Here is a 55,177-nt window from a genome sequence, read left to right as displayed (position 1 = left end):
ATGCCGCAACGGATCGCGGTGCTCGGCGCCGGTGCGATCGGCACCGCCTTCGCCTACCAACTCGCGCAGGCGGGCCATGCGGTCACCGTCGTCGCCCGTGGCGTGCGCCTCGCGCGGTTGCGAAGCGACGACGGTATCGTCCTCGTCGACGGCCGCCGCGCCGCCATCACCCTCGCCACGACGCTGCCTCCGACGGAGGACTTCGACCTCGTGCTCGTCACCGTGCTCTCGCCCCAGGTGCCGGCGGTGCTGCCCGACCTGGTCGCGAGCGCCGCGCGCCGGGTGATGTTCATGTTCAATACCTTCGAGTCCATCGCACCGCTGCGCGACGCCGTAGGTGCCGACCGCTTCACCTTCGGCTTTCCCGGCGGCGTGTTCTCGCTGATCAAGGATGGACGCATCGAGCATCAAGTGCGCCCCGGCACCACGGTCATCGCGGCCGAAGATGCCGCGCTCTTCAGCGCTGCCGGCATCCCCACCGTGACCACGCCCGACATGCACGCCTGGCTGCGCTCGCACGCGGCCCTCGTCGTCGGATTGATGTCGGTGGGTTGTCGGGCCGTCGCTACCGGCCGTGGCATCACGTGGGCGGAGGCCCGCACCGCGGCGCTGGCAACCCGGCAGGCGTATGACCTCGTGCGCGACCTTGGCCATCCGATCCTTCCGTCGAGCCTCCGCGTCGCCAGCGCGCTACCCAGGGTTCTGTGGGCGCTCACCTTCTGGCTCGGCAGTCGCGCGAAGATCCTTCGAGATCTCGGCGCGCTCGGGCCCCAGGAATCGCGGATGTTGATCGATCAGATGGTCGCCGCGGCGCCACCCACGAAGGCGCTCGATGCGCTGCGCGCCATCCGGCTTTGAGCGAGAAGGGCACCCTCCCATGCTCAGGTCCGCATGGCGCGGAACGCGGACTCCAAGGCATCGAGCACGAGCCGGATGCGCTTCACGTTGCGCAGCTCGCGATGATAGGCGAGATACGCCGAGACCCAGGGAGGCTCACCCTCGGTCTCGAGTCGCACCAGCTCCGAGCCCGGCGGCACCTGCATCACGCCCAATATCATGATGCCCAGACCCAGCTCCGCGGCCTCCCTCATGGCGAAATAGGAGTTGCTCCGGAACACGAACCGCTTCGCGCCCTGCTCGATCAACCATTGCACTTGCGGCATCTTGTCGTGGGAGGTCTCGAAGCCGATGAAGTCATGGCGGGCCATATCCTGGCGCTTGAGCCGACCATCGCGGACGCGGCGCTCGACATACGACCGCGCGGCGTAGAGTCCGAGCTGGGCCCGGCCGATCAGGCGTTGGACGAGCACCGGAGATGCCGAACGGGCCATGCGGATGCCGATGTCCGCCTCGCGCCGGGAGAGGTCGGCCATGCGCGCCTCGGAGCTGACCTCGAAGAGCAAGGCCGGATGTTTCTGTCTCAGGGTCGCGAGCACCTGGGTGACCGGTATGATCAAGCCATCGGACAGCGACAGCCGCACGGTGCCGCTGGCTGTCGCGTCGCCTTCATCGCGCCGCACGGACTGCAAGCCGAGCTCGAGCTGCTCGGCGAGGTTGACGAGCTCGAGTGCCTCTGGCTCCACGGAGGTGCCCGCGCTCGAGCGATGCACCAACGGTCGGTCCAGGGCCTGCTCGAGGGCCTCGATCCTCCGGGCAGTGGTCGAGGTGGAGATGCCGAGCGCGCGGCCCGCGGCCAGGAAGCTGCGGTGGCGGTGCACCGCGAGCAGCACCCGCAGATCATCCCATGACGGCTCGTATTTGGTTTCCATGGATGGAAATGAGATTACCAGACGTGTCCATTCTCGGGAAACCCAGAGCGTATTGGCTCTGCCTATCGATTGAACTTCGCGATCGCTTCCTTCGTGACCGGCGTGAAGAAGTTCACCAGGGTGCCGTCGGGATCGCGGAACAGCAGCGATCTGTTGCCCCACGGCATGGTGGTGGGCTCCTGGACCAGCGCACCCCCGATGACGTCCTTCAGCCTCCGGAACGATTCGTCGACGTCGTCGACACGGAACTCGATGATGGCGGTGTGGTTGTCGGCGGGCCGGGCGATATCGCCGCCGAACAACTGGAGCGTGCGCGTGCTGCCGATCGCAAGGGTGCAGGCTGGCGTGATCAGCTCCGCGAAATCCTCGGTGTATCGGGTCGCCCGCAGGCCGGAGAGCCGCTCGTAGAAGCGGACCAGGCGCTCGAGGTCTGCGGTGATCAGGCGGATCGAGACGAAGTTCATGGGTGTCCTCCTTCGGTGGGTCGGCCACCGAGGTGACCGTGCCCCGGCTTGTAACGAGCGGCTGCTGCCAGCATGCTGTCAGCAGCAAACCGCCATGCGCCGCGCCGACCGCCTGTTCCAGCTCATCCAGATCCTCCGGCGCTCCAGCCGCCCGGTGACGGCGGACGCTCTCGCCGCGGAGCTGGAGGTGTCCAAGCGCTCCATCTACCGCGACGTCGCGGACCTCATCGGACAGCGGGTGCCGATCCGCGGTGAGGCGGGGATTGGCTACGTGCTCGAGCGCGACTTCGACATGCCGCCGCTGATGCTCACGCCCGATGAGCTCGAGGCGGCGGTGCTTGGCGCTCAGTGGGTCGCCGAGCGAGGCGACGCCGCGCTCGCGAGCGCAGCGCGAGACCTCGTCGCCAAGATCGCCGCGGTCGTGCCGGAGCGGCTGCGCCCGTTCATTGCCGAGCCAACCATCGGGGCCCCGCTGCCCCTGGGTGTCGCCGTGGATGGGCTGGACATGGCCCGCACCCGCGCGTGGATTCGCAGCGGGCGGAAGATCCGCATCCGCTATCGGGATGACCAGGGCCGGGAGAGCGAGCGGACGATCTGGCCCGTCATCATCGGCTATGCCGAGGCGGTGCGGCTGCTCGCCGCCTGGTGCGAGCTTCGCTCGACCTTCCGGCACTTTCGAACCGACCGCATCCTCGCCGCCGAGTTCCGCGACGAGCGTCACGGCGTGTCTCCGGACGACCTGCGGGCGCGATGGCGGCGCCACTTCGAGGCCGAGCGCGGCGTCCGCCTGCCTGGCTGAAGCTAGCGGAACGTGTTGTTCGAGTCTCGGTGACCCGCGAGCCAGCGCTTCAGTTCGCCGTGGGCCTGGGCGCGGCGGCTCCGTGTCGCCTCGGGCGTCACGGCCTCCGGATTGTCCCACGTGAACTCCACGAGCATCCCGTTGGGGTCCTGCACGTAGAGCGACCGGCAGTAGCCATGCTCCAGCACGTACATTCCGGGCTCGGAATGCCCGGCGGCCCGCAGGCGCTGTTCGATGCCGTCCTGGGTCTCCCGATCCACGTTCAGCGCGATGTGATGGAACGGGGTGGGGGGCAGCTTCGGTCCGAAAAGCTCTTGATCCGATGGCTTCTCGAATTGAAAGAACGCGAGCGCGCTTCCATCTCCGAGTTCGAAGAACGTATGGCAATAGGTGCGCACGGCGCCGAAAAGCTCATCCGCCTCGCACCAGGTCGCCACGAGTGGCAGGCCAATCAAGTCTTCATAGAACTTCCGTGTCGCCTCGAGGTCCCGGGTCACATAGGCCGTGTGGTGAAGCCTGCTCGGATGTCTCGCTTGGAGGGTCATGGGTCTTCTCTCTCGTGCGTCTTGTGCGCGTCACGAGCACTGGCTCCTTGGGGGGTAGCGAGGAGTCATGCGGTGACTCACGGGTACCCTGAGCAGCTTGTGTGCCAGCTCCGATACGGGCCTCTCCGAGGGGCGTGGGCCTTGGATCCTGCCGGCATGTGTCCGCTGACGCGTCCGCTGACGTGTCCACTACACTCCGCTGGACGTCCAGGGGCCGGACCCCACCGCCGTGGCGCGCGAGCCGCTCGGCCCCGCGTGCGGCGGGTGGGTGCGCGTGCGCCCCGTCTCCCGGCCCCTTTCGGGTCCTGGATTCGGCGAATCGTGCATGTCATGCCCCTTGTCGCTGGACTTCATGCCCGATCCGGCGGCTAGATGCTTCATCAGCGTGCACGAACGTGCGGATTCGTGAACCTCCCAGGAGTGCTCCATGCAGCCAGGAACCTCGCGTCCCTACCCATTCGACGCCGTCCTGTTCGACCTGGACGGCGTCATCATCGACACGACGGCCCTGTACTACCGGGTGTGGGAGACGTTCGCGCGTGCGCGGGGCCGTGTGCCCACCCCGGCCGAGCTCCTCGCCACCAACGGACGCCGGGGCTCGGAGACGCTCCAGGCGTGGTTCGGACCGGGGCTCGCGGAGAGCGACATCGCGGCGCACATGCACGAACTCGACGCCATGGTCCGGCACCAGCTCGCCACCGAGCCGGTATCGGCGGTGCCCGGGGTGCACCGCTTCCTGGAGGAGCTGCGACGCGCGGGGGTGCCCTGGGCCCTGGGCACGAGCGCGACGGCGGCGAACGCCGAGCTGGCCCTGTCCCGGCTGGGGTTGAGCGAGCTGTTCCCGGTCCGGGTGACGGCGGCGGAGGTCACCCGGGGCAAGCCCGATCCCGAGGTGTACCTGAAGGCGGCGGCGGCCCTGGGCGTGGCGCCCTCCGCCTGCGTGGTGATCGAGGACTCGGTGCTCGGGCTGCGAGCGGGCCGGGCCGCGGGCGCCCGGTGTCTGGCATTGAGCACCACGTTCCCGCGCGACGTCCTGTCGAACGAAGACCCCACGTGGCTCGCGGAGGACTTCCGCTCGCTGCCTTTTTCCGTCTCTCCCTGAATCTTGCCAGGGTGGAGCAGTTGGGATTGCCCACGCGGATGGCCCCAGCGGGGCTGTAGTAGACCCACTCCTCCAGCGACTCGCTGAAGCCGTTCCTCGGGCGTCCGTGCAACGGTGGCGCGGCACAGGGTAGGCTCAGGGCTTTCTCTTGTCGCCAGGAGCCGCCACGTATGACCCGGAGTCTCTTCGCCGTCGCCGTCTTCACCCTGGCCACCGCGGGCTGCCAGGATGCCCCGTCGGATGGGGGAACGAACGCCAGTGCTTGTGAGGCTTTCGGCCGGTTCGGCCCTCCGACGAAGACCTTCACCCTGCCCGGACCGGGCACGAGCGGAGAACTCTACGTTCCAGACGTGCAGACGCGCTTCAAGGAGGTGGACTGGAGCACGCTGGACCGGCTCTACGTCCCCGCGGGCACGTACAAGCTCATCAACCTGGGCAACCTGCCACAGCGTAGCGCGGACCGGCCGCTGGTCATCACCAACACGGGGGGACAGGTCGTCATCCGTCCTCCCGCGGGCAGCACGCAAGGCTACATCTGGAGCCTGAGCGGCGGCGCGAACTGGGTGCTCACGGGCCGGTATGACCCGGTCTCGGGGACGGGCCACGCGGATTTTCCGGGTCACCGGTGCGGCGCCTACGCCACGTCCCGGGCCCGCTACGGCTTCCTGAGCGACGACATGTTCCTGAGCGATGGGCACATGGGCCTGGGCATCGGGGGGGCACACCAGTTCGAGGTGGAGTTCGTGGAGATCACCCGTGCCGGCTTCGCGGGGCTGCGTATCAACCAGGCGAAGAGCGGCGACACCGTGCCACCGCTGGATGGCCTCCGGCTGCATGATCTCTACATCCACGACACCGCGAGCGAGGCCCTCTATCTTGGCTCGACCCAGGGCGCACCCACGCCCCTGGTGTCGGGTCTGAAGCTCTACAACAACCGGTTCGTGCGAACCGGAACGGAAGCCTTGCAATCGCAGAACCTCGGGGATGGCACGGAGGTGCACCACAACGTCTTCGCCTTCGGCGCGCTGGACTGGCGCGCCGCCTTCCAGGCCTACCAGGACAACAACTCCCAGGCACAGGTGCGGGGTGGCCACATCCACTTCCACCACAATGTCTTCCTCGGTGGGGCCGCCGCGCTGTTGAACTTCTTCGCGGGCGCGGAGACGGGGGACGCGCCGCTGGACGTGCGCTTCACGGACAATTACTTCGCGGACACACTGAACCTGGGTATCTACATGGGGGGAACGTCGGGCGCCGGCTCGAGCTATCTCTGGGAGCGCAATGCGTTCCGCGGGCTCGATTTCGGCTACACGGCCGTCTATCCCTCCTCGACGGACCCGGGCGTGGTCTTCCGCCTGGCCTCGGCCGTCACGTCGCCCACGGCGCTGAAGGACAACAGGTGGGAGGGCAGTCGCAAGCTCGTCTCGGGAATCACCGGGGGAAGCGGGAGCGTGGGCAACGTGACGGCAACGGGCAATGTGAATGGCCCCGTGGCCGCCCTGCGCTTCATCGCCACCGGCCTGCCCGAGGGGACGCCCACCCGGCGGCTCGAGATGTGGACGGACCGCGCCACCCTGGCCACGGGCTCACCCGAGGTCGCGTATCCGGCGGGCGCGCTGGTGATGCACGACGCGGAGCTGTACCGGGCGCGCTCCGCCAATACCAACAAGGTCCCCTCGGAGAATCCGACGATCTGGGAGCACCTGCCCCTGCCGGTGGATGACCTGCGCACGGCGACCGGTACCGAGTGGGCGGAGCAAGGCGTGGGCCTCCTGGTGCCGGCCCCGTAGCGCGTCCGCTGCCTGACGGTCCCCGGCCGTATCGCTTCTCCAGCACCCGCAGGCCCCAATCCATCATCGGGCTGAGGGGTCGCCACTCCCCTCAGCCTCGGCGACCTCGACGTGCGCGCCAAAGGTCCTCTCGGGCCTGAACCCGAAGAACGCCTTGTACGCCGAGCAGTCAATGGCCATACGCGAGAGGCTGCGGGTCCTCTCGGGCGTCTTTCCTGCTTCGATGTGAGCCGAGACCTGTGCCCGGAGCCTTTCTATTCGACGGGCTAGGTTTTTATCCCATGGGATAGGCCTGTTCGGGGCGGCTCCCGACCCCAGTCAGGCAGGCCCCCGACGAAACGCGGGTTTACGTGGAGGAGCCCCCTGGCGGATGACATGGCACGCCTGATGCTCAAGGCAGGGGCATGGCGAACCTGTCCCTCTTCCAGACCACTCGCGGCCCGGCGATGCCCCGGCCCGATGCCCTCAACGAGGAGGGCGCTCCCGCCTTCAGCTTCACGCCCCGGCACGCGCTGGCCCAGTACGCGGCCACCGGTTGCCTCAACGGCACCTTCTACGCCGCGGCCGAGGTGCAGCTCGACCAGTTGCTCGCGCTGAGCGGCCAGGTGGAACCGGAGTTCGTGGCGCGCACGGCCCTCTACTGCCGCCACCGTGGCTACATGAAGGACACCCCGGCGCTGCTGTGCGCGGTGCTCTCGGTGCTCGGGCCCGAGCTGTTGCCCCGCGTCTTCCCGCGTGTCATCGACAACGGCCGCATGCTGCGCACCTTCGTGCAGATCATGCGCTCGGGGCTCGTGGCTCGCCGCTCGCTGGGTAGCCTCCCCAAGCGCCTGGTGCGCGAGTGGCTGGACGCGCGCGACGAGGACACGCTCTTTCGTGACTCGGTGGGCCAGTCCCCCTCGTTGGCGGACATCATCCGCATGGTGCACCCCAAGCCGAAGACGGCCCGGCGCGAGGCCTTCTATGGCTACCTGCTGGGCCGGCCCCACGCGCGCGAGGCGTTGCCGGAGCTGGTGGCCCACTACGAGGACTTCAAGGTCCGCCCCTCCTCGCGCGAGGTGCCGGAGGTGCCCTTCCAACTGCTCACCTCCCTGCCCCTGAAGACGGCGGCGTGGGTACGCATCGCCCAGGGGGCCTCCTGGCAGATGACGCGGATGAACCTCAACACCTTCGCCCGGCACGGCGTCTTTGGCGAGTCGGGCATGGAGAAGATGATCGCCCGGCGGCTGGCGGATCCAGCGGAGGTGCGGCGGGCACGGGTGTTCCCGTACCAGCTCCTGGCGACGTGGCGCGCGGTGGGGCGCCAGGTGCCCGCGCGGGTGCGCGATGCGGTGGAGGAAGCCATGGAGGTGGCCATCGAGAACGTGCCGCGCGTGGACGGCCGGGCCTATGTCTGCGTGGACGTCTCGGGCTCCATGCAGTCGCCGGTGACGGGTCATCGCGAGGGAGCGACGACGGCGGTGCGCTGCGTGGACGTGGCCGCGCTGCTGGCGGCGGCCATGCTGCGCCGCAATCCGGGCACGCAGGTGGTGCCCTTCGACCATGACGTGGTGCCGCTGACGCTCCACGCGCGCGACAGCATCATGACCAACGCCCAGCGGCTGGCGGCGGTGGGTGGTGGCGGGACGAGCTGCAGTGCGCCACTGGCGTGGCTGAACGCGCGCCAGGCGAAGGGAGAGCTGGTGATCTTCGTGTCGGACAACGAGTCGTGGGTGGACGCGCGAGCGGGGGCGGGGACGGAGACGCTGCGACAGTGGGAGCTCTTCCGGCGCCGCAACCCGAACGCACGGCTGATGTGCATCGATCTCCAGCCCTACCGGACGACCCAGGCTCCGGAGCGTGAGGACATCCTCAACGTGGGAGGTTTTTCGGATGTGGTGTTCGAGCTGATGTCGGACTTCGCCCGAGGCGGGTTGGACGCCCGTCGGTGGGTGGAGTCCATCGAGAGCACCGGGCTTTGAGGAACGCCGAGGGCCGGATGCGAGTGGGACTACATTCCAAACTGTCCGTCTCACTCACCCCTTGCCGGCCACGGCGGAGGAGGGAGGCCGAATGCGAACGGGACTACATTCCAAACTGTCCGTCTCGTTCACTCCTTGTCGGCCTCCCTCTTCTTCCTCGTTTCCCTTCAGGCCCCCACCACGAATGAGTCCGGATGGGGGATGACCGCCGGGCGCTTATGCTTCCGTCAACGGCACCGGACAAGGGCGTGGCGTTTTCGCCCGGCGGAGAGCCGGATGCGGCCTTCGCCGTCCAGGTCAGCGGCGGTGACCAGGGCCGCCTCGTCCGCGACCACGGTTCCGTTCACGCGCGCCCCGGAGTCGCGGATCAGGCGCCTCGCGGCCCCCTTGGACTCGGCGAGGCCCGCCTCCACGAGCAGTTCGACGAGGCGCAGGCCAGCGTCGAGGTCCGCTCGCGTGACCGCCACGCTGTGCAGACCCTCGCCGAAGGCGCCCTCCTCGAAAGTGCGGCGGGCGGTCTCCGCGGCCTCGGTGGCAGCCTCCGCGCCATGACATAGGCGGGTCGCCTCGTTCGCCAGGACCTTCTTCGCTTCGTTGAGCTCGGCGCCTTCCAGGGCTTCGAGGCGGGCGATCTCCTCCAGGGGCAGTTCGGTGAAGAGGCGTAGGAAACGGCCGACGTCCGCGTCCTCGGTGTTGCGCCAGAACTGCCAGAAGTCCCAGGGGCTCAGCCGGTCGGCGTTGAGCCAGACGGCGCCGGACGCGGTCTTGCCCATCTTGATGCCCGACGCGGTGGTCAGCAGCGAGGTGGTCAGCCCGAACAGGTCGAGGCCCTCCATCCGGCGGCCCAGCTCGATGCCGTTGACGATATTGCCCCACTGGTCCGACCCGCCCATCTGGAGCCGGCAGCCGTGCCGCCGCGACAGCTCCACGAAGTCGAAGGCCTGGAGGATCATGTAATTGAACTCCAGGAAGGTCATCGGCTGCTCGCGGTCGAGGCGCAGCTTGACGGAATCGAAGCTCAACATGCGGTTGACGGTGAAATGCTGCCCGACGTCGCGCAGCAGGGGGATGTAGCGCAGCTCGTCCAGCCAGTCGGCGTTGTTCACCATCACGGCGTCGGTCGGGCCGTCGCCGAAGGTCAGGTATTTGGCGAAGACCCGCCGGATGCCCTCCATGTTGGCGGCGATCTGCGCGTCGTCGAGCATCGGGCGGCTGCTGTCACGGAAGCTCGGGTCACCGATCCGGGTGGTGCCACCGCCAATCAGGACGATGGGCTTGTGCCCGGTGCGCTGGAGCCAGCGCAGCGTCATGATCGACATCAGATGACCAACGTGCAGGCTGTCGGCCGTCGCGTCGAAGCCGATGTAGGCGGGGACCGCGCCCTGTTGCAGGGCGGCGTCGAGGGCGGTCTGGTCGCTGCACTGGTTCAGGAAACCGCGCTCGGTCAGCGTCCGCAAGAAGGCGGACCGGGGCTGGACGGATGCGATCGAGGGGGTCGTCATTTTCAGAACTCCGAAGGGGAAAGCCGCCTTCCGGAGCTCTGCTGTCGAACCATGCCGCCGGAAAGCGGCGGCATGTTCATCTGGTCACAACCGAACGCGCCGCCCTATGAGGACAGCGGATAATAGGAGCTGGTCAGGTGGGCTCGCTCGGTCATGGCCACAAAGCTATACGCATCAAGGGCTGGAGTCAAAGCCGACAGGGGCCGCCCGAGCTGTCCCAGAAAAGGTGTCAGACGACTCGTAGGCGGTCTTCCCCTGTACGTGGGTGTTACCAGATGGGGGGCGGAACGAGTTCTTTGACACCTTCTCTGACACCTTCTCTGCCTTCTCTGGGCTCATGTTGGCGCCCGACGTCCAGGAGGCGGTGCTGGCGCTCGAAGCCGTCGACGGCGCCGATCCGATGGCCGAGCGAACGCTGCGCGCCGTGACGCACGCGGGCACGTGGGCAGAGCACAGCGGGCAGCGTGGGCAGGGCTGACGAATCACGACGGGAAGAAGCCGTGACGCGCGCCGCATGTTGGACTCCGCGAGGACAGCGGAGGTGAGGGTCAGCCTGCGAGGAAGCAGTCTTCCTGGCCCGAGCATCTGGAACGCGCGCCTCGCCTCGGGAGGAGGTTTCCCCAGGAGGGCAAGGCGTTCAAGGCGATGGCCTGTGGCCTCTCGAGCGTCCGAACGCCCTCGAGCATACGGAGCATTTTGACAGTTAGTGCTCCTGGTGTCACAATGACTCCATGCCAGCGACGATGACAGACGACGAGGCAGCCGCTCGGCGCGCGAGGGTCCTGACCGCCGCGCGATGGTGCTTCCTCAACTTCGGTTTCGCGAAGACGGCCTTCGAGGACATTGCCAAGCGTGCCGGTCTCTCTCGCACGCTGCTCTACCGGCTCTTCAAGGACAAGGAAGACATCTACCGGGCCGTCTTCGTGGAGTGGTTGGTCTCTCGGCACCCCGCCGCGAAGGAGGCGGCGAGCGGCGCAGGCACGGCCTACGAGCGGTTGCTCAGCGTCTGCCGTCTGATGGTCCTCGAGCCCTGGGCCGAGATGGTCGGTGCCCCGATGGGGGCTGAGTTCCTCGAGGCGTGCCAGCGAATCGATCCTGAGAGCGAGGCGCTCCACCGTAGGGTCGCGTTGGAGTGCGTGGCCGCCATCGTCGGCGACGAGGCGAGCGCCAAGGTCTTCCTCCTCGCGCTCGACGGACTGCTCGCAGATGAACCATCGAACGAGGTGCTCGAGCAGCGCACGAAGGTGCTCGCCGCGCGCTTCGCTCCACAGACACGGAAGAAGGCGGTGCGCTCATGACCACGAAGTGGAACCCCGCACAGATTCCCTCGCAGAAAGGTCGGCGGACCATCATTACCGGCGGCAACAGCGGCATCGGTTGGGAAGCTGCCGTAGTGCTCGCTAGGGCGGGCGCCGAGGTCGTCATCGCTGCGCGCAATGATGGCAAGGCCAAGGAGTCCGTCGAGCGGCTGCGCGCGATCGTGCCCAACGCCGACGCGAGCACTGCCCGACTCGACCTGTCTGACCCTACGTCGATTCGCGCGTTCGCCGACGCGCAGCTCGCTCTTGCCAAGCCGATCGACGTGCTCGTTCACAACGCTGGCGTCATGGCTTTGCCGAAGCGTGAAGTGAGCATCGATGGCCATGAGCTGCAGTTCGCCACCAACGTTCTCGGACCGTATCGGCTCACAGCTCTACTTCTACCGGCGCTGCTCCGCTCGAAGGCTCCGCGCGTCGTCACAGTGGCGTCGGGAACACACAAGGCAAGCCCGGTCCCGCTGACGGACCTCGACTCGGTCAACGACTACCGGCCCATTCGGGCGTACGCGAAAACCAAGCTCGCAAACATTCTCTTCGCGAAGGAACTGCAGCGACGAGCTGGTCAGCGGTTGCTGTCGCTCTGCTGCCATCCCGGCGCTGCGAACACCAACCTCGCTGGCGTGACGTCCCTTCCGATGAAGCTCGCGAGCTTCGCGATCTACCCGCTGATTCAGTCGGCTGCGCGAGGCGCTGAGCCGACGTTGATGGCAGCGACGCTCGAGGCACCGATGCCGGGCGGCTACTTCGGGCCCACGGGCTTCATGGAGCTGCGAGGCGACCCCGCAGAGGTGAAACCAGCACCGTTTGCCGAGGACCCGGCCGCGGGCCGAGCGCTCTTCGCCGAACTCGAGCACATCTCGGGCATGACCATCAACTTCGAGGGAGCGACGCGATGAAGATCGTGTTCCTCGGCGCGAGCGGTATGGTCGGCGCAGGTGCGCTCCGCGAAGCGCTCGCCGCTCCTGACGTCGAAGCAGTACTCAGCGTCGTTCGTGCGCCGACCGGCGTAATGCACCCGAAGCTCCGCGAGTTGGTGATGGCCGACCTCTTCGAAGTGGCCTCCGTCGAGGACCAGCTTGTCGGTTACGACGCGTGCATCTGGGCCATCGGCATCAGCTCCAGCGGGCTCGATGAGGACGCCTACGCGCGAATCACGGAGGAGCTCACATTGAGTTGGGCGCGCACGCTGCTGCGGCTCAATCCGAAGTTGTCGTTCTGCTACTGCTCCGCGGGTGGCGCTGGTGGTCCGGGCATGTGGGCTCGCGTCAGGCGTCGCGTCGAAGACACCCTGAAGTCGATGCCGTTCACGCACTCGGGCGCCGTTCGCCCCGGCTTCATTCGCCCCGGCCCTGGCATCCGAAGCAAGACACGCGCCTACCAACTCGGCGTCGTGCTGCTGAAGCCGCTCTTCCTGCTCACGCCGTTGCTCGTTCGCTTCATGCCTTTCCTCTTCACCACCTCTGAGATTCTCGGACGAGCGATGCTGCGTGTCGTTCAGGGTCGCGCCGACCGGTTCATCCTCGAGTCAGCCGACATCAACCGGGTGGGCGCGTGAGTACAACGACTCGCTCACTACGGAACGTGAAGCTCGGTGTCGTCGGGCTGGTGCTCATCATGCTCGCCGCCGCCTGGTCTTTCGGCGTCTTCGCGCGCGTCGGTGAGCCGAGGGCCCTGGCGCAGGCGCTCGTCGAGATGGGCGCGTGGGGCTATCTCGCGTTCATCGTCGCGTACACGGTGCTGCAGCCGTTCGGCGTCCCCGGGAGCATCTTCATCGTCGCCGCGCCGCTCATCTGGCCGTGGCAAACCGCGTTCGCGCTCTCGATGGTCGGGACGATGTCGGCGAGTGTCGTCGGCTTCTCGTTCGCGCGCTTCGTCGCGAGGGACTGGGTATCGGCGCGCATCCCCGCGCGGCTGCGAAAATACGACGAGGCGCTCGAGCGGAGCGCCTTCCAGACCGTTGTGCTCCTGCGGCTGATCCTCTGGATGCCGCAGGTGCTCCACTCCTTCTTCGGCGTGTCGAAGGTGCGCTTCTGGACTCACTTCTGGGGGTCGCTCGTCGGCTACGTGCCGCCGCTGCTCCTCGTGAGCTACCTCGGGGCCGAGATGTTCGACGCGTCGGGGAAGATGCAACCAGCCGCGTGGCCGATCATGGCCGGACTCCTGGTCGCGTCGCTCGTTATCGCTGCGCTCGCCCGGGCCTACGAGCGCCGCCGTCTCTCCTCGTCCTCCAGGGAGCTTCGCGTTGCCCAGCGCGGCTAGACGCTTCCTTCACCGCAACACCAATGGAGCAAGTCATGACTCAAGACCTCGTAGGCAAAGTGGTCCTGATTACGGGAGCGACGGACGGCATCGGCAAGGCCGCCGCCACCGAGTTCGCAAAGCGCGGCGCGACGTTGACCATCGTCGGTCGCAGCAAGCAGAAGGCCGAGCAAGTGCTCGCGGAGCTGAAGGCGGCCAGCGGGAACCAGAACATCGACCTCCTCCTCTGCGACCTATCGCGGATGGCGGACGTGAAGCGCGCCGCCGAGGAGTTCAGGGCCAGGCACGACCGGCTCGATGTCCTCGTGAACAACGCAGGCGCCACCTTCAAGACGCCCACGATGGGCCCTGACGGGTTCGAGCTGACGTTCGCCTTGAACCACCTCGCGTACTTCCAGCTCACGACTGCGCTGCTCGACCTCCTCAAGAAGACGCCCGGCGCGCGCGTCGTGTCGACGTCAAGTGGGATGCAGGCGCGCGGAAAGCTCGACCTCGCAAAGACGCCGACCTCGTTGGAGGGATCGGGTCCGAGTGCGTACGCGACTTCGAAGCTCGCGAACGTGCTCTTCACGAAGGAACTCCAGCGGCGGCTGGAGGGGACGACGGCGGCCGCCAACTGCTTCGAGCCGGGCACGGTACGGACGCAGTTCGGTGGCTTCGGGTCCGACCAAGGGTTCCTGTTGAACCTTGTCTACACTCTCGCGAAGCCGTTCTCGAGCACGCCGGAGCAAGGCGCGGACTCCCTCATCTGGCTCGCGACCTCGCCCGAGGCGACGCCGCTCAAGGGCGAGTACGTCTCGAAGCGGCGCCCTGCACGCCCGCAGAAGCAGGCGCTGGACGCGAAGCTCGCCGCCGACCTGTGGACGCTGAGCGAGAGGCTCTGCGCCGAAGCCGCGGGGCGCGTGGCGGGAGGCACTGCGTGAAGTTTCACGGTCTTCGATTGGAACGAGTTCGTGCGTCGAGGCAGTTCGACGGAGAGGTCTTTCGCAATCCCGCAGGTGCGTGGAGCGCGCCTGCGGGCAGCGTGCTCCCCATGCTTCCTGAGTTTCTCTTCGGGGGAGCGAAGCGTCGACCAAAGGCTCCCTTGCCGACCATGCGCCCCCACGAGACATGGGGTCGTCCAATCAACTCGGGGCTCCGCACGACGTGGCTCGGCCATAGCACCGTTCTTCTCGAGATCGACGGACATCGGATCCTGACCGACCCGGTCTTTGGCGATCGAGCGTCGCCGTTCTCCTTCGCGGGTCCGAAGCGATTCCACCCGGTGCCGGCAGGACTCGCGGAGCTGCCGACGTTGGACGTGGTGTTGCTCTCCCACGACCACTACGATCACCTGTGCGCGAGCACGATCGCCGCGCTCGCGAGCATGCCAACGATCCCGATCGTCACGTCGCTCGGCGTCGGATCACACCTCGAACGGCTGGGCATTGCTCCCGAACGCATTCACGAGCTCGACTGGGGCGAGGCGTGCGACGTCCGAGGGCTGCGCTTCACCGCGACCCCATGCCAGCACTTCTCCGGTCGCAGCCTGGGCGACCGGAACACGACCCTCTGGTCGTCGTGGGTTATTCAGTCGGAGCGACACAAGATCTTCTTCTCGGGGGACACGGGGCTCAGCGAGCAGTTCCGTGAGACGGGAGCGAAGTACGGGCCGTTCGACCTCGTCATGCTCGAGATCGGCGCGTTCCACCCGGGCTTTGAGGCCATCCACTTGGGCCCCGAGAATGCGCTCAAGGTGTTTGAGATGCTGGGCGGCGGGACCTTGCTGCCGGTGCACTGGGGCACCTTCGATCTTGCGCTCCACACATGGGACGAGCCCGCGGAGACGCTCATGCGTCTCGCGGCCGAACAGAGCCTGCGGATCGTCACACCGGGGCTTGGCCAGGTCGTCGAGCCGTCGCAGCTCGATGGCCCTACGCCGTGGTGGCGAGGTCTCAAGTAGCCGAGGATTGCAGCGAAAAAGGTGTCAGACGACTCGTAGGCGGTCTTCCCCTGTACGTGGGTGTTACCAGATGGGGGGCGGAACGAGTTCTTTGACACCTTCTCTGGACACCTTCTCTGGCTCGCCCCTTCTCCCCGGGGCCCGGCTAGGCTCGCGCGACCAGATCCCTTGGGAGAACGTCCGATGAAACCGCTCCACCTCGCCGCCGCGAGCCTCGCCCTCGTCCTCGCCCTGCCTTCGTCCGCCCAGTCGGCGGCCCCCACCCCGCCGGCCGCGCGCGACTGGCCGTCGAACTGGAACACGCCCACCGAGCCGTTCCGGATCATCGACAACATCTATTACGTCGGCACCGAGGGCCTCGGCTCCTACCTCTTCGTGACACCGGAGGGTCACATCCTGCTCGACGGCGCGCTGCCGGAGTCCGCCCCGCTCATCGAGGCCAACATCCAGAAGCTCGGCTTCAAGCTCTCGGACATCAAGTACCTGCTCAACAGCCACGCGCACTTCGACCACTCGGGGGGCCTCGCTCAGTTGAAGAAGGACACTGGCGCCACGCTGATCGCGAGCGAGCGCGACCAGTCGGCGCTCGAGGGCGGCTTCTACCTGGGCAACGAGGACGAGGGCGCGACCGTGCCCAAGGTGAAGGTCGACCGCGCCATCCAGGATGGCTACCAGTTGAAGCTTGGCGGTCGCACCTTCACGGCCCACCTGACGCCCGGGCACTCGCGCGGCTGCACCTCGTGGGGTTTCGAGGTGAAGGACGGGGGAAAGACCCATCCGGGGCTCGTCTTCTGCTCGGCCACCATCGCGGCCAACCGGCTGGTGGAGCGGCCGCAGTACGAGGGCATCGTCGGCGATTACCGCTCCACCTTCGAGAAGGCCGCCCGGCTGAAGGTCGATGTCTTCCTCGCCCCCCATCCGGAGTTCTTCGACCTGTCCGGCAAGCGCGTGAAGCTGGCGGCGGGCGCACGTCCCAACCCGTTCATCGACCCGGCGGGTTACCAGGGCTTCATCGCCAGGCTGAAGGCCGCCTTCGAGGTGGGCCTGAAGGAGCAGCAGGACGCGGCGGCCAAGGCGGTCAAGGCCAAGGGGCCGTGAATCGTTCCAGGTGCTCCAAGGCGGAGCCCAAGCTCCGGCGTTGAGCTGAAATCAGTTACCCTGCCGAGCGGAGGCCGCACTCGGCAGCCCTGGAGCACCCCATGCCTCGCATCCTCAGCAGCGTACTGGTTGTCCTCACCCTGAGCGGCTGTGCGGCAGCGCCTCTTCGCCAACCCGCCACCACCCCGCCCACGGGAGCCGCATCCATGCACCTCGGCAACTTTTCAGTCAGCCTCGCCGTCAAGGACATCGCCGTCTCCCGCGCGTTCTACGAGAAGCTCGGCTTCCGTGCCATCGGCGGTGACCAGGCCCAGAACTGGCTCATCATGCAGAACGAGACCAGCACCATCGGCCTTTTCCAAGGCATGTTCGACAAGAACATCCTGACTTTCAACCCCGGCTGGGACCGCAACGCCAATCCGCTCGCCGACTTCGATGACGTCCGCGAGCTCCAGCAGACCCTCCAGGCCCGCGGCATCACCCTCGTCTCCGCCGCCGACGAGTCCTCCACTGGCCCCGCGAGCCTCATGCTCATCGACCCCGATGGCAACCCCATCCTGATTGATCAACACGTCCCGAAGCCGAAGCGCTGAGGACGCGCGCACGGCCCATTGCCCGAAAGCGGAATCTTCGTGCGCGTTCTACGCTCTCGACCCCTTGCTCTTCGGCACCGAGTGCGTGGTGTTGTAATCCACCGCTGCGCGCAGCAACGCCTTGAGTGCTGTCGTGTCGAGCTTGTCTCCCTCGCGGAGGTCGATCGCCCGCCACTTGCCTCCCTTGAGATCCGCGTTGAAGAGCTTCTTGGGGTCAGGGAGCTGGGCTCCGTGGAAGAACGTCATCTTCACCTTGCCCTTGAAAGGGTTGGCGAGAACGTACATCCCGTCGTGCGACCACACGGGAGTCCCCATCCACTTCCAGTCTTCGACCACCTCGGGGTCGACCTCGTGGATGAGCTTGCGGATCTCGGCCAACCGCTCCCCTCGCCAATCGCCCAGGCTCGCGATCTTCTGGTCGATCCGCTCGGATGCGCTCATCGGGTCTGATGACCTGGCGGCAGCCTTGCTCGGCTTTGCCGCCTTCTTGGCGACACGCCTGGCGGCGGGCTTCTTCGCGACCGTCGCGGTCTTCTCGTTCGCGGTCGTCTTCCTCGCCGCGGTTTTCTTCGTCGTCTTGCCGGACATCGCCTTCACTCCAGGTGCGCTCGTGGGTGCTAATCGTTCCTGATCGCCGGTGCGTCGACCCTGCGCCACCTGGTCACATACGGCAGCGCGAACAAATACAGACCGGTGAACAGGAGCACGATGAGTGGGAGCAGCGCCAGCATGCCCACCAGCATGGCGGACTGAGATTGTCCCGCCGCCTCCGAGCCGGGCTTCTGGGTGAGCATGGCGACGATGTTGGCAATGACGGCCACCGTGAAGGCAATGGACAGCCAACGATGGGTTTCTCGAATCAATTTGTTCCAGTTCATGAGAGCCTCGCGAGCAGGTCGACGAGCTTCCCGCCCATCATCTTCCAGCCGTAGCGCGCACCGCCGAAGTTCTGCTTCTGGTCAGGCCTGAAGCCCGACTGCTCCAGGAACAACCGGGTGCCCGACGCCGTGGGCGTCAGGGTGAAGGTCACGACGGTGTCGAGGAAGTCGCCGACGACCCACGCGTAGCTGAGTTTCTTGTGCTTTTCGATCTCGAGGAACCGGCAGTTCACGGTCCCGTCCCAGCCGGGTTGCGGCTGCGCCTTGAAGGCGAATGCGGTCCCCGGTTCGAGCTTGAGCTCGACGATGGGTAGAAGCCACTCGTTGAGCAGCTCGGGGATGGTCAGCGCTCGCCACACCTTCTCCGGCGGATGATGCAAATCGAACTCGAATGAGATGGACGCGGTTTGTGATGGGGCGGTCTTGTCGGTGGGGTTCATTGGTCCATTTTCTCGAGCAGTTGTTCGAGGCGGTCCACGCGCTCCGTCCAGAAGGCGCGGTAGTGTGAGATCCAGTCGATGAGTGGCTTCATCCCGTGTGGCTCCACCCGGTAGTAGACGCAGCGCCCCTCGCGCCGGCCGTTCACCAGACCGGCGTCTTTCAAAGTGGCGAGGTGCTGCGAGACCGCCGGCTGCGAGATGTCGAAACGCGCCGTGAGGTCCTTCACCGTTGCCTCGCCACGCGTGAGCGACTCGAAGATCGCCCGACGGCTGGGGTCCGCCAACGCATGGAAGATCTTGTTCTCCAGCTCGGCCGCGCTCTGCATGCCCAACAAATAAGCCAACGCTTATTGGTCGTCAAGCCCCCAGGTTGGACCCCCCGCGTCGGGGTTTCGCCTTTCTCATGCCGGAGGAGCCGCGGTGGCGCTGCTGACGGTGAGCGTGCCATCGAGCGGCCAGAAGGGAGTTCTCCGGCGTGGCGGGCTTGCCCTGGAGCAGGGCCTCGGCGCTGGGGTCTCGCTCCTGGGTTGAGCACAGCGGGCGTGCAATCTCCGTCCGGTCATGTGGGCGGGCGCGGGTTTCCCCCGGGAATGAGTGGCTCTATCGGGTAGTCGATAAGAAGCGCGGCGCGTGGAGCCGTGATGTGTGGACTAGCGAAAAACCGGCCGCTCGAGACGCCTCGTTGGAGGGCGGCCGGACGTGCCTTGCCCTCGTGGGGTGCCTTGGCGAGCCCTCATGCGATGAACGGGCGGCGTTCCTAATTTGGGGTATGCGTCGCCGGACGAGCCTCGTGCTCCTCAACACCTTCTCGCTGTGTCGCCTGCCGCTGGCGGCCGCTTTCGTGCTGTGGGAGGCGTCGCTCGTGCGCGTGGGGCTGGTGGTGGCCGCGGCCCTGTCGGACTTCCTGGACGGGTGGATCGCCCGGCGCAAGCACCTGGAGTCATATTGGGGCGCACTCATCGATCCGCTCGCGGATCGCGGCTTCGTGATGGTGGCGCTGCTGACGTACGTGCTGGAGGGTCGGCTGTCGTTGGTGGCGTTCTTCGTGCTCGTGGTGCGCGACGTGGCGACGGGGCTGGGCTTCCTCGTGGCCCGGGTGGTGCCCAGGCTCAGGCCGGTGAAGTTCCAGGCGCGGATGCTGGGCAAGGTGGTGACGACGCTCCAGCTCGGTGTGCTGCTCGCCGTGCTGGTGGTTCCGGTGCTCGTCCCGCTGCTGGTGGTGGCGGTGGGCCTGACGGCGAGCGCCTCGGTGGTGGACTACACGGCGGCCATGTGGCGGTCGGCGGCACGTCATGCCGCCGGGGTCGAGCACCTGCCCGAGTCCTCGCGCCAGCGCGTGGCCTGATTCGTCGTCATGCGGCTGCGGAGCCTCTTCCTCATCGGCGCGGTGCTCCTGGCGCTCATGAGTCTTGGTTCCGCGGCTGGCCTGTTCTGGATGAGCCTCCAACTCCAGTCGCAGACCACGAGCCTGAGCGAATCCATTGAAAGGGTGCACTCCGCCGAACGGCTGGCACACACCCTCTCCATGCTCCAGGTGGTCCAGGAGTTCGCGAGCATCAAGGCCTCGGACAAGGGGCCGCACGTCAGCGTGGACGAGGCGCGCCGCCGGGTGTCGGAGCAGTTGGAACAGGTCGAGCAGTACACGGACACCGTCCAGGAAAAGGCGTTGATCGCGAATGCCCGCAGCCAGGTCGAGGCCTACCTTCACGCTCCAGCCCAGACACGGCTGTCCAGGTTGATCGGTGCCGTCGACGCGGCCGAGGCCGTGTCCTCGTCGAGCATCGAGCGGGCCCTCGCCGTCCGCGATGAGGCGGCACGGGTGAGTGATGCGACGAGGTTCATCGGAGGACTGTTCGCGATGGGGTGCGTGATGGTGGTCACGCTCGTCCTCGTCGCCACCCGCACGCGCCTCTATCTGCCGCTCCTGTCGATTCGCCAGGCGCTGGCCGCCTTCAAGTCCGGACGGCGGGTGTCGCGATTGGCGCAGGTGGGTGTCCTCGAACTCCGCGAACTGGCCACCGAGTTCAACGACATGGCCGAGACCCTGGTCAGCCAGGACGCGCGGCATGTCCAGTTCCTGGCGGGAGTGGCCCACGATCTGCGCACCCCGCTCAATACCCTCAAGCTGTCGGCCCAGGTGCTCCTCCGGGCACCGGAGCCGCCCTCGCCCGAGAAGCTCCGGGGCGCACTGGTGCGGATCTCCACACAGCTTGATCGGCTCGATCGCATGGTGGGAGATCTCCTGGAGCAGACCCGGATCGAGGCCGGCAACCTCGAACTCCGTCTGGAGGAGGGCGATCTGCGCGAGTTCGTGACGGATGTGGTCGAACTCCATCGGCCCTCGAGCCAGCAGCATCGGATCGAACTCACCGTGCCCGACATGCCCGTCGTGGTGCGGGGGGATCCGACGCGGCTCACCCAGGTGCTCACCAATCTCTTGAACAATGCCATCAAGTACTCGCCTCGGGGAGGCTGTGTGCGGGTGCTGCTCGCCCAGTCCCAGGAGGAGGTGATGCTCTCCGTCTCCGACGAGGGCGTGGGTGTCCCTCCCGGCGAATACGAGCGCATCTTCGAGCCCTTCAGACGGAGCAGCGGCTCGAGCGCGGAGATTCCCGGCGTCGGACTGGGGCTCTCCGTCTCCCGCCGCATCGTGCGGGCCCACGGCGGAGACATCGAGGTGGAGAGTCAGGTGGGCGCCGGCTCGACCTTCCGGGTCCGGCTCCCGCTGCGGAGTCCCCGCGCGTAGTCGCCGGGTACCGCGGGTCACGCGGTACCCGGGCAGGAGCGGGCCTCAGTCGAACGCCGACGGACGGCAGCCCCACTGGGTCAAGTCCTCGGAGACGGTGGCGCACATCCAGCCCTCGCCGCACGAGTCGAGCTGCTTGGGGTCGCACTGACGGAAGCAGGCGCTGGTGGTGCCTCCCGCCCAACCGCAGACGTGTCCCGGGCCGCAGCTTCCGGGACGGAAGGGCTCACATTCGCGGGCACACCAGAACGAGCCCCGGCCGCGTCCCCCGTCCATGAGACAGCGCTCGCCTTGCGCGCAGGGCGTCTCCGGACAGGTGCCCGTCACCCGGGCCAGACACCGGTTGCCGCCATTCGGCAGGCGTTTGCATTGCTCACCGGAGGCACAGCCGAGCTGTTCGCAATCGGGGACGCAGCCCGGACCATCCGCGTCGTTCGTGCAGGTGTGGCCTCGGGGACAGCTCGTGGGATCTCCGAGCTGACAGGGCTGGGTACAGACCTGGTTGAGACAACGCAGGCCCTCGCGGCAGGCCCCGGAGCGGGAGATGTAGTCGGGATCGCAGCTCTCGCCCACGTCGCGCTCGCCCACGGGCATGCACCGGCGGACGGCGGCGTTGCTGGTGCCCGTCTTGAGCTCACGGCAGGTGGTGCCGGGAAAACAGTGCGCGTCTTCCTCGCACTCGGACGCCATGCATTCCAGGCGGCGTGTCTCGCGGTTGATGAGACAGCCTTGATCCTGGGGGCAGTCCGCGCTGCTCTGGCAGCTTCCACATTTCAGCACGTCACCTTCCCAATGGCAGCGCGTGGCGGCGGCGGGCAGCCCATCGGACGCGATGTCCTTGGCGGAGGGGGGCAGGAGCGAGGCGTCCACCGAGGCACTCGGGGAGGCACGGGTGAGCAGGGGATTGGCGGGGGGTGGTGGCGCGGTGGACCAGGAGGCGGAAGGGGGAGCCGTGGACCGTGGTGCCACCGCTTCCCGTGGGGTGTCCTGGGGAAGCGGTGGCTCGGGCGGGAGGACGTGTCGGGCGGAAGGCATGCCCGTGACGGCCGACTCGCAGGGCTCATCGAGGAACTCACCGACTGCATCCGGGATGGAGGGAGAGAGCCAGAGCAGGAGCCCCAGCCCGAGTATCATTACCGCCGATACCCTCCAACCCACGTGGGAATGGTCACGCCGCATGCGCACGTTCTCCCGGCGTTGGGATCAGCAGTATTCGGAGCAATAGATATAGCTGCCGTCCGCGTCACATCCACATGCGAAGACCCGGATGCATCTGGGTTGCGCGGATGTCACTTCGCCCAGAAGTAAAGCCGTGGTTCCCGCGCGGCTCAACCAACGCAGCCACCTCTTCTGTCCATTGCTCATGGTACCCCCCCTGTGTGTCGTGAATCGTCAGGGAGGATGGACCTACTCGAGGGGTTCGGTCTACTGTCCGGGCGAACAGCCCGGGAGGCGTGTCGGCTCGGAAACGGCCTGCTCCCGTGGAGTGTCCGACCGTCATGACGCATCGAGATATGCGCGATAGGCGTCGAAGCCGTAGGGCCGTCCGAGGAAGTCTTTCACCAACTCCGCGGCGGGCTTGGAGCCACCGGGCTCGAGCACCGTGCGGCGGTACTTCATCGTGGTGGCCGGGTCGAGGTAGCCCTGCTTCTGGAACTCGGTCTCCAGGTCCTTGGCGATGACGAGTGACCAGAGATACGTGTAGTACGCGGCCGAGTAGCCTTCCAGGTGACCGAAGGCCAGTTCGAAGTGCGTTCCCTCGCGGTACTCGTGGCGGAAGGGGCTGTATTGCTCCTGCAGCCGCGCGAACTCCTGGGTGGGAGCGAAGCCCGGCGGCAGCGAGTAGTACTCGAGGGACACCGCGGACAGGAAGAGCTGCCGGCGCGTCCACAAGCCCTTGCCGGACTCCCGGGCCGCGCGCAGCTTCTCCACGAGCGCGGTGGGGATGGGCTCTCCCGTCTGGTGATGACGGGCGAACTCCTGGAGGATGGCGGGCTGGCTGGCCCACTGCTGCAACAGCATGGAGGGCGTCTCCACGAAGTCCCACTCGGTGGAGATGCCGCTGATGCCCTTCCACTTCTGTCGGCCCGCGAAGACGTGGTGCAGCAGGTGGCCGAACTCGTGGAAGAAGGTCTCCACCTCGTCCGGGGTCATCAGCTCGCCGGGGCGCGGGAAGTTGCACACGAGCGCGCCCTCCGGAAGGCGCTTGCCGGCCTGGCCCGTGACGACGTCGAACTGGGCGGCGTGTTTGTATTTGTCCTCGCGCGGGTGCATGTCGAGGAAGATGCGCCCGAGCCGCTCGCCGTGGTCGGTGACGTCATAGGCTTCCACGTCGGCATGCCACACGGCGGCGTCCTTCACGGGCTCGAAGGAGATGCCCCACATGCGCGAGGTGATGTCCATCACCCCCTTCTTCACGCGCGCGTACTCGAGGTAGGGCCGCAGGGCTTGTGAGTCGAAGCCGAAGCGCTCCGTGCGAAGCTGGTCCTCGTAGTAGTCCTGATCCCAGGGCTCCACGCGGGGAGCCGCCGGTTCATCCCGCCGCTTGCGCGCGAGCAGCCGCTGCGCTTCCTCCTGGGCACGCGCCTTGGACGCGCCCTCCACCCGGGCGAGGAAGTCCGCCGCCGCCTGGGGGGTGCGCGTCATCTTGGTCTCGGTGACGTAGGCGGCCCAGGAGGCGTAGCCGAGCAGCGTGGCCAGCTCGTGACGCCGGGCGATGAGCTGGGCGAGCACCTGCTCGTTCTGGGGGAAGGCGCGCTGGTGGTAGACGCGCCAGAGCTTCTCGCGCGCCCGGGCATCGCGCGCGTACGTCATGAAGGGGAAGTAGTCCGGGTAGTTGGTGGTGAGCACCACGCGACCGTTGGCTCCCGGTGGGTGGGCGCGCACGAAGTCCTCGGGCAGGCCCGCCAGCTCTCCCGGCTCCAGCTCCACCCGGCGCACGTCCTCGGCGATGTTCTGGTTGAACGTCTGGCCGAGCTTGAGGATGGCCTCGTTGAGCGCCTTCACCCGCTCGCGCGTGGGGTCGTCTCGGTCCACGCCGGCGCGGCGGAAGTCGAGCAGCGTGCGCTCCATCCAGTAGCGCGTGGCGGCATCCGCCTGGGTGAGGTCCACCGCGCTCAGCGCGTCGTATACGGCCCGGTCCTGGGCGATGGAGACCTGGAGGGCATCGGCCCGCTGCTCGCTTTCTCTCGCGGCGTCGCGGAAGGCCGCCTGGGGATGGACCTCGCGCGCGAGCCCGGCCAGGCTGGTGCAGCCCCCGAGTGCCGCCATGGCCTCGTCATACGCCTCGAGCACCGCGGGGCCCTCGCGCGAGGGCGAGAGCGTCTTGAGGTGGGTGATCCGCTCGCGCGCCCGGTCGAGCCCGGTGGAACATGCCCGGGTGAAGTCCTCGAGCGAGCCGGCCAGGGGCCGGGAGCCCTCGGGCGGGGCCACGAGAGCGGAGGTGGGGGGCGTGGACGCGGACTTCCACGAGGGGGAGTGGGCGCATCCCACCGAAACGAGCACGGCCGCGAGGCCGCATGCCGCGAATTTGAGGACAACCGCTGGCCTGGGATTCATGGCGCCGGACTCTAGCGCGCACCCCGCGAGCGTGGCCTCTCCAGGGTCGTCCGGGGACCGTCGTTTTTCTTACGTTTTCCGTGGTTCCCGGTGAACACCGTTCGTTCTAGAGTACAGGTTGCTGACGTTGAGCAACGGGGAGGGGCTTGAACGGCTGGCCCATGGGGGGGACGACCACTCCAGCCTCTGTGTGGGTTGTTCGTGCGCTGCCGTTGAAGAATTCTCTCCAGGGTCTTCAAGGGAAAGCATGGGCTCCTCATGAAGGGGCGCCATGCGAGGTGCCTCGATGCAACAACGCACCCGCAAGTCCGCTCCTGGCGCGGCGCTCCTCGAGGAGCCTCCGCGTGTGGAGGGGCCGAGTTTGTCGCTGCTGCGTATTCCCGCGGCGTTGCCGTGCGAGCCGAGCCTGCACGCGGCGGCGATGGAGCGTGGCACACGGGGGCGGGTGTTGGCGCTGGAGCTGCTGCGGCACGAGCCGGCGCAGGTGCGGCGCTTCGACGCGAGCCAGTTCGGCCTGCTCACGGCGCACGTCTATCCACGGGGCACGTGGGAGCGGCTGGAGCTGTGCAATGACTGGCACGTGTGGTTGTTCCTCTTCGACGACGAGGTCGACGAGCTGGCGGAGGTGGGGCAGCGGCCGGCGTACCTGAAGGCGTACGTGGACGCGTGTCTCGAGGTGTGGCGCGGTGGCGCGTTGAGGGCCCAGGCCACGCCGCTCGAGCGCTTCTCGTGGGAGTTGCGCCAGCGCATGAGCCGCCTGGCGAGCGAGCTGTGGATGGAGCGCTTCGTGCGCGACGTGGAGGACTACCTGCACCGGGGCGCGCTCCCGGCGGCGCGCCACTGGACGGAGGGCACGGTGCCGGACCTCGAGTCCTATATCGAGCAGCGTGCCCTGGACTCGGCGGTGTACACGGCGGAGGACCTGGTGGAGTTCGCCGAGCCGGGACAGGAACTGCCCGAGGAGCTGTTCCGCCTGCCGCTGGTGCAGCGGCTGCGGCTGCTGTGCACCCGGGTGGTGGCGTTGACCAATGATCTCTTCTCCTTCGAGAAGGAGGTCCTCTGGCACCGCAACCCGAACAACTTCGTCCACGTCCTGCGGGTGAGCCGGGGGCTGGAGCTGCGCGAGGCCATCTCCACGGCGATCGACATCATCAACGCGGACACGGACGCGTTCATCGCGTGCGAGGAGCTGCTTCAGGCGTCCCGTTTGGCGGACCCCCGGCTGCTCGGGTACGTGGAGGGCCTGAAGGCGTGGATCCGCGGCAACGTGCACTGGTCGCTGGTGACGGGGCGCTACAGCTCGCCCACCTCGCCGTTTCCGGAGCTGCGCCGCCAGGCGTCCCCGTGAGCGGGGGGCGGCTCAGGCCGGGGGCAGGTGATCGCGGATGACGCCGAGCCAGTACTCGCGCCCGTAGTATTGGCTCATCTTTCCGATCCGCTCGCCGTTGCGGAACAGGAGGAAGGTGGGGATGCCATACAGGCCGAAGCGCCGCGCGAGCTCCTCGTGCTCGTACGCGTTCACCTTGACCACGCGCATGCGCGCGCCCTCCAGCTCGGACAGCAGCGAGGGCTCGGCGGCGGCGTAGATGTCGCAGTTGGGGCAGCCGGGCCCCCAGAAGTCCACCACGACCAGCTCGTCCCGGGGCTCCAGCACCAGGGCATCGAAGGTTTGCGGCGTCGCGTCGTAGCTCACGGGATGTGCCATGCCGACTCCGTCTAACGGCACCGGGCCGGTGATTCAACCGCGCGGGGGAGGCCGGGGGGCCCCAAGCGGAAAGGCTGTCCGTTGGGAAGCGGGGCCGTGCACAATAGGGGACGAGGCGTACTGCATCGCGAGTCTGGACGCCATAAGTTGGGTCCATCGACGTGGAGGGCACATGCACGAGTGGCTGGAGGGACTTCAGAAGTCGGCGGTACGGACGTCGGCGGGAGTGGGGCAGGAGGACGTCCAGCGGGCCGAGACCGAGTACGGGGTTCCCTTCCCCGAGGAACTCGCCACGCTGTTCCGCGCGTTCAACGGAGGAGAGTTCCAGGGGGAAGTCACCCTCTTCGCGCTGCATGGTCCCGAGGGCTCGCCGAGCGTGCTGGAGAAGACGCGGCTGATGGTGGAGGGGCTGCCGGCCGCGGGGCTCTGGCGCATCGGCCTCAAGGGCGCTCACCGTCATCTGTTCACCGCACGTAAGTCGGCGCTGCAGGAGCAGGCCGAGAGCCCCCTGCCGGGCTGGGTGGAGCCGCTGTCGGGTGACGACTGGGTCTACGGCACCTGGGACACGGAGGCGCGCGAGCTGCGGCTGTACCGCTCGCTCCAGGCCATGCTCGAGGTGCTCGTTCCTCCGGAGGAGAAGGAGGTGGAGGAGTTCGGCGACCGGACCTACGCCCGTGCGCTCTCCGCGGTGCAGGGCGCCTTGAGTGGCCTCTCGGTGGAGTACGAGGAGGGCGAGTCACCCAAGGCCCAGGCCGAGGAGGAAGCGGGCGAGCAGGAGGAGGCCGAGGAGGAGGAGGAAGAAGCCGCGGCCGAGGAAGGCGAGGAGGAGGAGGCCGTCGAGGAGGAGGCCGAGCCCATTGGCGCGGACGAGTCCGACGAGGAGTTGCAGCAGCCCGTGGTGGCCGCCGCCAGGCGTCGCATGGGGAAGATCCGGAAGGAGGGTCCCCAGGAACGCTCCGCGCCCGTGACGCCTCTGCGCGAGGTGGAGCCGAAGGCGCCGTCCAGGCCGAGCGCCAGGCGCGAAGCGACGCGTCCCGCGAAGGCGGACACCGCGGCTCCGGCCCGGACGTCGGCCGCGAAGAAGGCAGCCGAGACCAAGGCTCCGGTGAGCAAGGCTCCGGCGAAGAAGACGGCTGGGAAGAAGGCCCCGGCGAAGAAGGCCGCCGCGAAGAAGGCCCCGGCGAGCAAGGCTCCGGCGAAGAAGGCCGCCGCGAAGAAGGCCCCGGCGAGCAAGGCTTCGGCGAAGAAGGCCGCCGCGAAGAAGGCTCCGGCGAAGAAGACCGCCGCGAAGAAGTCGGCTGGGACGAAGACCGCCGCGAAGAAGGCTCCGGCGAAGAAGGCTCCGGCGAAGAAGACGGCTGGGAAGAAGGCCCCGGCGAAGAAGGCCGCCGCGAAGAAGGCCCCGGCGAAGAAGTCCCCGGCCAGACGCGGCCGGCGCTGAACCACCGTCTCGTGCTCCGGCTCCCTAGTGGTTCATGGGGGCCGGCTCTGGACGGGGGGCTTCACGGGGCTCTGGCGGAGAGGTGGGGAGGATGAGGCGGCTCTTGCCGTCCTCCTCCCGCTGGTGGCGCCACTGCTCGTTGAGCCGCGCCAGCCGGTCCTGCAACCACACCTGGATCGCGCCCGCGATGGGCAGACTCAACAGGGCTCCGATGAGTCCCGCCAGGCCCGTGCCCACCAACATCACCAGGGTGATGATGAGGGGGTTCATCTTGAGCGTCTGGCGCTGGACGAGCGGCTGGAGCAGGTTGCCCTCCACCTGCTGGTAGACGAGGAAGAGGCCCAGGGCGATGAGTCCCTGGCGCCCTCCCACCGAGGCGGCCGTGGTCCCGGCCACCAACAGTCCTCCCAGGAAGGAGCCCACGAACGGGACGAGTCCCAGCACCGCCATGGCCAGGCCCAGGGGCAGGAAGTAGGGCACACCGAGCAGCAGGGTCATCACCGACGTGAAGACGCCTCCGATGAGGGCCACGAGGAACGAGCCGGCCACATAGCCGCCCACCGCCTGGTTCATCCGCCGTCCCAGGCGCCAGTAGTGCTCACGCCGGGAGGGCTCCACCCACTGGAGCGCGGTGTTGAACAGGTCGGAGCCGAACAGCAGGAAGAAGATGGTCAGGACGAAGATCGTCACCCCGGCGAGCACGTGGCGCAGCACGTCCGTCACCACGCCGAGCAGCGGCCCCGGGGCCATCGAGATATGGCCGCGAAGCTCCTGGGCCGCCTGGGAGATGAGATCGTAGCGCTCATCCATCCGCTCGACCCAGGGGTGGTGGCGCAGCCGGGCGATGAAGTCCGGTGCCGCTTGCGCCAGGGCCCGTCCCTGTTCGATGAGCATGGGCACCAGCGTCATCACCAGCGCCGACAGCAGGCCGAGCCCGAGCAGGCCCACCCCCATCACCGCCAGGCCCCGGCTCAACCCTCTCTTCTCCAGCGCGCTCACCAGCGGGTGGGCCGCCAGCGCGAGGAAGATCGCCACCAGGGCCCAGGACAGCACGGTCCAGCTCCTGACCAGCAGCCACAACGCGGCGAGCATCGCCAGGGAGTGCAGGCCCACCGTCCACACCGTGCGAGGTGTCACCTGCGAGTGGGAACGGGGGCGCCAGGTCATGAGCGGGCCTGTCGGCTAGCCTTCGGGAAGCTCATCCGGCGCATACGGACGTACCGGCTGGCTTGGCCGCGCGGTGATCGTATCCTCGGCATCCTCGTCGATTTCCCCGAATGCCTGGATCTGGTCCGGAAGGATGTCCCGGAAGTCGGGCTCGTCCTCCAGGGGCGGGGTCGCGCTGAGCTCCGCATCGGTGAAGTTGATTTCCTCGTGCCCGGTGATCGGGTCCCGGTGGCGCAGGGACTCGGACTCACCTACGTCTTCGGCTCCGAGCTTCTTGAATCGCATGACGCTCTCTCCAAGCAAGCACGCCGGGATGGCTGCTCTGGCCCAACGGTGCGGACCCGGAGGACTCCTCGCAACGAGGCCGTGCCTGCCCGCCCGCCGGGTCGCTCAGCGCGAGGGCGTCGGCGCCTGTCCGGAGGGGTAGCGGGGGGACGCTTCCGCCCACACCATGCCGAGCGCCAGTACCCGCGAGAGCGTCTCGCGCAGGGCATAGCGGCGCGTCCGGGGGCTGCTCTCGTCCGCCGCCACGCCCCAGGCGTCGATGCCCACCGAGTTGGCGATGTAGAGCGCCCGGGTCAGGTGGAAGCGTTGGGTGACGAGCAGCGCCCGCCGCACGCCGAAGATGCTCCGGGCCCGCACGGAGCTGTCGTAGGTGGACAGGCCCGCGGTGTCCTCCTGGACGGCGGAGGCCGGCACGCCCCGGTCGCGCACGTACCGGGCCATGGCGTGCGTCTCGTCATGGAAGCGGTCCGAGTTGTCCCCACTGAGCAGCAGCGCTCCCACCTTGCCCCCATGGTAGAGGGCCAGGGCGGCGTCCAGCCGCTGGGCGAGCACGGGGGAGGGGACGCCGCCGGGCGCGAGCCCCGCCCCGTAGACGAGCGCCACCGGGGCATGGGGGGCCTGCGCCTGGGGGACGATGCGGTCCACGTACCGGTGTTCCACGTACAGCGAGGCGGCCGCCACGCCCAGGGCGGCACTCAGCCCCAGCACGAGCAACGCCCTCAGCCACCGGCGTGCCCGGCGCATCGTTTGACGGCCCCTTCGCATGCGATTCCGGCTCAACCGCCGGGGGAGCCATTCTCGTCCCTCGCGAGGGCGTGGGGAAGCGGCTTGCTCGCTTCGAAGTGATCCGCTGAGTGTGGAAGGCCAAGGTTGACCGGCCACCATGCCAGCCTATATAGGGGGCCGCGTCCGGGTTCCGCTGTCATACCCGAGTTTAAAGAGGAGCTGCTGGCCCCATGGCGTCCCTTCGCGACATCCGCAAGCGCATCCGCTCGGTGAAGAACACGCGGCAGATCACCAAGGCGATGAAGATGGTCGCCGCCGCCAAGCTCCGCAAGGCGCAGGACGCGATCACCGCGGCTCGCCCCTACGCGCAGATGCTCGACCAGATCATCTCCGACCTGGTGGCGCGCTCCCAGGGCGAGGAGCTGGCGCATCCGCTGCTCACCTCGCGCCCCGAGCGCCGGGTGGAGGTGCTGCTGCTCACCTCGGACCGCGGCCTCGCCGGCGGCTTCAACTCCAACGTCATCCGGCGCGCCAGCCGCTTCCTGTACGAGAAGGGCAACGGCGTGGAGATTGAAATCTCCACCGTGGGCCGCAAGGGCAACGACTTCTTCCGCCAGCGCGGCCAGAAGATGCGCAAGGACTTCGGCCACCTGTCCCAGAAGCCCGAGTACGCCCAGGCCGCCCAGGTCGCCGAGGAGATGAGCGCGCGCTTCCTGCGGGGCGAGGTGGATGCCGTCTACGTCATCTACAACGAGTTCCTCTCCGCCATTAACCAGAAGGTGACGGTCTCCCAGCTGCTGCCCCTGCAGACGCTGACGGCCGGTGCCGCCACCACGGCCTCCGAGGCCCCCGCGGCCACGACCGCCCTGGTGGACTTCAAGTACGAGCCGGGCCGCCAGGACGTGTTGGATCGGCTGGTGCCCCAGGCCGTGGCGATCAAGCTCTACCGCTCGCTGCTGGAGAGCATCGCCAGCGAGCACGGCGCGCGCATGTCGGCGATGGAGAACGCCACCAGCAACGCGACGGACATGATCGCCAGCCTCTCGCTGACCTACAACCGCACCCGCCAGGCCGTCATCACCAACGAGCTGATGGAGATCGTGTCGGGCGCGGAGGCGTTGAAGTAGAAGCAGTGCTTCTGGCCAGACGGCCTCCAGGCTTGACCCCCGGGGGCGCCCACTTGTAGAGGGGGCGCGTCCATCCCCCGGGCAACCCTTTCGACGAGACGGTAGACAGTCCATGAGCGCTCAAGTTCCTACGGTAGGCAAGGTGACCCAGGTCCTCGGTCCTGTGGTCGACGTGGAGTTCCCGCCCGGTGGGCTTCCCGAGGTGTTCACCGCCCTCAAGCTGACCAACCCCAACATCAGCGCCGAGCAGAACAACCTCACGCTCGAGGTCGCCCAGCACCTGGGTGAGAACACCGTGCGCTGCATCTCCATGGACTCCACCGAGGGTCTGGGCCGCGGCCAGCCCGTCACCAACACGGGCTCGCCCATCCAGGCGCCCGTGGGCAAGGCCACGCTGGGCCGCATCCTGAACGTCACCGGCGAGCCGGTGGACGAGAAGGGCCCCGTCGCCGCCAAGGAGAGCTGGTCCATCCACCGCGCGCCGCCGCCGTTCACCGAGCAGGACGTGCGCGTGCAGATGTTCGAGACGGGCATCAAGGTCATCGACCTGCTCGCCCCCTACACCCGCGGCGGGAAGATCGGCCTGTTCGGCGGCGCCGGCGTGGGCAAGACGGTGCTCCTGCAGGAACTCATCCGCAACGTGGCGGTGGAGCGCGGCGGCTTCTCCGTGTTCGCCGGCGTGGGCGAGCGCACCCGCGAGGGCAACGACCTGTATCACGAGATGCAGGAGAGCAACGTCATCAAGGTCGACAACCTGGAGGAGAGCCAGGTGGTGCTGGTGTACGGCCAGATGAACGAGCCGCCCGGCGCCCGCGCCCGCGTGGCCCTCACCGCGCTCACCATCGCGGAGTACTTCCGCGACGTGGAGGGCCGTGACGTGCTGCTCTTCGTGGACAACATCTTCCGCTTCACCCAGGCGGGCTCCGAGGTGTCGGCGCTCCTCGGCCGCATCCCGAGCGCGGTGGGTTACCAGCCCACGCTGGCCACGGAGATGGGCAGTCTGCAGGAGCGCATCACCTCCACCACCAAGGGCTCCGTTACCTCCGTGCAGGCCATCTACGTGCCCGCCGACGACCTGACGGACCCGGCGCCGGCCACGACGTTCGCCCACCTGGACGCCACCACGGTGCTCAACCGCGCCATCTCCGAGCTGGGCATCTACCCCGCGGTGGACCCGCTCGACTCGACCAGCCGCATCCTGTCGCCGGACGTCGTGGGCCAGGAGCACTACGCCGTGGCCCGCCGCGTCCAGGGCATCCTCCAGCGCTACAAGGAGCTGCAGGACATCATCGCCATCCTCGGCATGGACGAGCTGTCCGAGGACGACAAGATGCTCGTGGCGCGCGCGCGGAAGATCCAGAAATTCCTGTCGCAGCCCTTCCACGTGGCGGAGGTCTTCACCGGCGCCAAGGGCAAGTACGTGAAGCTCCAGGACACCATCCAGGGCTTCAAGGAGATCGCCGAGGGCAAGCACGACGACCTGCCCGAGTCCTCCTTCTACATGGTGGGCGGCATCGACGAGGCGGTCGAGAAGGCGCGCAAGCTCGCGGCGAGCTGAGCCCCTCCCTCTTCCGCGCCCGGCCCAGGAGGTCTCCACGTGCTGCGTTCCATCTGCTTGGGAATGATGTTGTGGGCACTTCCTGGTCTGGCCGACGAGCGCGCCGGCCGGCCCCGGGTGAGCGCCAACGGAGACTTCTCCGTGCGCCTGGTGGAGCGGGGCCCGGGCCGGTGCTCCCTGGAGGTCTCCCAGGAGAGTGGCCCGGTGTGGACGCTCGAGCAGTGCGTGGGCGGGGCGGACGACCTCTACTTCGTCTCCAACGACGGCCAGCGGGTCTGGGTGCTGTACCCGCTGGCGCCCAAGGGCCAGAAGAAGCTCGCGGGCAAGAAGTACAAGAAGGTGCCCGCGTGGGCCAACACCCAGGTGGCGGTGGAGGTGGACCGCCAGGGCACGCGGTTGCAGGAGCGGCGCCTGCTGGAGTTCGTGCCGGCGCGCTCCCTGCCCGAGGTGCGGCAGATGTCGCAGCACCTCAAGTGGTTGGAAGGCATGGTCGGCGTGCCGGGCAAGAGCCCGCGCCTGACGGATGCCGGGAACATCGAGTTCGAGGTGGTGGGCGGCGACAAGACCCACCGACTGACCTTCTGACACAAGCAGTCCCCACGGAGTGGCGAGCCCCATGGCCAAGCTGACGGTCGAGATCGTGACCCCCGAGAAGCGCATCCTGTCGGTGCAGGCGGACGAGGCGATCGTCCCGGGCGCCAAGGGCCTGTTCGGCGTGAGGCCGGGCCACACCCCCTTCCTGTCCCTCATGGACGCGGGCACGCTCACGCTCAAGGGCGAGGGCGGCCACACCGACACCTACTTCGTGGCCGGTGGCTTCGTCGAGGTCACCAACGACAAGGTGCTCGTGCTCGCGGACGTGGCCGAGCCCGTCTCGGGCATCGACGTGGAGGGCGCGCGCCGGCGCCTGGGCGAGTCGATGGAGCGCCTGCGGGGCCTGTCCTCGGATGACGCGCGCTTCGCCGTCGAGCAGGCCGCCGTGCGCCGCGAGACGGCCCGCATCGCGGCCTCCGCCCGCTGAGCGTTCCTCCCGCGCTCCTCCCCGGAGCCGGAGTCTGTCTTTGGGATTCACGTCTGCCTCCGCCCTCGTTCCCTGTCTGGTTGATGGGGCCGGGGGCGGTGCTCGTTGGAGCCTCCCGTGACATCACCCGTGTTGGTGCTCTTCCACCGCATCGCGGATCCTCCCTCGGCGGTGGCTCGCCGCTACGTGGTGGACTACGCGCTGGAGGATCGCGTGCGCTTTCGCAACGTCGCCTTCGCCGAGGCGGAGCGCGCGTGGCGGGAACTGGGTGGACAACTCACGCCCGCGCTCTGGGACGGTGTGCACCTGCACCAGGGCGCCGAAGCGGTCGTGGCCCGCCTGCAGGCCGTTGTCAACCTGGGGCGTGACGGCTGGTGACTTGTGGTGGGAGCGCCCCCTTCACCCAATCCCTACGGGAGTCGTGACGAAGTCGCGAGAGATGAAAGTCGGGGCTGGTCATGCCTCGCGTTTTGGTTATCTTGCCCCTCCCCATGTCGATGACTCCCGCCGAGCGCCAGGACAGGTTTCAAGCGGCGTTCCTGGGACTCGCCATCGGAGATGCCCTGGGTTTTCCCCTGCGTGGCGTCCCGCCGTCCAATCTCATGCGCGTGTCTGGACTCGCGGATGACTTCGCGCCCCGTCCTCGCGGGGGCAAGTACGCCAAGGGCCAGTTCTCCGACGACACGCAGCTCATGCTCGCCACCGCCGAGAGCGTCATCCGCGAGGGCAAGGTGGATGGGCGCAGCGCCGCGGCGCATCTGGCGTGGCTGTGGCAGGAGGGCATCATCCTCCAGCCCCCCAAGGCGCTCGCCGAGGCCCTGCAGAAGCTCGCGCAGGGCACGCCGTGGATGAGCGCGGGTGCTCCCCTGGGCGTCAAGTGCCACTCGGTGCTCAGCCGCGCGCTCGTGGTGGGCCTCTTCGAGAGCAAGAGCCGCGTGCGCATCCGCCACGACGCGGGCGTGCTGTCCGTCCTCACGCACAAGGATCCCACGTGCGCCGCGGCCGCGGCCGCCTTCGCGCAGGCGGTGGCCCTGGGGCTCACCACCAAGGAGCCGCCCACGCCCGCCGCGTTCTGCGAGGAGCTGGCCCTGGCGGCCGCCGCGCATGATCAGGAGCTGGCCGAGGAGCTGCGCCACCTGCCCCGCCTGCTCACGTGGGATCCCGCGCGCGCCATGGCCCAGCTGCGCAAGGTGAGCGTGCCACCCAGCCAGCTCAAGGGCGTGGACGGCCTGCCCCCGCACGTGGTTCCCGTGCTGCTCATGTCGCTCTACGCCACCCTCAAGGCCCCCAACGACTTCCGCCAGGCCGTGGAGCTCACCCTGCGCTGCGGCGGCGAGGCCGACGCGGCCGCCGCCTGCACCGGCGCCCTGCTCGGCTGCCACCTGGGCACCGCCGCCATCCCCGCCCGGCTGCGCAAGAACGTGCTGTACGCGGAGACCCTCGTGGACGCCGCGGATCGCCTCTTCCAGGCCCGCCAGGTGCGCGAGACGCTCGCCACCGCCCTGGCACAGCAGCGCCGCCGCCGCTGAAGGCTCGGCGAGCATGCGGGCAAGCCCCCCCTCGCCCCGTCTGACTTCCCCCCACGCTTCCCCGCTTCCAGCTTCCCGGGAGGGAGCGGGACACACCTGGCACCACCGGTGCGGTCCTGAATGCTTCGGGAGGCAGTGGCGTGGAAATCGAATCGGAACAGCTGGAGCGCAGGCAGCTGGAGTCGTTGTCCACGGCGGAACTCATCCGCCATGCCATCGACGAGGCACGGCTGCTCGCACGGGCCGAGATCCTGCACGCGAAGAAGGAGCTCCAGGAGGAAGTGAAGGCGGCCCGCTCGGCGGGCATCCTCCTGGGCGCGGGCGCGGTCCTGGGTCTCGTGGGGCTGGCGGCGTTGCTGGTGGCCGTGGGGCTCGCGCTTCCCCTGGCTCAATGGTTGGGCGTGTTGCTGGTGGGCGTCTTCCTGCTGCTCGTGGCCGGAGGGCTCGCACTCGCCGGCAAGAAGCGCCTGCCGACCCAGCCCCTGCCTCACACCCAGGAGCGGTTGAAGACGGATGTCGTGCGCACCCGGGAGACACTGCAATGAGTGACGAGAACAAGGCCCAAGGGTCCATCACCGCGAACCTGAGCGAGCGCGAGCAGGTGGAGCGCACCGCGGACCGGCTGCGCGACGAGCTGCTGCTCACCCTCGAGGAGCTGGATCGGCGCCGCGAGCGGGCTCTCGACATCAAGTACCAGGTGCGCCAGGTGCTCGAGAGCAACCGCGAGACGCTCCTCGCGGTGGGTGGCGTCGCGTTGGCGGTGGTCGTCGTGGGCGCGGGCTTCTCCTGGTGGAACGAGCGCCGTCAGGCGCGCATCGTGTGGGAACGGCGCGGCCGGGCCCTGCGGCGTGCCTGGGCGCATCCGGATCAGGTGGCCTCCTCCGCCAGGCAGCAGCCCCTCGCGCTCGAGCTGGGCCGCAAGCTCGTGTTCATCTTCGGCTCCGCGCTCGCCTCGGCGCTGGCGAAGAACGCCGTGGCGACGCTGGTGCCCTCGTCCGAGACGCCGTCCACCAGGCAGGGCAACAAGCGCATGGGCCTGCACCTCATGCAGCAAGAAGCCCGCGCCTGAGCGGCCGTCACATCGTCGAGCGGCGCTCCTCATCCAGGGGGGGCGCCGCTTTTCAGTTTCGTTCTGACGCCCCGCGTCACCTTTCGAGACCCATCCAGTAGGGCCGGGTTTTGCGATAGTTTGTGGCCACTGAGATTCAAGGGGGGGCGTCTCGTGACACCGCCCATTCCAGGAGCCCACACCTCATGACGAGTCCTCGGTTCGAGACGCTGGTCGACATCTACCTCAAGAGCATCGCCACCTTCGGTCCGCGCCCGCTCTTCCTCGAGAAGAAGAGCGGCCAGTGGGTGGAGATGACGTACATCCAGTTCGGTCAGAAGGTGGACGACCTGCGCGGTGGGCTCGTGCAGCTCGGCGTGAAGCCGGGGGATCGCGTGGCGGTCATCTCCAACAACCGTCACGAGTGGGCGGTGGGCGCCTACGCGGCCTACACGCTCGGGGCCGCCTACGTGCCCATGTACGAGCAGCAGCAGGAGAAGGAGTGGCAGTACATCCTCAAGGACTGTGGCGCCACCCTGGTGTTCGCCGCCACGGACGCCATCGCCAAGAAGCTCGCGGCCGTCAAGGCGGAGCTGCCCGCGCTCCAGCACATCATCCGCTTCTCGGGCACCGAGCAGGAGCCCGACACCTTCGCGTCCCTGTTGCGCCGCGGCGCCGAGGCGCCCTCCGCCGCGGCCTCCCCCAGGCCCGAGGATCTCTCCGGCCTCATCTACACCTCGGGCACCACGGGCAACCCCAAGGGCGTGATGCTCAGCCACGGCAACATCGCGAACAACGTGACCGCCATCCACCAGATCTTCCCCATGTCGCAGGCGGATCGCTCGCTGTGCTTCCTGCCCTGGGCGCACGTCTTCGGCCAGACGGTGGAACTGCACGCCCTGTTCTCCATGGGTGCCTGCATGGGCCTCGCCGAGTCGACCGAGAAGATCATCGAGAACCTGAGCGAGGTGCAGCCCACGCTCATCTTCTCCGTGCCGCGCATCTTCAACCGCATCTATGACTCGCTGCAGAAGCGCATGGCCACCGAGTCGCCCCTCAAGCGCGCGCTCTTCATGCGCGGCCTGGAGGTCGCGCGCCAGCGCAAGCATCTCGCCGAGCAGCAGCGCTCCAGCGCGCTGTTGAACCTGCAGCACGCCTTCTTCGACAAGGTCGTCTTCTCCAAGGTGCGCGCGCGCTTCGGCGGCCGGATGAAGTACGCCTTCAGCGGCGGCGCGGCCATCTCGCGCGAGGTGGCGGAGTTCATCGACAACCTCGGCATCACCGTCTACGAGGGCTACGGCCTCACCGAGACGTCCCCCATCGCCACCGCCAACTTCCCCAACCGCCGGAAGATCGGCTCGGTGGGCACGGCCCTGCCCGGCATCCGCGTGGAGATCGATCGCACCGAGACGGGTGACCCCAAGCAGGGGGAGATCGTCGTCTTCGGCCACAACGTGATGCTCGGCTACTACAACCTGCCCGAGGAGAACGAGAAGGTCTTCACCGGCAAGGAGCCCCTGGTGCCCTCCACCGAGCGCGGCTTCCGCACCGGCGACATGGGCTTGCTGGACGACGACGGCTTCCTGTGGATCACCGGCCGCATCAAGGAGCAGTACAAGCTGGAGAACGGCAAGTACGTGTCGCCCGCGCCCATCGAGCAGGCGCTGCAGCTCTCGCCCCTCATCACCAACGTCATGCTCCACGGGCAGAACAAGCCCTTCAACACCGCCATCATCGTCCCGGACATGGCCGCGCTCACCCAGTGGGCCAAGGACAAGGGCCTGGACACCTCGATGCCCGCGCTGCTCAAGCTGCCCGAGGTGCAGCAGCTCTACCGCGAGCAGATCATCGAGTTCACCCCCGGCATCAAGAACTACGAGAAGCCCCAGCACTTCCTGCTCGTCGCCGAGGACTTCACCACCGCCAACGACATGCTCACGCCCTCGCTCAAGCTCAAGCGGCGCAGCGTGCTCAAGAAGTACGGCGAGGAGGTGGAGAAGCTCTACGTCGAGGCGGAGAAGAAGGGCGCGACGCGCGCCGCTTGACGGGTGGGGCCCGCTGGGAGGCCTCCACGGCCCGGCGGGCCCAGGGCAGGAGCGCCAGGGCGTCGTCCGCCGCGTCCGGCGGCGGCGTCCAGTAGGACATGGTCACGGGCTTGCGTCCCTTGCCCGCGTCGTAGACGAAGGGCTCGCCCCCGGCCTCCTCGAAGCGGGCGCGCGTGAGTTCATCCGTCTTGAGGTACAGCCGTTCCTGGATGATGAGCCCGAACATCCTCCCACCCAGGTACAGGCCCCAGCCGCCGAACATGGCCCGGGCCTGCACGGGCCCGAGCGGTTCGAGCAACTCCAGCGTGTACTCCACATAACTGTTCTGGCGTGTCATGGGCCTGCCTCCGTCCGCTCCTTCATATGCCACGAAGCCTGGCTGCCTACCCCCTTGCCTGGCTCGGGGGGGGAGGGAGACGAGGGGGGTTGCGGAATAGTAAAAAGGGAGCAGGCCGTTCTCGCGCGGCTCCCCCATGCTCATCTCCACACTCTTCCTGCTCGCTTCCGCCCCGGCAGTTACCCCCACCCGCAACACGGTGGTTCCGGAGGTGGGTGTCCCCTTCGCTTGTGGTCGCGTGTTCCCGGTGAGTCAGGGGCACGACACGGGGAGCCACCTGCAGAACGACACCTACGCCTGGGACTTCCGCATGCCCATCGGCACGCCCATCGTGGCGGCCCAGGATGGCAAGGTGCGCATGGCGCGCGGAGACAGCACCCAGGGCGCGTGTGATCCCAAGATGGCGCCGTACGCCAACTACGTCGTTATCGATCACTCCGGTGGCCTGGAGACCCAGTACCTGCACTTCAGCGCCGTGGTGGTGAAGCCCGGCGATACGGTGCGCAAGGGGCAGCTCATCGGCTACTCGGGCAACACCGGCTGGTCCTGCGGCCCCCACCTGCACTTCAAGGTGGCCAACACCGTGAGCCCCGGGTGGAACAACCCCTCCGTGCCCGCGCGCATCGCCGGCTACGGAGATCCGGTGCGCGACACCCTCATCGCCGCTCCCGGGTGTGGCAAGCCGTCGGATCTGTCGGTGATGGCCGCCAACGACGCGACGCGCGCCCAGCAGCCGCTGGCGCCCGAGACCCCCGCGCGTGACGGCGAGCAGGCCGCGGGCGGTATCCCCACGGGGGCCAAGGCCATCATGGACCGCGTGTCCAAGTCGGCCTTCGACTCCTCGCGCATTCCTCCCCAGGCCCAGGCGTCCGACGACGGCTCGGGCGGCTCGCGCTAGTCCGCGTCCCCCTCCTCAGCGCCCCTTCCCCCGTTGCACGAGGGGCGCCAGCAAATCCTGCTCCCGTTGGAGCAGCGCATCGAGCTTCCTCCCCGCGCGCACGGCCTCCCGCCGTGCCTCGCGCACACGCGCCGAGCCGCGAGGACCGCGCACCCGCTCGAGGGTCTCGAGCGCCGCCCGCTCGCGCCGCACCGCGGCCACCCACTCCTCATGCTCCTGGCGCAGCGCCTCGTGGGCGAGCGCCATCCTCCGGTGGGTTTCCTCCTGGGCGGACTGCTCCTTGCTCCGCTCCAGCTCCCGGGCCTGGCGCTCGGCGAGATCGCTCAGCGCCCGTTTCTCCGCCGCGTGGGCCTGGGCTTGCGCGTCCCGCGCCAGCGTCTCCGCGCCGCGCGCCATCGCCTCGGCCGCCCGTGTCGCCGCGGCCTGGAACTCGGTCTCCGTTCTCGCCTCCCGCAGGAGCACCAACGCGAGCGCCAGGATCACCAGCCCCAGCAACGTCACGCCCCCCACGAGCAGCGCCCGTTCGAGGCGCAGGCGGCGCTGCTCTTGGGTGAAGACGGCCTCCAGGAAGTCGCGCTGGAGCGCTGGCAGTGCCCCGTGCGAGCGCCGCTGGAAGCGCCGGGCCTCCTCCACCCACTCGCCGCGCCACAACAGGCGCCGCGCGCGGCCTCCCTCCTGCCACTGCCGGGCCGCCTGGCCCAGGTGCTTCAGGAACGCCGCGTCCTCCTGGCCCTCGTTCAACCAGTGCCGGAGCGTGGGCCAGTCGTGGATGAGCGACTCGTGCACCAGCTCCACCGCCGTGTCCGGCTCGTCCCCCGCGCTGTGCACCACGAGCAGCCGCGCGCGCACCAGGTGCTCGATGAGCCGCCGCAGCTCCGCCGCGTCGTCCGTCAGCTCGCACAGCTCCTGCATCATCACCAGGGCCCGCGTGCGCTCGGGCGTCACCAGGCGCGTGCTCAGGGTCCGCGTCAGCGCCCGCTCCCGGGTGGACAGGCCCGCGAGCACCCGGTCCGCATGGCTCGCGAGCGCGTGGGGGATGCCGCCCATCGCCGCGTGGGCATCCCGCGTCAGCAGCTTGTTGCGCGTGTCCCGGGACTCCCACAGCCAGGTGGCGGCGAACTGCAACAGCGGGAGCGCGCCCGGGGCCGTCTCCAGGTGCGCCAGCATGTCGTCCACCAGCGAGGGCGACTCGAAGCGGTAGCCCGCCAGCTCGGCCGGCCGCACCAGCGCGTCACTCAGGCCGTCCCGCGTCGGCGTGCCGAGGAAGAAGATGCCCTGGGCGAGCTCCGCCATGAAGCGCTCGTCCTCGGGCACCCGGTCCAGGAAGCTCGAGCGCACGCAGAGCACCACGCGGATGGGCGAGGTGGCATCGTCCGCGAGGTCCGCCAGGCACGCGGTGAAGGCCGCGCGCTCACGTGCATCCGGTACCCGCGTGTACAGCTCCTCGAATTGATCGACGAAGAGCAGGAGCTTCCGGGGATGGCGCCGGGCACTGTCGCGCAGCACGCGGCCCACGTAGCCGGGCTCGGCGCGCAGGCGCTCCACGCGCTGGAATTGCTCCTGGATGTCCTGCTCGATGGACTGGGACGAGCCCACCAGGGGCTCCACCACCTGGGCGAGGGCGGCGAGGGGCGCCGTGCCCGGGCGGAGGGTGAACGTCTCCCACGGAGTGCCCGAGCGCTCGAGGGTGGGAATGAGGCCCGCGCGCACCAGGGACGTCTTTCCCGCGCCGGCGGGGCCCGCCACGGTCACCAGCGGCTGGTAGTGGAGCCGGTGGACGAGCGTGGCGATCTCCCGTGTGCGGCCGAAGAAACGGTCCGCGTCGGTCTCCTGGAAGGGGGCGAGGCCCACGTAGGGGGCCGTGTCCGGACGCGGCTCGGAGTTGAAGCGCTTGGGGAGGAAGGGCTCCAGGGCGCGCAGCAGGGTGGACGCGTCGGGACAGCGCTGGTCCCTGGACTTGAGCAGACAGCCATCCACGGCGGAGGCCAGCTCGCGTGGCAGGCCCGGGGCGAGCGTGCGCAGCGGTGGCAGGCGCAGGTCGAGCCGGGCCGTCACCGCCAGCTCCGGACCCCGGAGCGGGCCCAGGGGGTGCTGGCCGGCGAGCAGCTCGAAGAGGATGATGCCCACGGCCCAGATGTCCGTGAGGTGATCCACCGGGCCGCCCTGGCCCCACTGCTCCGGAGACAGGTACTCGAGGGTGCCGGGCAGCGTGCCCCGGCACGTGAGATCCTTCCCGTCGTCATCGAGCAGCCCCCCGGGAAGCGCCTCCTGGGAAGAGTCCCCCCAGGGTCCGCCCGTCTGGAACACCCGGGCGATGCCGAAGTCGAGCACCTTGATGCCGCCCGAGTCCGTGACGACGATGTTCTCCGGTGTGAGCGCGTGGTGGACGAGGCCCTGCTCGTGCGCGCATGCCAGGGCCCTGATCACCGGCACCATCAGCTCGACGGCGCGCACCGAGGGCAGCCGTTGCTCCTGGGTGTGCTCCCGCAGGGACTGGCCCTGGAGGTGCTCCAACACCAGGAAGGGGCCGTCCTCGTACTGGCCGGCCTCGTGGACGGTGGCGATGTTCTCGTGGGCGCAGCGCGCGGTGGCGCGGGCCTGGGTGAGGACGCGTTGGGTGAGGTCGTCGTCCCGGGTGGGCAGCAGCTTGAGGGTCACGCGGCGCCCCAGCCGTGTATCGCGCGCGAGGAAGCTCTGGCCCATGCCGCGGCCGCTCAGCTCGCGGATGAGCTCGTAGTGCTGGAGGCGCAGCCCGGGTTGGACGGACGAGGGGATCGTCGAGGGGGCCGGTGTCATCGGCCACCAGGGTGCTCACGGGCGAGCGCCCTGCCCACGGGGACCGGGGTGCAGGGTGGGTGTCGAGCAGTCAGCGTCTCTGGAGCAGGGCCCGGGCGGCCTCGCGTCCGGGGCGCAGGCTGTCCTGGACGGCCTCGCCGAGCCGGACGCCCAGCGCCTCCAGCAGCACGCTGAAGCGCTCCAGGCCCGCGCGGCGCACGGCGCGGGTGGTGCCCGCCAGGCTCGCCGAGGACAAGAGCGCGCCGGCTCCCGCCAGCAGCGCGAGCAGGGCCCCCGCGTTGAGGAAGTAGTCCACGCCCAGCAGGGGGCCCTCGACATAAGCGCGCACCACGCGGTAGCCCACATGGCCGAGCAGCGCGAGCAGGGGCAGGTTGATGAGCGGCAACACCAACCAGCGCGCGGTGCGCCACCAGCCGGCCACCGCCTCGGCCACCGCGGTGGTGACGGTGTAGCGCCAGGCGCTCGCGCGCGCGGACTTCAGCTCCGCGAGCAGCGTCTCCACGTCGGGCAGGCCCAGGGACTCGGGAGGCAGGCCGCCCGCGTGCGCGAGGGCACGGGCCTGGGTCAGCGCGGCGCGGGCGGCGGCCTCCACGGCGAAGTCGTCCTCGAAGGGCTCCACCACCGCCGTCTCCGCCGCGCGCGCGCGCGTGCGCTCCCGGACCGCGTCCAGCACGGTGGAGGTGGCCGCCACCGCCAGGCCCACGGGCAGGTTGCGCCGCGCCACCAGCGTCGCCGCGCCGAGGCCCCCCACGCCCACGGACGACAGCCGCATGCCCCAGGCCGCCGGGCCCCAGAATCGTCCCGCCGCCTGCCCGCGCACCTCCGTGGCGAGGTGCCCTTGCGCGAGCAGCAGCCGCGCGCCGAAGTCCTCCTTCAACCCCGTGGCGGCCCGGCCGAGCCCCTCCTGCAACGCCGCGCGTGCCTTCGCGAGCGTGTCCTCCGTTTCCTTCAGCGCGCCCTCCACCCGTGAGGTGAGCTCCGCCAGGGCGCCCTCGGCGTTGGTGCGCCGCACCCGCTCGGCCACCGCCCGCGTGGCGAGCGACTGGAGGTGGAAGAGCAGGGCGCCGAACTCGCCGGATGGATCCTCCCCCCGCTGCGCGGCACGGCCGCTGATGGCGAAGACGGGCACGGCCTCGGCCTCCATGCCGTAGCGCTCCACGGCGAGCCGGCGCGCCTGGGACTTGAGGGCCTCGCGCGACTCGGCCGACAGCTCGTCCGCGAAGTTGACGAGGAACACGAGCGCGCGGCGCCGGGCGAACTCCGCGAGGAACTCGGCCTGGGTGGCCTCGGCCACGCTGCCCCGGTGCATCACCACCAGCGCCACGTCCGCGCGCTCCAGGGCGGCGCGCGCCACCTCGCGGTGCACGGTGGCCACGCTGTTGAGGTCCGGCGTGTCGATGAACACCTGGCCGCTCCACAACCCGCGCGGGCCCGGGGTGTAGCGCACCACCCGCGCGCCCACCCCGGCGAGCTCCTCCAGGGCGCGCGACTCGGGGGCGAACACGGTGGCGGCGGTGCTCGTGGGCCGGTCCTCTCCCTCGCGGGCGAGGGCCTGTCCGGCCAGGGCGTTGAGCAGGGTGGACTTGCCCGCGCCGGTGGCGCCCACCAGGGCCACGGTGAGGGGGGCGTCGCGCCGCTCGAGGCCGCGCGCGTAGTCCTGGCGCAGCCGCTCCAGGCGGGCGGCATGGGGAGCGAGGGCGGGCAGGGTGCTCGCGGCGGAGAGCAGGCGCTCGAGGTGCTCGGGGTCGGGCAGGGAGGTGTCCACGCGCCCAGCCTCGCCAAGGCGCGCGTCCCTGCCCAGCCCGGATTGAGGCGGGGGGCGTGCTGACGTTGCGCGTCATGCACTCCGTGCTCCAAGCAACTCCGAAACCCGTCTGTCTGGTGGCGGGCGCGGAACACGGACCCTAGGCTGCGCGCCTTCGTCTCGGTCCCCCCAAGGGGGTTCACGCACCATGGATGTTCAGGACATCAAGAAGGACGCCGCTCCCCGGAAGCTCCACCAGCACTTGTATGTCCAGGTCCTGGTGGCCATCACCGTTGGGGCGCTGCTCGGCCACTTCTACCCGGCGCTCGGCGCGTCCCTGAAGCCGCTGGGGGATGGCTTCATCAACCTCGTGAAGATGGTCATCTCCCCCATCATCTTCCTCACGGTGACCACGGGCATCGCGGGCACGAAGGACTTGAGCAAGGTGGGCCGCATCGCCCTCAAGGCGTTCGCGTACTTCCTCGTCTTCTCCACGCTCGCGCTGGTGGTGGGCATGGTCATCGCCCACGTGGTGCAGCCGGGCGCGGGGATGAACATCGATCCGGCCTCGCTCAACGTGGGCCAGGTATCCACCTACACCGCCAAGGCCCATGAGCAGAGTGTCACCGCCTTCCTGCTCAACATCATCCCCAAGACGGTGGTGAGCGCCTTCGCCGAGGGGGAGATCCTCCAGGTGTTGTTCGTCGCCATCCTGTTCGGTGTGTCCCTGGCGATGGTGGGGGAGCGGGGTCGGCTGGTGCTGGAGTTGCTCCAATCGCTGAGCAGCGTGTTCTTCCGGCTGGTGAGCATCCTCATGAAGGCGGCGCCCGTGGGGGCCTTCGGCGCGTTCGCCTTCACCATCGGCAAGTATGGGATTGCCTCCATCTACAACCTGGCGAAGCTGGTGCTCACCTTCTACATCACCTCGCTCGTCTTCGTGCTCGGGGTGCTGGGGCTGGTGGCGTTCCTCAATGGCTTCTCCATCCTGAAGCTCATCCGCTACCTCAAGGCGGAGCTGCTCCTGGTGCTCGGCACCAGCTCGTCCGAGTCCGCCCTGCCCAACCTCATCGACAAGATGGAGCGCGCGGGGTGCGCCAAGCCCGTCGTGGGTCTGGTGGTGCCCACGGGCTACTCCTTCAACCTCGACGGGACGAACATCTACATGACGCTGGCGGCGCTGTTCATCGCCCAGGCGACCAACACGCACCTGACCCTGGGGCAGCAGGTGCTGCTCCTGCTGGTGGCGATGCTCAGCTCCAAGGGCGCGGCGGGCGTCACCGGCGCGGGCTTCATCACGCTCGCGGCGACGCTGTCCGTGGTGCCCGACGTCCCCGTGGCGGGCATGACGCTCATCCTCGGCGTGGACCGCTTCATGTCCGAGTGCCGCTCCCTGACGAACTTCATCGGCAACGCCGTGGCGACGGTGGTGGTGTCGCGCTGGGAGGGGGCGCTCGACCGCGAGGCCTTCCAGGCGGCGATGAACACCCCACCCAAGGACTGAGCCCGCTTCAGACGGGCTTTTCCTGCTCGTCCTTGGCGAAGAGCTGCTCCAGCTCCTTGCGCGCCTGGGCCGCCATGGCGGCGACCTTCTTGTCGTCGCCCTGGTGCTCGTACGTCGAGCGCAACAGCTCCTCGTCGTGCGCGCGGAAGCGCTCCACGGTGTCCTTGCTCTGGGAGAAGGACAGCCCGAGCGCCTGGAGCACGTCCTCCGTCAGCTCGAGACTGCCCGCGAAGGTCTCGCGCATGATGTGGGTGACGCCCGCGCCGAGCAGCCGGTAGGCATGCTGGCGGTTGCGGGCGCGCGCGAAGAGGGTGAGGTGGGGGAAGTGCTGGCGCACCGTCTCCGCCGTGCGCACCGAGGCCTCCACGTCATCGATGGCCAGCACGAAGACGCGTGCCTTGTGTGCGCGCGCGGCCCGGAGCAGATCCAACCGCGAGGCGTCTCCATAGTGGACATAGGTGTTGCCGAACTTCTTGAGGAAGTCGATGTGCTCGGCGTCGATGTCCAGGGCGGTGAAGCCGATGCGCCGGGCACGCAGCACGCGCGCCACCACCTGCCCCACGCGTCCGAGCCCCGCGATGATGACGGGCTGGTCCTCCTCGGGTGACACGTCGAAGGCACGCGTGTTCGCGCGGCGCAGACGGGGGCGCAGGCCCTTGTCGTAGAGCATGAGCAGCACGGGGGTGACGGCCATGGACAGACTCACCACCACCACGAGCAGCTCCGCCAGCTCGCGCTCCATCACCTGGAAGCCCACCGCGAGGCTGAACAGCACGAAGGCGAACTCGCCGCCCTGGGAGATGCAGATGGCCAGGCTCAGCGCGGGCGCGGTGGCGTGGAAGACGCGCCGGCCCAGCACGAAGAGCACCAGGGCCTTGAGCAGCACCAGTCCGAGCACCAGCCCCACCACGAGCAGGGGCGAGCGCACCAGCAGCCCCAGGTTCACCGACATGCCCACGGCGATGAAGAAGAGCCCGAGCAGCAGGCCCTTGAAGGGCTCGATGTCCGCTTCCAGCTCGTGGCGGAACTCCGAGTCGGCGAGCAGCACACCCGCGAGGAAGGCGCCGAGCGCCATGGACAGTCCCACCTGTTTCACCAGGAGCGCGGTGCCCACCACCACGAGCAGCGCCGTGGCGGTGAAGAGCTCCTGGGTGTGGGTGGCGGCCACGCGGCGCAGCACGGGCCGCAGCACGTAGCGGCCCCCGATGATGACCGCGGCCAGCACGCCCACCACCTTCACGGCCTGCAGCCACCCGGAGGCGCCCTGGGGCTGGGGTTGAGGAGACTCGCCGAGGAAGGGCAAGAGCGCCAGCAGGGGGATGACGGCCAGGTCCTGGAACAGCAGGATGCCGAAGGCGGCCTGACCGTGGTCCGTGGTCAGCTCGTTCTTCTCCGCCAGCAATTGCAGGGCGAAGGCGGTGGAGGACAGGCTCAGCCCGAGCCCGGCGATGAGCGCGGTGGGCACGGGCAGCCCGAGCCCCCAGCCCACCGCCGCGAGCAGCGCGCCCGTGCCCACCACCTGCGCTCCGCCCAGGCCAAACACCGAGCGGCGCAACTCCCACAGGCGCGCGGGCCGCAATTCCAATCCGATGAGAAAGAGCAACAGCACCACGCCCAGCTCCGAGAAATGGAGAATGCTCTCCACGTCGGAGACGAGCTTGATGCCCCAGGGGCCGATGACGAGTCCCGCCGCCAGGTAGCCCAGCACCGAGCCCAATCCGAGCCGCTTGAAGAGAGGGACGGACACGACCGCGGCGGTCAGGAAGATCAAGGCCTGATGCAGGAAGGACATTGCCTCGCTTCATGTCACGTGGCCGGGAAGCCGGGCAATGGGGTGGGATCTGCCGGCCCTCTCTTGTTTTTGTCTGGATTTCCCGTTAGGTGACGACGCACCGCGGCACCAGTGGGCATGGGGCGCGCTGGCGCCGCACGGAGAGGCCAGTTCTTTGAACCTTCATCTCGAGTCCAAACAGGCGCGTGTCCTCGTGGCGACGCTGCTGCTGGGCGCGTGCCTGTGGATGCCGCGCGCCGAGGCACAGCAAAACACATCCGTGCTGACCGGCACGGTGGTGGATGCCAGCAACAAGCAACCCGTTGCGGACGTGGTGGTCACCGCGACCTCTCCCAGCCTCCAGGGAGAGCAGACCGTCGTCACCGACAAGACGGGGCTCTACCTCATTCCGCAACTGCCTCCGGGTGTCTACACCCTGCGCTTCGACAGCGAGGGCTTCCAGCCCTACTCGCGCACGGACATCACCCTGCGCCTCAACCGCACCATCCGCCTCAACGCGGAGCTGCTGCCGGATACCTTCTCCACGACGGTGGAGGTGTCGGGCACGCCGCCCTCGGTGGACGTGGGCTCGGCGCGCACGGGCGTGAACGTGGACTCGGAGCTCATCAACCGGCTGGCCACGGTGCGCCCCGGGAGCAAGGGCTCCGCGTCGCGCTCCTTCGAGAGCCTCGCCGAGTTCGCCCCCGGCTCCAGCACGGACTCCTATGGCGTGTCGCTCAATGGCACCAGCTCGCCGGAGAACGGCTTCCAGGTGGATGGCCTGTCCACGAACAACCCCGCGCTCGGCACGCTGGGCTCGCCCCTGTCGGTCGAGTTCATCCAGGAGGTGAACGTCATCACCGGTGGCTTCATGCCGGAGTTCGGCCGCTCCACGGGTGGCGTGATGACGGCCGTCACCAAGTCCGGCTCCAATGAGTTCCATGGCTCGGTGTTCGGCAACCTCACCCCGGGGGTTTTCGAGGGCACGCCCACGCGCGTGGCGGCCGAGGGCAGCGTCATCACCACGACGCAGCGGCTGTGGAACCTGGGAGACTTTGGCGCCACCCTGGGTGGCCCCATCGTCAAGGACAAGTTGTGGTTCTTCGCGGGCGTGGCGCCTTCCTTCACCCGCCGCGCGCTCAATCGCAACCTCAACGTCTTCGTGCTCGGCGAGGATGGCAAGCCGGTGAAGAACGCCGAGGGCTTCTCCCAGACGGAGCCCATTCCCGGCACCTTCCAGCGCTACTTCGCCGACCAGCGCTCGGTGCAGTACATCGGCAAGCTCACCTGGCAGGTGCATCCCGACCACGGCCTCACCCTGTCGGTGACGGGAACGCCGAGCGGCTCGGGAGGCAACGGCCGCTTCGGCTACAACCTCGACAGCGGGCTCGTGGAGACGGAGACCACCTCCGGCAACATCATCAACGGCAGCTACGACACGCTCGCGCACATCTACACGCAGGACACGCGCGACATCGCGCTCAAGCTGTCCTCGTCCTTCCTGGACAAGCGCGTGCTCCTGGATGCCAACGTGGGCTGGCACCATCAGCGCGACACCTCGCTGCCGGTGGATGGCAGTGGCATTGGGCAGACCACGGGCCTGTCGGGCATCCCCCAGTTCGACATGCGCCGCACCGGCACGAGTGCCGCGCCGAGCTACTACTCCATCAACGACTTCGAGACGCTGCCGGACCCCTCCGTGTGTGATCCCGCGGGCACGACCAACGCCGTGCGCTGCCCCGTGTCGCGCTACTTCCTGGGCGGCCCCGGCTTCCTGCTGGACCGCACGGTGGAGCGCTATCAGGCCAACGCCGTGGGCACCCTGCTGCTCACCGCGCTCGGCCACCACGTCATCAAGGCGGGCGCCGACGTCGAGGTGATGACGAACCAGGACGAGCGCGCCTATTCGGGCGGCGTGCTCTACAACGAGTCGACCGACGGCAGGAGCTTCTCGGACTTCCGCTCCTTCGGCTACCTCAAGGGACCGGATCAGCCGGTCGTCCAGGCGAGCGTGCCCACCTTCACGCGCGCCGATGCCCTGGGCCTCTTCCTGCAGGACAGCTGGAGCATCCTGGACCGGGTCACCCTCAACGCGGGCCTGCGCTACGACACCCAGACCATCTATGGCAACGGGGGCAACGTGGCCTTCGCGCTGCCCAACCAGGTTTCCCCGCGCGTGGGTCTCATCTATGACTTCACCCGCACGGGCCGCTCCAAGCTGTTCGCCACCTACGCGCGCTACTACCAGAACGGCGTGCTGGCGATGATCAACTCCCAGTTCTCCAACGTCACCCGCCTGACCGCCACGCGCAGCCGTGCCGCCACGGCGGCGGGAGGCCCCGGGTGCGATCCGCTCACCCAGGCCGCGCCGTACACGGAGTGCCGTGACTCGCGCAACCTGTCGACGGTGTCGGGTGCTCCGTCCACCGCGGTGACGCGCTACAACGGGCAGACCTTCGCCATCAACAGCCCGGTGGACCCCGAGCTGCGGCCCCAGTCCTCGGACGAAATCACCCTGGGCGGTGAGTACGAGGTGCTCCCGCGCGCCACGCTGGGAGTCAGCTACGTGCGGCGCACGATGAACGACGTCATCGAGGACATGTCCATCAACGAGGCGACCAACTACTTCATCGGCAACCCGGGCCGGGGCATCGGCGCCGCGTTCCCCAAGGCCATTCGCGACTACGACGCGGTGTCCGTCTACCTCACCAAGGCGTTCGCGGACCTGTGGCTCGCGCAGGCCAGCTACACCTGGTCCTCTCTGCGTGGCAACTACCCGGGCCTCTACCGCCCGGACAACGGCCAGCTCGCGCCCAACGTCACCTCGGAGTTCGACCTGGTCTCCATGACGCAGAACAAGGTGGGCCCGCTCGCGTCGGACCGCACCCACAACCTCAAGCTGTTCGGCTCGCGCGAGTTCCTCCTGTCGAGCGTGACGAGCCTGGACGTGGGCCTGTCGTACCGCGCCCAGTCGGGCACGCCGCTCAACGTGACGGGCTCGCAGTACATCTACGGCGCGGGCTTCACGTACATCCTGCCGCGCGGCAGTGGTGGCCGGCTGCCCTGGGTGCACAACGTGGATGCGCACGTGGGCTTCAACTACAAGCTCGGCCGGGGTCTCACCGGCACCATCACCCTGGACGCCTTCAACCTGTTCAACTTCCAGGCCGTCACCGGCCGGGATCAGAACTACACCTTCGACAACGTCGAGGCGATCACGGATGGCACGCCCCTGGCGGAGCTGAAGAACCGCGCGGGCCAGCCGGCGACCCTCAATCCCAACTACGGCAAGCCCATTTCCTACCAGGCACCGCGCAGCGTCCGCATCGGCGCGCGCGTGGCGTTCTGAGTCCGGAGCCACACACCATGAAGACACAACGACTCCTCGCCACCTGGACGTTCTCCGTTGGATGCATGGCCCTGTTGGGCGCCTGTGACGTCGGACAGCCCGCTCCCCAGTGCACCGTGGGCCGTGGCGACCACGCCGTGCGCTATGTCTTGAAGACGGGCTCGGGCATCTGCGCCCAGAAGAAGGCGGAGATCGTGGGGGCGCAGGCCTTCCGCATCCCCAACTCCGGCACCCCGCCCACCGTCTACTTCAACGCCGCCTCGCTGGTGACGGGCACCCCCAGCGCGCCGGTGGCGGTGTCGGCCTCGGGGCCGTTCACCTCCGAGTACCCGTCCGACGACAACGTCTGCACCGTGCCGGCGATGAGCGAGGCGCGGCAGGTGGTGGACGGGGTGGAGCGCGTCTACCGGTGGAGCAACGTGCGCGTTCAGGGCCGGGCGGCCATCCCTGGCACGCAGTGGGTGGCGGAGCTGACCTACTCGGAAGGGGACTGCACCGCCACGTACGAGGCGGTGGGCGTGTTCCCCGCCATCAAGTGCGAAGCCGGCACGCCCCCCGTTCGCGATGAGAACCTCTGCCGGGCGGTGCGGCAGGGCTCGACGTTGGATCCCGCGTTCCCCATCTTCTGCGAGGAGACCACCAACCTGTGTGTGTTGGATGGTCTGCCGCCGGCCCTGACGTCGGCGCCCTGAGTGGAAGACGAGGCCCGCGGGGCTGCTCGCGGGCCTTCTTCCGTCTCACGGCCCCATGGGGGCGGGGAACTCGGAGTCCTCGCTCAGGGCCTGGCGCAGCGCGGCCGCTCCGTCGTGGAGGATGGGGCGGCCGTGGGCGAAGCAGACGACTTCCACCGGCAGGTGCTCGAGGATGCGCCGCACGCTCGCGCGCGTGCGGGCGGGGTCGTCCTGGTACTGGCTGTCGACGAAGCGGGGCGTGCCCTGCTCGTCATGGGTGAGCAGGTCGGAGAGGAAGACGACGCTCCGGGGCCGCTCCTTCCAGAGGGTGAACATGACCTCGGCGGGGCCGGGCGTGTGGTAGGCCACGAGGCCCCCGGGAAGGTTGTCCCCGTTGGTGTAGGTGGCATCGGGCGAGTCCTCCAGGCCATGGGCGTCCAGCGGGGCCCAGACGGGAGCGCCAAACGTCTTGCGCAGGGACCACGCCGCGCGCTGGTGGTTGCCCGCGGTGAGCACGATGGCTTCCACCCGGCCCAGGGCGTTCAGGGCGTCCGAGGTGATGGGGAGGGGATCGATGAGGGTGACGGCGCCGTCGTCGGACACCACGGCGTAGGCCTCGCTGTGCACGCCGCCGATCCGATCATCCTCGACACTCCAGCGGTGGATTCCGGGAACCACCTGCTCGGTCCGTCTGGCTCGTTTCTTGGGCTGGCTCATGGAGCAAAGCTAGGCACCCGCGCGCGGAGTGGAGCCCGGCTCGGTCGCCTGGGCCCTTCGGGAGCGGGGGACTCGTGAGGGTGGCACGGAGGAGTGTCGCTCCCAGGTTTGGTGGAGGACGGAGGAGGCCCCCATGCGTGCTGTCAGTCCCCGAGGTGCCCAGGTGTTCTTCCGGATGCTCGGCTCCCTGCCCTTCTGGGAGGGGCCGCGGCCCCCGCGGGCACGTGGGGGAGGGGTGCTGGCGCGGTGGGTGGAGCGGTCCGTGGCGCCGCCCCAGCACCGGCGCGTGAGGCAGGCGTTCCTGGTGGCCCTGGGGGGCATCTACTTCATTGCCTTCACCTCCCTGGGCCGGCAGGTGTTGGGGCTGCATGGCTCGCGGGGCATCCTGCCCGTGAAGGATCTGCTCGGCTCGCCCCGGCTGGTCGCGTTGGGCCGCGAGCGCTACCTGAAGCTGCCCACGGTGTTCTGGCGGGATGCGTCCGACGCGGCCCTGGTGCGGGGCATTCGCGCCGGGCAGGCCCTGTCCCTGGCGGTGATGCTGGGCCTGGCGCCCCAGGCCTCGCTGGCGGGGCTGTGGGCGCTCTACCTGTCCTACGTGTCCGTGGGGCGGGAGTTCCTCTCCTTCCAGTGGGACGCGCTGCTCCTGGAGATGGGGCTGCTGGCGGTGCTGACCGCTCCGGCGGGGTGGCGGCCGGGGGCGGGACTCCGGGAGCCCTCCGCCCTGGAGGTGTTCGCGTGGCGGATGCTCGTCTTCCGCCTCTACCTGGGCTCGGGGCTGTCCAAGTTGCAGTCGGGCGACCGGACGTGGCGGGAGCTCACCGCGTGCGACGTCTATTACGAGACGGCTCCGCTGCCCACGCGGGCCGGGTGGGCCGCGCACCAGCTTCCCCGCCGGGTCCAGCGCTATTCCACCCTGTCCGTGCTGGCGCTGGAGACGGTGTTTCCCTTCCTCGTCTTCGCCCCGAGGCCGCTGCGGTTGCTGGCCTTCTGGTTCCTGTCGGGGTTGCAGGGCGTCATCCTGGTGACGGGCAACTACGGCTTCTTCAACGCGCAGTCGCTGGCCCTGGGCCTGTGGCTGCTGGACGACGCGGCCCTGGGGCGGGTGCTGCCCGTGCCCCCGCCCGCCCGGCCGCGGGCCCTCTGGCGGACGGCAGTGGCCGCGCTGTCCGTGGCGCCGCCGCTCGCCCTGGGCGCGCTGGAACTGCTGGGCCGCTTCGACCGCCCGCGCCGGGTGCCGGACTGGCTCGCGTGGCTGGAGCAGCGGGCGCGTCCCCTGCGCGCGGTGAATGGGTATGGGCTCTTCGCGGTGATGACGGTGCGGCGGCCGGAGATCTCCCTCGAGGGCTCCGAGGATGGGCGGACGTGGCGCGAGTACCCCTTCCGCTACAAGGTAGGCTCGCTGGACGAGGCGCCCCGGTGGGTGGCGCCGCATCAGCCCCGCCTGGATTGGCAGATGTGGTTCGCGGCGCTGGGTTCACCGCCTGCCTGGTTGCTCGCACTGATAGTGAGACTTCTGGAGGGTTCCCCCGAGGTGGAGGGGCTCTTCGCGGGCAATCCCTTCCCGGGACAGCGCCCGCGCTTCATTCGAGCGGTGCTCTACGATTACCGGATGACGGACCGGGAGACCCGGCGGCGCACGGGCGCGTGGTGGACGCGGGAGCGGACGGGGCTCTACCTGCCTCCGGTGAGCCTGGCTCCACCCGGGGCCACCTACCGCCTGGCGTGGGCCGCGGAGGCGTGAACCGCGGAACTTTCCTCTGCGCATGAAGGAAGGCTCGGACGGGAGGGCGGAGTGAGGGGGGAGGGCTTGCAAAGAATGGCGTGATGGGCGTAACGAAATACAATCCCTTTCGCCGCCGTTCGACACGTCGTCTTGACGCCCGTCCGCCCCCCTGCCCCCGTGAATCGCTCGATGTCCGCTCGCTCCCTGCTCTTGCTGTCTTCCCTCGTGTTGGGGGGCTGCCGCTCCGCTCCGGCGACCCTGTCCCTCGCCATGCCGGAGAGCCGCCCGCTCCACAAGCAGGGCGAGTCCGTCGTGCTCGAGGCCATCGCGCTCGATGCGGCGGGCAATCCGGTGGAGGACGCGGACCTGCGCTGGGTGAGCTCGGCGCCGGATGTGGCCTCGGTGGTGGATGGGGTGGTGGTGGCGCGCAAGTCCGGACGGGCGACCATCGCCGCGGCGGCCGGCAAGGTGCGCGCCTCGGTGGAGGTGCAGGTGTCCATTCCCAGCCAGCTCGACATCCGGGTGGCGGGGGCGGACTTCCTCACGGCGGGCAACTCCATCGCCATCTCCGCCGTGGTGAAGAACGAGCTGGGCAAGCCCCTGGTGGACGTGCCGCCCCAATGGGAGTCGAGTGACGAGACGGTGGCGCGGGTGGAGAACGGGCGGCTCATCGGCGTGTCCCCGGGCCAGGTCACCATCACCGTGACGGTGCCGCCGCTCAGCCGCCGCCTGCCGGTGCAGGTGGTGCGCTCGGACTTCGCGCGCATGGAGGTGGAGCCCACCCACGTCATCTTCGCCAAGCCCGGGCAGACGCAGCAGTTGCGCGCCCGGACGTTCAACAACCGGAGCATCGCCCTGAGCGACGTGCCCGTCACCTGGTACAGCTCGGACTGGTCGGTGGCGACGGTGTCCCCCACGGGGCAGGTGACGGCGGTGGGGCCCGGGCGCACGGTGGTGACGGCCACCGCCGGCCGGCGCAAGGCCGCGGCCGAGGTCGTCTTCGAGGTCAAGACGGCCAGCCGCTAGTCGTCTCCCCGTGAGGTGCCCGCCCCGGGGCATATCGTTCCGGGCGGAGTGCCCGGGGAGTTCAGCTTCCCTCGAGCTTTCCTTCCCCGCTTCCTCGCAGTGGCCCGTGCGTGGAGCCCCTCGTCACCGACGGGGGGCCCCGGGCTCCGAGGGGCCTGCGCCCTCTCCCCTCAACGCGAGCCCGCGGGCGCGGAGCGCTTGCCGCCCTTCTTCGTCGGGGGCACCTG

At 68.8% G+C, this 55,177-nt stretch carries 52 protein-coding genes (1 of these 52 cut by a window edge); 32 read left to right on the top strand and 20 right to left on the bottom strand.

What is annotated here, in order from left to right:
• On the top strand, nt 1-858 hold the full coding sequence (locus tag CYFUS_RS48055; protein ID WP_095991352.1) for a ketopantoate reductase family protein: 858 nt from the start codon (nt 1-3) through the stop codon (nt 856-858).
• Nucleotides 859-881: 23 nt separating this feature from the next.
• Here the strand turns inward: CYFUS_RS48055 and CYFUS_RS48050 are convergent, their stop codons facing one another.
• Nucleotides 882-1,769, bottom strand: a complete 888-nt coding sequence (locus CYFUS_RS48050; protein WP_095991351.1) for a LysR family transcriptional regulator — start codon at nt 1,767-1,769, stop codon at nt 882-884.
• 62 nt (nt 1,770-1,831) lie between these two features.
• Nucleotides 1,832-2,233 (bottom strand): VOC family protein, encoded by a 402-nt coding sequence (locus CYFUS_RS48045; protein ID WP_095991350.1) that lies wholly within the window; start codon nt 2,231-2,233, stop codon nt 1,832-1,834.
• Between the two features lie 94 nt (nt 2,234-2,327).
• Here CYFUS_RS48045 and CYFUS_RS48040 point away from each other — a divergent pair, with 94 nt between their 5' ends.
• Nucleotides 2,328-3,032 carry a helix-turn-helix transcriptional regulator gene (locus CYFUS_RS48040; protein ID WP_095991349.1) on the top strand — a complete coding sequence of 235 codons (705 nt, stop codon included), beginning with the start codon at nt 2,328-2,330 and terminating at the stop codon, nt 3,030-3,032.
• 2 nt (nt 3,033-3,034) lie between these two features.
• On the opposite strand, the gene CYFUS_RS48035 is transcribed toward CYFUS_RS48040, so the two are convergent.
• A complete protein-coding gene (locus CYFUS_RS48035; RefSeq protein ID WP_095991348.1) occupies nt 3,035-3,577 on the bottom strand; it encodes a VOC family protein in 543 nt (180 codons plus the stop codon).
• Between the two features lie 427 nt (nt 3,578-4,004).
• On the opposite strand from CYFUS_RS48035, the gene CYFUS_RS48030 reads away from it, so the two are divergent.
• The 3 genes from CYFUS_RS48030 to CYFUS_RS48020 all read left to right on the top strand — a co-directional run bounded on the left by CYFUS_RS48030 (nt 4,005) and on the right by CYFUS_RS48020 (nt 8,430).
• Nucleotides 4,005-4,679, top strand: a complete 675-nt coding sequence (locus CYFUS_RS48030) for an HAD family hydrolase (RefSeq protein ID WP_095991347.1) — start codon at nt 4,005-4,007, stop codon at nt 4,677-4,679.
• 170 nt (nt 4,680-4,849) lie between these two features.
• Complete coding sequence (locus tag CYFUS_RS48025) at nt 4,850-6,469, top strand: carbohydrate-binding protein (protein WP_232537241.1); 1,620 nt, start codon at nt 4,850-4,852, stop codon at nt 6,467-6,469.
• Between the two features lie 404 nt (nt 6,470-6,873).
• Nucleotides 6,874-8,430 carry a TROVE domain-containing protein gene (locus CYFUS_RS48020; RefSeq protein ID WP_095991346.1) on the top strand — a complete coding sequence of 519 codons (1,557 nt, stop codon included), beginning with the start codon at nt 6,874-6,876 and terminating at the stop codon, nt 8,428-8,430.
• 227 nt (nt 8,431-8,657) lie between these two features.
• On the opposite strand, the gene tyrS is transcribed toward CYFUS_RS48020, so the two are convergent.
• Nucleotides 8,658-9,932 (bottom strand): tyrosine--tRNA ligase, encoded by a 1,275-nt coding sequence (tyrS, locus tag CYFUS_RS48015; RefSeq protein WP_095991345.1) that lies wholly within the window; start codon nt 9,930-9,932, stop codon nt 8,658-8,660.
• A gap of 731 nt (nt 9,933-10,663) precedes the next feature.
• Between tyrS and CYFUS_RS48005 the strand changes: the two genes are divergently transcribed.
• From CYFUS_RS48005 to CYFUS_RS47970, 8 genes are all read left to right on the top strand, one after another.
• Entirely contained in the window at nt 10,664-11,230 is a 567-nt protein-coding gene (locus CYFUS_RS48005; protein ID WP_198316383.1) for a TetR/AcrR family transcriptional regulator, read from the top strand.
• Nucleotides 11,227-12,147 (top strand): SDR family NAD(P)-dependent oxidoreductase, encoded by a 921-nt coding sequence (locus CYFUS_RS48000; protein WP_095991343.1) that lies wholly within the window; start codon nt 11,227-11,229, stop codon nt 12,145-12,147. The genes CYFUS_RS48005 and CYFUS_RS48000 overlap by 4 nt, the downstream gene beginning before the upstream one ends.
• Entirely contained in the window at nt 12,144-12,806 is a 663-nt protein-coding gene (locus CYFUS_RS47995; RefSeq protein ID WP_095991342.1) for an NAD(P)H-binding protein, read from the top strand. The genes CYFUS_RS48000 and CYFUS_RS47995 overlap by 4 nt, the downstream gene beginning before the upstream one ends.
• Nucleotides 12,807-12,832: 26 nt before the next feature.
• Complete coding sequence (locus CYFUS_RS47990) at nt 12,833-13,510, top strand: TVP38/TMEM64 family protein (protein ID WP_232537240.1); 678 nt, start codon at nt 12,833-12,835, stop codon at nt 13,508-13,510.
• A 35-nt stretch (nt 13,511-13,545) separates the two neighbouring features.
• Complete coding sequence (locus tag CYFUS_RS47985; RefSeq protein WP_095991340.1) at nt 13,546-14,433, top strand: SDR family oxidoreductase; 888 nt, start codon at nt 13,546-13,548, stop codon at nt 14,431-14,433.
• 170 nt (nt 14,434-14,603) lie between these two features.
• Nucleotides 14,604-15,452 carry an MBL fold metallo-hydrolase gene (locus CYFUS_RS47980; RefSeq protein WP_232537239.1) on the top strand — a complete coding sequence of 283 codons (849 nt, stop codon included), beginning with the start codon at nt 14,604-14,606 and terminating at the stop codon, nt 15,450-15,452.
• A gap of 183 nt (nt 15,453-15,635) precedes the next feature.
• Nucleotides 15,636-16,550 carry a subclass B3 metallo-beta-lactamase gene (gene bla, locus CYFUS_RS47975; protein WP_095991338.1) on the top strand — a complete coding sequence of 305 codons (915 nt, stop codon included), beginning with the start codon at nt 15,636-15,638 and terminating at the stop codon, nt 16,548-16,550.
• 206 nt (nt 16,551-16,756) lie between these two features.
• Nucleotides 16,757-17,143: a VOC family protein gene (locus CYFUS_RS47970; protein ID WP_095991337.1), complete on the top strand. Its 387-nt coding sequence runs from the start codon at nt 16,757-16,759 to the stop codon at nt 17,141-17,143.
• Between the two features lie 48 nt (nt 17,144-17,191).
• Here the strand turns inward: CYFUS_RS47970 and CYFUS_RS47965 are convergent, their stop codons facing one another.
• From CYFUS_RS47965 to CYFUS_RS47950, 4 genes are read right to left on the bottom strand one after another with little or no spacing between them, the layout of a single operon-like run.
• Nucleotides 17,192-17,731, bottom strand: coding sequence for a DUF1801 domain-containing protein (locus tag CYFUS_RS47965; RefSeq protein WP_232537238.1), 540 nt, complete (start codon nt 17,729-17,731; stop codon nt 17,192-17,194).
• Between the two features lie 29 nt (nt 17,732-17,760).
• Entirely contained in the window at nt 17,761-18,021 is a 261-nt protein-coding gene (locus CYFUS_RS47960) for a hypothetical protein (RefSeq protein WP_095991335.1), read from the bottom strand.
• Nucleotides 18,018-18,461 carry an SRPBCC family protein gene (locus CYFUS_RS47955; RefSeq protein WP_095991334.1) on the bottom strand — a complete coding sequence of 148 codons (444 nt, stop codon included), beginning with the start codon at nt 18,459-18,461 and terminating at the stop codon, nt 18,018-18,020. Before CYFUS_RS47955 ends, CYFUS_RS47960 begins: the two co-directional genes overlap by 4 nt.
• Nucleotides 18,458-18,805, bottom strand: a complete 348-nt coding sequence (locus tag CYFUS_RS47950; RefSeq protein WP_232537237.1) for an ArsR/SmtB family transcription factor — start codon at nt 18,803-18,805, stop codon at nt 18,458-18,460. The genes CYFUS_RS47955 and CYFUS_RS47950 overlap by 4 nt, the downstream gene beginning before the upstream one ends.
• 425 nt (nt 18,806-19,230) lie before the next feature.
• On the opposite strand from CYFUS_RS47950, the gene CYFUS_RS47945 reads away from it, so the two are divergent.
• Nucleotides 19,231-19,806: a CDP-alcohol phosphatidyltransferase family protein gene (locus CYFUS_RS47945; RefSeq protein ID WP_232537236.1), complete on the top strand. Its 576-nt coding sequence runs from the start codon at nt 19,231-19,233 to the stop codon at nt 19,804-19,806.
• A 9-nt stretch (nt 19,807-19,815) separates the two neighbouring features.
• Entirely contained in the window at nt 19,816-21,207 is a 1,392-nt protein-coding gene (locus CYFUS_RS47940) for an ATP-binding protein (protein WP_095991332.1), read from the top strand.
• A 45-nt stretch (nt 21,208-21,252) separates the two neighbouring features.
• On the opposite strand, the gene CYFUS_RS54250 is transcribed toward CYFUS_RS47940, so the two are convergent.
• Complete coding sequence (locus CYFUS_RS54250) at nt 21,253-22,386, bottom strand: hypothetical protein (protein WP_095991331.1); 1,134 nt, start codon at nt 22,384-22,386, stop codon at nt 21,253-21,255.
• Between the two features lie 318 nt (nt 22,387-22,704).
• Entirely contained in the window at nt 22,705-24,765 is a 2,061-nt protein-coding gene (locus CYFUS_RS47930; protein WP_198316382.1) for a M3 family metallopeptidase, read from the bottom strand.
• Between the two features lie 286 nt (nt 24,766-25,051).
• On the opposite strand from CYFUS_RS47930, the gene CYFUS_RS47925 reads away from it, so the two are divergent.
• On the top strand, nt 25,052-26,113 hold the full coding sequence (locus CYFUS_RS47925) for a terpene synthase family protein (RefSeq protein ID WP_095991329.1): 1,062 nt from the start codon (nt 25,052-25,054) through the stop codon (nt 26,111-26,113).
• Between the two features lie 12 nt (nt 26,114-26,125).
• Here the strand turns inward: CYFUS_RS47925 and CYFUS_RS47920 are convergent, their stop codons facing one another.
• Nucleotides 26,126-26,470 (bottom strand): thioredoxin family protein, encoded by a 345-nt coding sequence (locus CYFUS_RS47920; protein ID WP_095991328.1) that lies wholly within the window; start codon nt 26,468-26,470, stop codon nt 26,126-26,128.
• 172 nt (nt 26,471-26,642) lie between these two features.
• Between CYFUS_RS47920 and CYFUS_RS47915 the strand changes: the two genes are divergently transcribed.
• Nucleotides 26,643-27,911, top strand: a complete 1,269-nt coding sequence (locus tag CYFUS_RS47915) for an SMI1/KNR4 family protein (protein WP_095991327.1) — start codon at nt 26,643-26,645, stop codon at nt 27,909-27,911.
• A 24-nt stretch (nt 27,912-27,935) separates the two neighbouring features.
• On the opposite strand, the gene CYFUS_RS47910 is transcribed toward CYFUS_RS47915, so the two are convergent.
• From CYFUS_RS47910 to CYFUS_RS47900, 3 genes are all read right to left on the bottom strand, one after another.
• Nucleotides 27,936-29,078 (bottom strand): AI-2E family transporter, encoded by a 1,143-nt coding sequence (locus CYFUS_RS47910; RefSeq protein ID WP_232537234.1) that lies wholly within the window; start codon nt 29,076-29,078, stop codon nt 27,936-27,938.
• 15 nt (nt 29,079-29,093) lie between these two features.
• Nucleotides 29,094-29,363, bottom strand: a complete 270-nt coding sequence (locus CYFUS_RS47905) for a hypothetical protein (protein WP_095991326.1) — start codon at nt 29,361-29,363, stop codon at nt 29,094-29,096.
• A gap of 105 nt (nt 29,364-29,468) precedes the next feature.
• Nucleotides 29,469-30,107, bottom strand: coding sequence for a SanA/YdcF family protein (locus CYFUS_RS47900; RefSeq protein WP_232537233.1), 639 nt, complete (start codon nt 30,105-30,107; stop codon nt 29,469-29,471).
• A gap of 212 nt (nt 30,108-30,319) precedes the next feature.
• Between CYFUS_RS47900 and atpG the strand changes: the two genes are divergently transcribed.
• The 9 genes from atpG (at nt 30,320) to CYFUS_RS47855 (ending at nt 38,417) form a co-directional block, all read left to right on the top strand.
• Nucleotides 30,320-31,216: an ATP synthase F1 subunit gamma gene (atpG, locus tag CYFUS_RS47895; protein ID WP_095991325.1), complete on the top strand. Its 897-nt coding sequence runs from the start codon at nt 30,320-30,322 to the stop codon at nt 31,214-31,216.
• 112 nt (nt 31,217-31,328) lie between these two features.
• Nucleotides 31,329-32,774, top strand: coding sequence for a F0F1 ATP synthase subunit beta (gene atpD, locus CYFUS_RS47890; RefSeq protein WP_095991324.1), 1,446 nt, complete (start codon nt 31,329-31,331; stop codon nt 32,772-32,774).
• Between the two features lie 39 nt (nt 32,775-32,813).
• Nucleotides 32,814-33,359, top strand: coding sequence for a hypothetical protein (locus CYFUS_RS47885; protein WP_232537232.1), 546 nt, complete (start codon nt 32,814-32,816; stop codon nt 33,357-33,359).
• A gap of 31 nt (nt 33,360-33,390) precedes the next feature.
• On the top strand, nt 33,391-33,795 hold the full coding sequence (locus CYFUS_RS47880) for a F0F1 ATP synthase subunit epsilon (protein WP_095991322.1): 405 nt from the start codon (nt 33,391-33,393) through the stop codon (nt 33,793-33,795).
• 117 nt (nt 33,796-33,912) lie between these two features.
• Entirely contained in the window at nt 33,913-34,173 is a 261-nt protein-coding gene (locus tag CYFUS_RS47875; RefSeq protein WP_095991321.1) for a hypothetical protein, read from the top strand.
• A gap of 113 nt (nt 34,174-34,286) precedes the next feature.
• The gene (locus tag CYFUS_RS47870) at nt 34,287-35,324 is read left to right on the top strand and encodes an ADP-ribosylglycohydrolase family protein (RefSeq protein ID WP_095992658.1); all 1,038 of its coding nucleotides are present in this window, start codon (nt 34,287-34,289) and stop codon (nt 35,322-35,324) included.
• A gap of 140 nt (nt 35,325-35,464) precedes the next feature.
• Nucleotides 35,465-35,869 carry a phage holin family protein gene (locus tag CYFUS_RS47865; RefSeq protein WP_095991320.1) on the top strand — a complete coding sequence of 135 codons (405 nt, stop codon included), beginning with the start codon at nt 35,465-35,467 and terminating at the stop codon, nt 35,867-35,869.
• On the top strand, nt 35,866-36,393 hold the full coding sequence (locus CYFUS_RS47860; protein ID WP_095991319.1) for a hypothetical protein: 528 nt from the start codon (nt 35,866-35,868) through the stop codon (nt 36,391-36,393). The genes CYFUS_RS47865 and CYFUS_RS47860 overlap by 4 nt, the downstream gene beginning before the upstream one ends.
• Nucleotides 36,394-36,578: 185 nt before the next feature.
• Entirely contained in the window at nt 36,579-38,417 is a 1,839-nt protein-coding gene (locus CYFUS_RS47855; protein WP_095991318.1) for an AMP-dependent synthetase/ligase, read from the top strand.
• Here the strand turns inward: CYFUS_RS47855 and CYFUS_RS47850 are convergent.
• Nucleotides 38,344-38,754 (bottom strand): TfoX/Sxy family protein, encoded by a 411-nt coding sequence (locus tag CYFUS_RS47850; RefSeq protein WP_095991317.1) that lies wholly within the window; start codon nt 38,752-38,754, stop codon nt 38,344-38,346. The two genes, CYFUS_RS47855 and CYFUS_RS47850, sit on opposite strands and share 74 nt — an antisense overlap.
• A 238-nt stretch (nt 38,755-38,992) precedes the next feature.
• On the opposite strand from CYFUS_RS47850, the gene CYFUS_RS54245 reads away from it, so the two are divergent.
• Nucleotides 38,993-39,652, top strand: coding sequence for a M23 family metallopeptidase (locus tag CYFUS_RS54245; protein WP_095992657.1), 660 nt, complete (start codon nt 38,993-38,995; stop codon nt 39,650-39,652).
• 15 nt (nt 39,653-39,667) lie between these two features.
• On the opposite strand, the gene CYFUS_RS47840 is transcribed toward CYFUS_RS54245, so the two are convergent.
• Together CYFUS_RS47840 and CYFUS_RS47835 are read right to left on the bottom strand one after the other, a co-directional pair.
• Nucleotides 39,668-42,448, bottom strand: a complete 2,781-nt coding sequence (locus CYFUS_RS47840; RefSeq protein WP_095991316.1) for a protein kinase domain-containing protein — start codon at nt 42,446-42,448, stop codon at nt 39,668-39,670.
• Between the two features lie 70 nt (nt 42,449-42,518).
• Nucleotides 42,519-44,213, bottom strand: coding sequence for a GTPase (locus tag CYFUS_RS47835; RefSeq protein WP_095991315.1), 1,695 nt, complete (start codon nt 44,211-44,213; stop codon nt 42,519-42,521).
• Nucleotides 44,214-44,400: 187 nt separating this feature from the next.
• Between CYFUS_RS47835 and CYFUS_RS47830 the strand changes: the two genes are divergently transcribed.
• Complete coding sequence (locus tag CYFUS_RS47830; RefSeq protein ID WP_095991314.1) at nt 44,401-45,693, top strand: dicarboxylate/amino acid:cation symporter; 1,293 nt, start codon at nt 44,401-44,403, stop codon at nt 45,691-45,693.
• 7 nt (nt 45,694-45,700) lie between these two features.
• Here CYFUS_RS47830 and CYFUS_RS47825 read toward each other — a convergent pair whose 3' ends face one another.
• Complete coding sequence (locus CYFUS_RS47825; RefSeq protein WP_095991313.1) at nt 45,701-47,485, bottom strand: monovalent cation:proton antiporter-2 (CPA2) family protein; 1,785 nt, start codon at nt 47,483-47,485, stop codon at nt 45,701-45,703.
• A 154-nt stretch (nt 47,486-47,639) separates the two neighbouring features.
• Here CYFUS_RS47825 and CYFUS_RS47820 point away from each other — a divergent pair, with 154 nt between their 5' ends.
• Nucleotides 47,640-50,813, top strand: coding sequence for a TonB-dependent receptor (locus tag CYFUS_RS47820; protein WP_095991312.1), 3,174 nt, complete (start codon nt 47,640-47,642; stop codon nt 50,811-50,813).
• A 17-nt stretch (nt 50,814-50,830) separates the two neighbouring features.
• Nucleotides 50,831-51,505, top strand: a complete 675-nt coding sequence (locus tag CYFUS_RS47815) for a hypothetical protein (RefSeq protein WP_095991311.1) — start codon at nt 50,831-50,833, stop codon at nt 51,503-51,505.
• A gap of 45 nt (nt 51,506-51,550) precedes the next feature.
• Here CYFUS_RS47815 and CYFUS_RS47810 read toward each other — a convergent pair whose 3' ends face one another.
• Nucleotides 51,551-52,201 (bottom strand): MBL fold metallo-hydrolase, encoded by a 651-nt coding sequence (locus tag CYFUS_RS47810; RefSeq protein ID WP_095991310.1) that lies wholly within the window; start codon nt 52,199-52,201, stop codon nt 51,551-51,553.
• 133 nt (nt 52,202-52,334) lie between these two features.
• Here CYFUS_RS47810 and CYFUS_RS47805 point away from each other — a divergent pair, with 133 nt between their 5' ends.
• Together CYFUS_RS47805 and CYFUS_RS47800 are read left to right on the top strand one after the other, a co-directional pair.
• Nucleotides 52,335-53,942 carry a lipase maturation factor family protein gene (locus tag CYFUS_RS47805; protein ID WP_095991309.1) on the top strand — a complete coding sequence of 536 codons (1,608 nt, stop codon included), beginning with the start codon at nt 52,335-52,337 and terminating at the stop codon, nt 53,940-53,942.
• A gap of 171 nt (nt 53,943-54,113) precedes the next feature.
• Nucleotides 54,114-54,950 (top strand): Ig-like domain-containing protein, encoded by an 837-nt coding sequence (locus CYFUS_RS47800; protein WP_095991308.1) that lies wholly within the window; start codon nt 54,114-54,116, stop codon nt 54,948-54,950.
• Between the two features lie 170 nt (nt 54,951-55,120).
• Here the strand turns inward: CYFUS_RS47800 and traB are convergent, their stop codons facing one another.
• Nucleotides 55,121-55,177, bottom strand: the 3' end of a protein-coding gene (traB, locus tag CYFUS_RS47795) for an outer membrane exchange protein TraB (RefSeq protein WP_095991307.1). 1,560 nt of this gene lie beyond the right edge of the window; 57 of the gene's 1,617 nt are visible here — the last part of the coding sequence; the start codon falls outside the window, past its right edge — the gene reads right to left on this strand; its stop codon occupies nt 55,121-55,123.

Source organism: Cystobacter fuscus (assembly GCF_002305875.1).
GTDB classification, from domain to species: Bacteria; Myxococcota; Myxococcia; order Myxococcales; family Myxococcaceae; genus Cystobacter; species Cystobacter fuscus_A.
This window is presented reverse-complemented; position numbering and strand designations above follow the sequence as displayed.

Excerpts from the sequence above, each read along its gene's own strand:
- CYFUS_RS47815 (WP_095991311.1), top strand. The coding sequence starts at position 50,831 with ATGAAGACACAACGACTCCTCGCCACCTGGACGTTCTCCGTTGGATGC.
- CYFUS_RS47850 (WP_095991317.1), bottom strand. The coding sequence starts at position 38,754 with ATGACACGCCAGAACAGTTATGTGGAGTACACGCTGGAGTTGCTCGAA.
- CYFUS_RS47840 (WP_095991316.1), bottom strand. The coding sequence starts at position 42,448 with ATGACACCGGCCCCCTCGACGATCCCCTCGTCCGTCCAACCCGGGCTG.
- CYFUS_RS47930 (WP_198316382.1), bottom strand. The coding sequence starts at position 24,765 with ATGAATCCCAGGCCAGCGGTTGTCCTCAAATTCGCGGCATGCGGCCTC.
- CYFUS_RS47805 (WP_095991309.1), top strand. The coding sequence starts at position 52,335 with ATGCGTGCTGTCAGTCCCCGAGGTGCCCAGGTGTTCTTCCGGATGCTC.
- CYFUS_RS48035 (WP_095991348.1), bottom strand. The coding sequence starts at position 3,577 with ATGACCCTCCAAGCGAGACATCCGAGCAGGCTTCACCACACGGCCTAT.
- atpD (WP_095991324.1), top strand. The coding sequence starts at position 31,329 with ATGAGCGCTCAAGTTCCTACGGTAGGCAAGGTGACCCAGGTCCTCGGT.
- CYFUS_RS48005 (WP_198316383.1), top strand. The coding sequence starts at position 10,664 with ATGCCAGCGACGATGACAGACGACGAGGCAGCCGCTCGGCGCGCGAGG.
- CYFUS_RS47995 (WP_095991342.1), top strand. The coding sequence starts at position 12,144 with ATGAAGATCGTGTTCCTCGGCGCGAGCGGTATGGTCGGCGCAGGTGCG.
- CYFUS_RS47955 (WP_095991334.1), bottom strand. The coding sequence starts at position 18,461 with ATGAACCCCACCGACAAGACCGCCCCATCACAAACCGCGTCCATCTCA.
- CYFUS_RS47905 (WP_095991326.1), bottom strand. The coding sequence starts at position 29,363 with ATGCGATTCAAGAAGCTCGGAGCCGAAGACGTAGGTGAGTCCGAGTCC.
- CYFUS_RS48050 (WP_095991351.1), bottom strand. The coding sequence starts at position 1,769 with ATGGAAACCAAATACGAGCCGTCATGGGATGATCTGCGGGTGCTGCTC.
- CYFUS_RS47985 (WP_095991340.1), top strand. The coding sequence starts at position 13,546 with ATGACTCAAGACCTCGTAGGCAAAGTGGTCCTGATTACGGGAGCGACG.
- CYFUS_RS47880 (WP_095991322.1), top strand. The coding sequence starts at position 33,391 with ATGGCCAAGCTGACGGTCGAGATCGTGACCCCCGAGAAGCGCATCCTG.
- CYFUS_RS47915 (WP_095991327.1), top strand. The coding sequence starts at position 26,643 with ATGCACGAGTGGCTGGAGGGACTTCAGAAGTCGGCGGTACGGACGTCG.
- CYFUS_RS47860 (WP_095991319.1), top strand. The coding sequence starts at position 35,866 with ATGAGTGACGAGAACAAGGCCCAAGGGTCCATCACCGCGAACCTGAGC.
- CYFUS_RS47800 (WP_095991308.1), top strand. The coding sequence starts at position 54,114 with ATGTCCGCTCGCTCCCTGCTCTTGCTGTCTTCCCTCGTGTTGGGGGGC.
- atpG (WP_095991325.1), top strand. The coding sequence starts at position 30,320 with ATGGCGTCCCTTCGCGACATCCGCAAGCGCATCCGCTCGGTGAAGAAC.
- CYFUS_RS47870 (WP_095992658.1), top strand. The coding sequence starts at position 34,287 with ATGTCGATGACTCCCGCCGAGCGCCAGGACAGGTTTCAAGCGGCGTTC.
- CYFUS_RS47940 (WP_095991332.1), top strand. The coding sequence starts at position 19,816 with ATGCGGCTGCGGAGCCTCTTCCTCATCGGCGCGGTGCTCCTGGCGCTC.
- CYFUS_RS48000 (WP_095991343.1), top strand. The coding sequence starts at position 11,227 with ATGACCACGAAGTGGAACCCCGCACAGATTCCCTCGCAGAAAGGTCGG.
- CYFUS_RS47920 (WP_095991328.1), bottom strand. The coding sequence starts at position 26,470 with ATGGCACATCCCGTGAGCTACGACGCGACGCCGCAAACCTTCGATGCC.
- CYFUS_RS48040 (WP_095991349.1), top strand. The coding sequence starts at position 2,328 with ATGCGCCGCGCCGACCGCCTGTTCCAGCTCATCCAGATCCTCCGGCGC.
- CYFUS_RS47825 (WP_095991313.1), bottom strand. The coding sequence starts at position 47,485 with ATGTCCTTCCTGCATCAGGCCTTGATCTTCCTGACCGCCGCGGTCGTG.
- CYFUS_RS48025 (WP_232537241.1), top strand. The coding sequence starts at position 4,850 with ATGACCCGGAGTCTCTTCGCCGTCGCCGTCTTCACCCTGGCCACCGCG.
- CYFUS_RS47965 (WP_232537238.1), bottom strand. The coding sequence starts at position 17,731 with ATGTCCGGCAAGACGACGAAGAAAACCGCGGCGAGGAAGACGACCGCG.
- CYFUS_RS47810 (WP_095991310.1), bottom strand. The coding sequence starts at position 52,201 with ATGAGCCAGCCCAAGAAACGAGCCAGACGGACCGAGCAGGTGGTTCCC.
- CYFUS_RS48045 (WP_095991350.1), bottom strand. The coding sequence starts at position 2,233 with ATGAACTTCGTCTCGATCCGCCTGATCACCGCAGACCTCGAGCGCCTG.
- CYFUS_RS47960 (WP_095991335.1), bottom strand. The coding sequence starts at position 18,021 with ATGAACTGGAACAAATTGATTCGAGAAACCCATCGTTGGCTGTCCATT.
- CYFUS_RS47855 (WP_095991318.1), top strand. The coding sequence starts at position 36,579 with ATGACGAGTCCTCGGTTCGAGACGCTGGTCGACATCTACCTCAAGAGC.
- CYFUS_RS47945 (WP_232537236.1), top strand. The coding sequence starts at position 19,231 with ATGCGTCGCCGGACGAGCCTCGTGCTCCTCAACACCTTCTCGCTGTGT.
- CYFUS_RS47980 (WP_232537239.1), top strand. The coding sequence starts at position 14,604 with ATGCGCCCCCACGAGACATGGGGTCGTCCAATCAACTCGGGGCTCCGC.
- bla (WP_095991338.1), top strand. The coding sequence starts at position 15,636 with ATGAAACCGCTCCACCTCGCCGCCGCGAGCCTCGCCCTCGTCCTCGCC.
- CYFUS_RS47910 (WP_232537234.1), bottom strand. The coding sequence starts at position 29,078 with ATGACCTGGCGCCCCCGTTCCCACTCGCAGGTGACACCTCGCACGGTG.
- CYFUS_RS47970 (WP_095991337.1), top strand. The coding sequence starts at position 16,757 with ATGCACCTCGGCAACTTTTCAGTCAGCCTCGCCGTCAAGGACATCGCC.
- CYFUS_RS48055 (WP_095991352.1), top strand. The coding sequence starts at position 1 with ATGCCGCAACGGATCGCGGTGCTCGGCGCCGGTGCGATCGGCACCGCC.
- tyrS (WP_095991345.1), bottom strand. The coding sequence starts at position 9,932 with ATGACGACCCCCTCGATCGCATCCGTCCAGCCCCGGTCCGCCTTCTTG.
- CYFUS_RS47925 (WP_095991329.1), top strand. The coding sequence starts at position 25,052 with ATGCAACAACGCACCCGCAAGTCCGCTCCTGGCGCGGCGCTCCTCGAG.
- CYFUS_RS48030 (WP_095991347.1), top strand. The coding sequence starts at position 4,005 with ATGCAGCCAGGAACCTCGCGTCCCTACCCATTCGACGCCGTCCTGTTC.
- CYFUS_RS47830 (WP_095991314.1), top strand. The coding sequence starts at position 44,401 with ATGGATGTTCAGGACATCAAGAAGGACGCCGCTCCCCGGAAGCTCCAC.
- CYFUS_RS47900 (WP_232537233.1), bottom strand. The coding sequence starts at position 30,107 with ATGCGCCGGGCACGCCGGTGGCTGAGGGCGTTGCTCGTGCTGGGGCTG.
- CYFUS_RS48020 (WP_095991346.1), top strand. The coding sequence starts at position 6,874 with ATGGCGAACCTGTCCCTCTTCCAGACCACTCGCGGCCCGGCGATGCCC.
- CYFUS_RS54250 (WP_095991331.1), bottom strand. The coding sequence starts at position 22,386 with ATGCGGCGTGACCATTCCCACGTGGGTTGGAGGGTATCGGCGGTAATG.